40 protein-coding genes (2 of these 40 cut by a window edge) are annotated in these 57,671 nt (G+C 37.4%); 19 read left to right on the top strand and 21 right to left on the bottom strand.

Annotation, left to right across the window (positions count from 1 at the left end):
- The 3 genes in view from crcB to IPP32_09855 are tightly spaced (at most 49 nt apart) and all read left to right on the top strand, a layout consistent with a single transcriptional unit that may run on beyond the window.
- Window positions 1-233 carry the 3' portion of a fluoride efflux transporter CrcB gene (crcB, locus tag IPP32_09865; GenBank protein ID MBL0048385.1) on the top strand. The gene continues 133 nt to the left of window position 1, outside the view, so only the last 233 of its 366 coding nucleotides appear in the window; its start codon lies off the left edge, out of view; the stop codon is at window positions 231-233.
- Window positions 234-236: 3 nt separating this feature from the next.
- Window positions 237-1,868, top strand: coding sequence for an alkaline phosphatase family protein (locus tag IPP32_09860; GenBank protein MBL0048384.1), 1,632 nt, complete (start codon window positions 237-239; stop codon window positions 1,866-1,868).
- A 49-nt stretch (window positions 1,869-1,917) separates the two neighbouring features.
- A complete protein-coding gene (locus IPP32_09855) occupies window positions 1,918-2,841 on the top strand; it encodes an FkbM family methyltransferase (GenBank protein ID MBL0048383.1) in 924 nt (307 codons plus the stop codon).
- A gap of 5 nt (window positions 2,842-2,846) precedes the next feature.
- On the opposite strand, the gene ttcA is transcribed toward IPP32_09855, so the two are convergent.
- Window positions 2,847-3,638, bottom strand: coding sequence for a tRNA 2-thiocytidine(32) synthetase TtcA (gene ttcA, locus IPP32_09850; GenBank protein MBL0048382.1), 792 nt, complete (start codon window positions 3,636-3,638; stop codon window positions 2,847-2,849).
- A gap of 174 nt (window positions 3,639-3,812) precedes the next feature.
- Between ttcA and IPP32_09845 the strand changes: the two genes are divergently transcribed.
- The 4 genes from IPP32_09845 (at window position 3,813) to IPP32_09830 (ending at window position 7,692) form a co-directional block, all read left to right on the top strand.
- A complete protein-coding gene (locus IPP32_09845; protein ID MBL0048381.1) occupies window positions 3,813-4,238 on the top strand; it encodes a hypothetical protein in 426 nt (141 codons plus the stop codon).
- Window positions 4,239-4,432: 194 nt separating this feature from the next.
- Complete coding sequence (locus IPP32_09840; protein MBL0048380.1) at window positions 4,433-6,658, top strand: T9SS type A sorting domain-containing protein; 2,226 nt, start codon at window positions 4,433-4,435, stop codon at window positions 6,656-6,658.
- Between the two features lie 65 nt (window positions 6,659-6,723).
- Window positions 6,724-7,254, top strand: coding sequence for a hypothetical protein (locus IPP32_09835; GenBank protein MBL0048379.1), 531 nt, complete (start codon window positions 6,724-6,726; stop codon window positions 7,252-7,254).
- Between the two features lie 9 nt (window positions 7,255-7,263).
- Window positions 7,264-7,692 (top strand): hypothetical protein, encoded by a 429-nt coding sequence (locus tag IPP32_09830; GenBank protein MBL0048378.1) that lies wholly within the window; start codon window positions 7,264-7,266, stop codon window positions 7,690-7,692.
- Window position 7,693: 1 nt separating this feature from the next.
- Here IPP32_09830 and IPP32_09825 read toward each other — a convergent pair whose 3' ends face one another.
- On the bottom strand, window positions 7,694-12,130 hold the full coding sequence (locus IPP32_09825; protein ID MBL0048377.1) for a translocation/assembly module TamB: 4,437 nt from the start codon (window positions 12,128-12,130) through the stop codon (window positions 7,694-7,696).
- A 167-nt stretch (window positions 12,131-12,297) separates the two neighbouring features.
- On the opposite strand from IPP32_09825, the gene tsaD reads away from it, so the two are divergent.
- The 3 genes from tsaD (at window position 12,298) to IPP32_09810 (ending at window position 14,594) form a co-directional block, all read left to right on the top strand.
- Window positions 12,298-13,320, top strand: a complete 1,023-nt coding sequence (gene tsaD, locus IPP32_09820) for a tRNA (adenosine(37)-N6)-threonylcarbamoyltransferase complex transferase subunit TsaD (protein MBL0048376.1) — start codon at window positions 12,298-12,300, stop codon at window positions 13,318-13,320.
- Between the two features lie 23 nt (window positions 13,321-13,343).
- Window positions 13,344-14,024 carry a hypothetical protein gene (locus IPP32_09815; GenBank protein ID MBL0048375.1) on the top strand — a complete coding sequence of 227 codons (681 nt, stop codon included), beginning with the start codon at window positions 13,344-13,346 and terminating at the stop codon, window positions 14,022-14,024.
- A gap of 177 nt (window positions 14,025-14,201) precedes the next feature.
- Window positions 14,202-14,594, top strand: a complete 393-nt coding sequence (locus tag IPP32_09810; protein ID MBL0048374.1) for a hypothetical protein — start codon at window positions 14,202-14,204, stop codon at window positions 14,592-14,594.
- A 119-nt stretch (window positions 14,595-14,713) separates the two neighbouring features.
- Here IPP32_09810 and IPP32_09805 read toward each other — a convergent pair whose 3' ends face one another.
- The 9 genes from IPP32_09805 to IPP32_09765 all read right to left on the bottom strand — a co-directional run bounded on the left by IPP32_09805 (window position 14,714) and on the right by IPP32_09765 (window position 27,740).
- On the bottom strand, window positions 14,714-17,077 hold the full coding sequence (locus IPP32_09805; GenBank protein MBL0048373.1) for a choice-of-anchor B family protein: 2,364 nt from the start codon (window positions 17,075-17,077) through the stop codon (window positions 14,714-14,716).
- Window positions 17,078-17,109: 32 nt separating this feature from the next.
- Window positions 17,110-19,746, bottom strand: coding sequence for a DNA gyrase/topoisomerase IV subunit A (locus IPP32_09800; GenBank protein MBL0048372.1), 2,637 nt, complete (start codon window positions 19,744-19,746; stop codon window positions 17,110-17,112).
- 61 nt (window positions 19,747-19,807) lie between these two features.
- Entirely contained in the window at window positions 19,808-21,655 is a 1,848-nt protein-coding gene (locus tag IPP32_09795; protein ID MBL0048371.1) for a type IIA DNA topoisomerase subunit B, read from the bottom strand.
- Window positions 21,656-21,770: 115 nt separating this feature from the next.
- Window positions 21,771-22,253, bottom strand: a complete 483-nt coding sequence (locus tag IPP32_09790; protein ID MBL0048370.1) for a hypothetical protein — start codon at window positions 22,251-22,253, stop codon at window positions 21,771-21,773.
- Complete coding sequence (locus IPP32_09785) at window positions 22,250-22,537, bottom strand: nucleotidyltransferase domain-containing protein (GenBank protein MBL0048369.1); 288 nt, start codon at window positions 22,535-22,537, stop codon at window positions 22,250-22,252. The genes IPP32_09790 and IPP32_09785 overlap by 4 nt, the downstream gene beginning before the upstream one ends.
- A 161-nt stretch (window positions 22,538-22,698) precedes the next feature.
- On the bottom strand, window positions 22,699-23,760 hold the full coding sequence (mltG, locus tag IPP32_09780) for an endolytic transglycosylase MltG (GenBank protein ID MBL0048368.1): 1,062 nt from the start codon (window positions 23,758-23,760) through the stop codon (window positions 22,699-22,701).
- A 7-nt stretch (window positions 23,761-23,767) separates the two neighbouring features.
- Window positions 23,768-25,576 carry a tetratricopeptide repeat protein gene (locus IPP32_09775; protein MBL0048367.1) on the bottom strand — a complete coding sequence of 603 codons (1,809 nt, stop codon included), beginning with the start codon at window positions 25,574-25,576 and terminating at the stop codon, window positions 23,768-23,770.
- Between the two features lie 302 nt (window positions 25,577-25,878).
- Window positions 25,879-26,604, bottom strand: coding sequence for a ferredoxin--NADP reductase (locus IPP32_09770; GenBank protein ID MBL0048366.1), 726 nt, complete (start codon window positions 26,602-26,604; stop codon window positions 25,879-25,881).
- A 71-nt stretch (window positions 26,605-26,675) separates the two neighbouring features.
- A complete protein-coding gene (locus tag IPP32_09765) occupies window positions 26,676-27,740 on the bottom strand; it encodes an aminotransferase class I/II-fold pyridoxal phosphate-dependent enzyme (GenBank protein ID MBL0048365.1) in 1,065 nt (354 codons plus the stop codon).
- 56 nt (window positions 27,741-27,796) lie between these two features.
- Between IPP32_09765 and IPP32_09760 the strand changes: the two genes are divergently transcribed.
- Together IPP32_09760 and IPP32_09755 are read left to right on the top strand one after the other, a co-directional pair.
- On the top strand, window positions 27,797-28,717 hold the full coding sequence (locus IPP32_09760; protein MBL0048364.1) for an isoaspartyl peptidase/L-asparaginase: 921 nt from the start codon (window positions 27,797-27,799) through the stop codon (window positions 28,715-28,717).
- 63 nt (window positions 28,718-28,780) lie between these two features.
- Window positions 28,781-31,873 (top strand): T9SS type A sorting domain-containing protein, encoded by a 3,093-nt coding sequence (locus IPP32_09755; protein MBL0048363.1) that lies wholly within the window; start codon window positions 28,781-28,783, stop codon window positions 31,871-31,873.
- A 175-nt stretch (window positions 31,874-32,048) separates the two neighbouring features.
- On the opposite strand, the gene asnB is transcribed toward IPP32_09755, so the two are convergent.
- Window positions 32,049-33,716 carry an asparagine synthase B gene (gene asnB / locus IPP32_09750; protein MBL0048362.1) on the bottom strand — a complete coding sequence of 556 codons (1,668 nt, stop codon included), beginning with the start codon at window positions 33,714-33,716 and terminating at the stop codon, window positions 32,049-32,051.
- 228 nt (window positions 33,717-33,944) lie between these two features.
- Here asnB and IPP32_09745 point away from each other — a divergent pair, with 228 nt between their 5' ends.
- From IPP32_09745 to IPP32_09725, 5 genes are all read left to right on the top strand, one after another.
- Entirely contained in the window at window positions 33,945-36,839 is a 2,895-nt protein-coding gene (locus IPP32_09745; GenBank protein ID MBL0048361.1) for a S8 family serine peptidase, read from the top strand.
- Between the two features lie 87 nt (window positions 36,840-36,926).
- Window positions 36,927-42,848 (top strand): CotH kinase family protein, encoded by a 5,922-nt coding sequence (locus IPP32_09740; protein MBL0048360.1) that lies wholly within the window; start codon window positions 36,927-36,929, stop codon window positions 42,846-42,848.
- Window positions 42,849-42,977: 129 nt separating this feature from the next.
- The gene (gene cysC, locus IPP32_09735) at window positions 42,978-43,565 is read left to right on the top strand and encodes an adenylyl-sulfate kinase (protein ID MBL0048359.1); all 588 of its coding nucleotides are present in this window, start codon (window positions 42,978-42,980) and stop codon (window positions 43,563-43,565) included.
- 35 nt (window positions 43,566-43,600) lie between these two features.
- Window positions 43,601-44,503 carry a sulfate adenylyltransferase subunit CysD gene (cysD, locus tag IPP32_09730; GenBank protein MBL0048358.1) on the top strand — a complete coding sequence of 301 codons (903 nt, stop codon included), beginning with the start codon at window positions 43,601-43,603 and terminating at the stop codon, window positions 44,501-44,503.
- Window positions 44,504-44,541: 38 nt separating this feature from the next.
- Window positions 44,542-45,834 carry a 50S ribosome-binding GTPase gene (locus tag IPP32_09725; GenBank protein ID MBL0048357.1) on the top strand — a complete coding sequence of 431 codons (1,293 nt, stop codon included), beginning with the start codon at window positions 44,542-44,544 and terminating at the stop codon, window positions 45,832-45,834.
- Window positions 45,835-45,981: 147 nt separating this feature from the next.
- Here IPP32_09725 and IPP32_09720 read toward each other — a convergent pair whose 3' ends face one another.
- The 5 genes from IPP32_09720 to IPP32_09700 form a co-directional block, all read right to left on the bottom strand.
- The gene (locus IPP32_09720; GenBank protein ID MBL0048356.1) at window positions 45,982-47,094 is read right to left on the bottom strand and encodes a sulfotransferase; all 1,113 of its coding nucleotides are present in this window, start codon (window positions 47,092-47,094) and stop codon (window positions 45,982-45,984) included.
- 84 nt (window positions 47,095-47,178) lie between these two features.
- A complete protein-coding gene (gene gldG / locus IPP32_09715; GenBank protein MBL0048355.1) occupies window positions 47,179-48,882 on the bottom strand; it encodes a gliding motility-associated ABC transporter substrate-binding protein GldG in 1,704 nt (567 codons plus the stop codon).
- Entirely contained in the window at window positions 48,873-49,607 is a 735-nt protein-coding gene (gene gldF / locus IPP32_09710; GenBank protein ID MBL0048354.1) for a gliding motility-associated ABC transporter permease subunit GldF, read from the bottom strand. Before gldF ends, gldG begins: the two co-directional genes overlap by 10 nt.
- Before the next feature lie 111 nt (window positions 49,608-49,718).
- Window positions 49,719-50,552 (bottom strand): hypothetical protein, encoded by an 834-nt coding sequence (locus IPP32_09705; protein MBL0048353.1) that lies wholly within the window; start codon window positions 50,550-50,552, stop codon window positions 49,719-49,721.
- A gap of 59 nt (window positions 50,553-50,611) precedes the next feature.
- Complete coding sequence (locus tag IPP32_09700; protein MBL0048352.1) at window positions 50,612-50,959, bottom strand: 4Fe-4S dicluster domain-containing protein; 348 nt, start codon at window positions 50,957-50,959, stop codon at window positions 50,612-50,614.
- 88 nt (window positions 50,960-51,047) lie between these two features.
- Between IPP32_09700 and IPP32_09695 the strand changes: the two genes are divergently transcribed.
- A complete protein-coding gene (locus IPP32_09695) occupies window positions 51,048-52,124 on the top strand; it encodes an acyl-CoA reductase (protein MBL0048351.1) in 1,077 nt (358 codons plus the stop codon).
- A 16-nt stretch (window positions 52,125-52,140) separates the two neighbouring features.
- On the opposite strand, the gene IPP32_09690 is transcribed toward IPP32_09695, so the two are convergent.
- Together IPP32_09690 and IPP32_09685 are read right to left on the bottom strand one after the other, a co-directional pair.
- Window positions 52,141-53,031, bottom strand: a complete 891-nt coding sequence (locus tag IPP32_09690; GenBank protein MBL0048350.1) for a 3-hydroxybutyryl-CoA dehydrogenase — start codon at window positions 53,029-53,031, stop codon at window positions 52,141-52,143.
- A gap of 57 nt (window positions 53,032-53,088) precedes the next feature.
- Window positions 53,089-53,958 (bottom strand): hypothetical protein, encoded by an 870-nt coding sequence (locus IPP32_09685; GenBank protein ID MBL0048349.1) that lies wholly within the window; start codon window positions 53,956-53,958, stop codon window positions 53,089-53,091.
- Window positions 53,959-54,076: 118 nt separating this feature from the next.
- On the opposite strand from IPP32_09685, the gene IPP32_09680 reads away from it, so the two are divergent.
- The gene (locus IPP32_09680) at window positions 54,077-55,306 is read left to right on the top strand and encodes a TCR/Tet family MFS transporter (protein MBL0048348.1); all 1,230 of its coding nucleotides are present in this window, start codon (window positions 54,077-54,079) and stop codon (window positions 55,304-55,306) included.
- Between the two features lie 11 nt (window positions 55,307-55,317).
- Here IPP32_09680 and IPP32_09675 read toward each other — a convergent pair whose 3' ends face one another.
- Together IPP32_09675 and IPP32_09670 are read right to left on the bottom strand one after the other, a co-directional pair.
- The gene (locus IPP32_09675) at window positions 55,318-56,442 is read right to left on the bottom strand and encodes an NAD(P)/FAD-dependent oxidoreductase (protein ID MBL0048347.1); all 1,125 of its coding nucleotides are present in this window, start codon (window positions 56,440-56,442) and stop codon (window positions 55,318-55,320) included.
- Window positions 56,435-57,671: the 3' portion of a polysaccharide biosynthesis protein gene (locus IPP32_09670; protein ID MBL0048346.1), read on the bottom strand. The gene runs 632 nt beyond the window's last position; the window shows 1,237 of its 1,869 coding nt (coding positions 633-1,869); the start codon falls outside the window, past its right edge; it ends in the stop codon at window positions 56,435-56,437. Before IPP32_09670 ends, IPP32_09675 begins: the two co-directional genes overlap by 8 nt.

Here is a 57,671-nt window from a genome sequence, read left to right as displayed (position 1 = left end):
GCGCACTTTTGGCCTTAACTGTTGCACTATTGAGTGATAAAATTTCATTACAACCAACTTTACGCTTATTAGTAATTGTGGGATTTTGCGGAGGCTTTAGCACTTTTTCATCCTTTAGTTTTGAAACCGTTGAGTTAATTAAATGCGGCAACTATTATTATGTGCTCGCAAATATTTTTATTAGTGTGATTGCGTGTTTTGGGGTGATTTATTTTATTTTAAAAAATCAATAAGGTATGAATTATAAATGTAAGTTTTGTGTTTTGGGATTGATTGTTGGATTGAATCTAGCTGCTTTTTCACAAGCTAAAAAAAGCCCTAAATTGGTTATTGGAATTGTGGTTGACCAAATGCGTTACGATTACATTTACAGGTACTGGGATTCTTTTGGTGAGCAGGGAATCAAGCGATTGGTGAATGAGGGCTATTTTTGTAGAAATACAAATTATAATTATGTGCCTACCTACACCGCACCGGGTCATGCCAGTATTTATGCAGGTTCTACACCTTCTACACACGGCATCATTGGCAACAATTGGTACGATAGAAACAGCAAAAGTGATGTGTATTGCACCGCTGATAATTCCTATAAAACTGTTGGTAGTGCAACCACAGCCGGACAAATGTCGCCTCATAATTTATTAAGCACCAGCATTTGTGATGAACTTCGTTTATCCAATAATAAAAAATCACGGGTTATTGGAATTGCCTTGAAAGACAGAGGTGCCATATTACCGGCGGGGCATTTGGCAAACGCTGCCTATTGGTTTGACGGTACTAACGGAAGTTTTATAAGCAGCAGCTACTATATGAAAGAATTGCCTGAATGGGTAAAAAATTTCAACAAAAAGGAATTGGCTAAACAGTACCTCAGTACTCCTTGGAACCTTATGCTAGGCCCTGAAAAATATACTCAAAGCCTTGCTGACGATAACAAATACGAAGGCTTGTTTAAATCGGAAATTAAACCAATTTTTCCGCATAATTTACCCGAATTAATGAAGGATAATGGAGGTTTAGGGTTGATCAAAGCTTGCCCTTTTGGGAATTCTATAACAAAGGATTTTGCCATCGAAACATTAAAATCTGAAAATTTGGGCAAGGGTAATGTGACCGATTTTTTAGCCATTAGTTTTTCATCAACTGATTATGTGGGGCATCAATTTGGGCCAAATTCGATGGAAGTGCAAGACACCTATTTGCGCTTAGATAAGGATATTGCCGAGTTGCTTCAATTTATTGATGGCTATATTGGTAAGAATAATGTGTTGGTGTTTTTAACTGCTGATCACGCAGGTGTTGAAAATCCGGCTTATTTAGGTGATATGAATATTTCGTCGGGTTATTTTGATTCGGAGCATCCCATTGATTCGTTGAAAAAATATTTGACTAAAATATTTGGGGATTCTTTAGTAGTATCTTATAGTAATGAACAGATTTTTTTAAATCGAAATTTGATTGAATCAAGAAAATTGGATTTAGAAAAAGTCCAAAACGAGGCAGCTCAGTTTCTTATGCGGTTCAGGGGCATAGCCAATACAATAAGTGCAACAACCTTATTAAACTCTGAATTTACATCAGGTGTGCGCATGCGCATGCAAAATGGCTACAATCCAAGTCGCTCGGGCGATGTATTAGTAAATTATCAACCGGCATGGATTGAATTTACGCGAACCGGAACCACCCATGGCTCGCCTTATTCCTACGATACGCATGTGCCTTTGATTTTTTATGGAAATGAAATTAAACCCGGTAGTACATCTGAAGCTATTGACATTACTGATATTGCACCAACCTTAGCCCAATTTATGAACATTCAATTTCCAAATGGATGTACCGGGAAGCCAATAATTTCGCTGGTTAAGTAAGGTGTTGTGCGATTAATCATAAATATCTTCGGGTAGAATATTAATGTAAATGACTAAGTCGGCTCTTGAATTTGTAAAGGAAGGCCCAAGTTTTACTGTGGTGGATGCCGGTTGCAGAAATGGTTTTACCGACCTTCGCGGCTTGCATGATAATATTCATTTTATTGGCTTTGATCCAGCAGTTACCATACAAAAGCCATCTGTTAAGTTTTTATCTGAAAAATTCTTTCCATTCGGTTTATATAGTTCTTCAGGAACCTTTAATTTTTTTGAATGCGCGCATCCTTCGATGTCATCAATGCTTGAAGTTGATGAGGCTTTATTTTTGGCACATTTTGGACTGATGAACAATTCTAAGGAATGGTTGAATCAGTTGAAACTTACAAGTAGGTCGAGTATTAAAACCCAAACCTTAGATGAGCTGGCTGTTCAAGAAAAGACAACTGCAATTGATTTTTTAAAATTGGATACGCAGGGCACTGAATTGATGATTTTACAAGGTGCTAAGCAACTTTTAAAGGAAAGGAGGATTAAATTAATAAAATGCGAGGTGGCATTTGTCTCTGTTTACAAAGGTCAGTCGCTTTTTCATGAATTGGCAAGCTACCTATATACCTTTGGTTATAAATTGGCTGAGTTGCAAGTTTATCCTGAAGCAAAGTACCAGCATGGAGCAGCTGCAATAGAACTAAGTAATTTTAAAGAACAAATTAGATATGCAAGCGGAGGTGATGCTTTATTTTACTTGGATATTGATTTAAGTGCTAAGGAAGCATTAATAATGGGATTGATGCTTGCAAGCGAAGGTATTTTTTCACTTTCCTTTCAACAGCTAACGCAAGCAGGTTTAGCTCAAACTGAAATTATTAAGCTATTTGAGTACTTCAAAAAACAAAAGCATACATCGGGCCCCAGCCGAATACGTGCATTGCTTAAACAGCAGATTAATGCTATAAAAAATTCAGACCTATAACTAACTTAATCCTGCAGTACTAAATTTTTAAAATCAAATAAATTGCTGTCGTATAAGTGGGAGGGATGTATGTTTTTAAGTGCATTGTAAATTATTTCCTTTCGATTAGGATATTTTTCCTCCCAATCTGTCATCAGTTGTTTAATTATTTTACGTTGCATATTTTCTTGTGAGCCGCATAAATTGCAGGGTATAATGGGAAAATTGCGTTGCGCTGCATAAGTAGTAATGTCCTTTTCCTTAGCATAAGCAAGCGGGCGTATAACCGTATGCCTGTCATCATCTGTTCGGAATTTTGCAGGCATAGCTTCCAACTTACCGCTAAAAAATAAATTTAGAAAAAAGGTTTCTAATATATCTTCACGATGATGTCCTAAGGCAATTTTTGTCACGCCCAAGCGGGAAGCTGTATCATAAAGAATGCCTCTTCGAAGCCTAGAGCATAGACTACACATCGTTTTACCGGCTTGAATTTTTTCAGTTACAATCGAATAGGTATCACGTTCAACGACTTCAAAATTTACGTTTAACGCACTTAAGTATTCGGGCAAAATATGCTCCGGAAAGTCGGGTTGTTTTTGGTCGAGGTTCACAGCAATAATATCAATTTCATGTTTCATCACCACTTGCACATGTAGCAAAATATCGAGCATGGTATAACTGTCCTTACCTCCCGAAAGGCATACCATTATTTTATCACCGGGTGAAATTAATTCGAATTCTTTATTAAGGTCCCAAAATGATTTTCGGAGTGTGTGTATTAATTTGTCTTCGCGTTCGTTTAGCATAAATTTCATTTTCAAATTAAACAACTAAATAAGTCTAATTATTAGTTGCATTTTTTTTGAGATAAGCATTAAAAGAAGTCAAAATTACGAATAGCACTCAATTAATTTGGATAAAAAAGTACTTGCATTTGTAACTTTTTTTTGGTAATCTTTGTACAAGGGATGTATTTATAGAACTGCCTAATGAAAAAGTTATTCCTGCTTTCATTGTTTTTTGCGTTTGGTATTATTTACGCAAGCAATGCACCTGAAGCAATACAAAAACAATTTGAGCTACGATTTCCGGGTGCAACAGATGTGACTTGGGAAAGAGAAAATCCAAAAGGATGGATTGCGGAGTTTATATGGAACGATAGGAACGTATGGGTAAACTATGCATACAGCACACAGTGGGTTGAAACCAAAACACAGATTCAATTAACGGAACTTCCTAAAGCTGTTAACGAAACCATAGAGAGCTTTTATCCGGATTGGAAAATTATGGTAGCTACCAAAATTGAAAATTCAAAAAATGAAGTGCTTTACAAGGCCGCTATTCAAAAAGATTCCAAGCTACAGGAAATTGTATTAAAGGAAGAGGGCACCTTGTTATTGGTTGGATTAGAATAAGTGCATCCAACGCAATTTATGGTGTCCCTGACCAAGTGTTTACTTGCCTGGGACCATTTTAACATTTTATTTATCGTTTGATTGAAATAAGTATTAGTGATTAGCATCATCGCTTTTGCAGTACACTTCTCGCCACATACCTACTGTTTCTCCATTTATTATTGCTAAATTTGAGCATCAAAAAATGAATTGTTATGAAACGGTTATTTCTCCTAAATTTAATTATGCTGTTGAGTATTTACACAAGTTTTGCTCAGCTTGTATTGGTACAAAATGATTCCATTCCGGTAAAAATAAATGGCAGTTTTTTAAAAAATGCTTGGGCAGGTGGAATAAATTATGGACAATTTTCGACCATCGATTTGAATTTTGATGGGTTAAAAGATTTAGTTGTTTTTGACAGAACCGGAAATAAAATTCTACCATTTATTAATAACGGAACGCCTGATAGCATTGATTATAGCTATGCACCTAAATATATTTCAAAATTCCCAAATTTGCTGGATTGGGCTTTGTTTGTGGATTATAACGGAGATGGCAAAGAAGATATTTTTACCTATTCACAAGGTGGATTTTCAGTATTTACAAATATCTCTGGTCCAGGAATAGGCTTGTTTTTTCGTTTAGATAAATACATTGTAAAATCCCATTATTCAGCCGCTCCTAATGATTACTTAGGCTTGTATGTTAGTCGGGTAGATATTCCAGCCTTGGTAGATGTGGATTATGATGGTGATATTGATGTGCTGACATTTGATATTAATAGCGGATCGGAAATTGAGTTTCACCGAAATATGTCGATGGAAAATTATGGTGTTCCGGATAGCTTAAATGATTTTAAATTAGATGCCAGTTGTTGGGGAGGCTTTCTAGCAAATACAACAAATACCGTAACCTTGCATGTGGCCTGTAAACCGGCGCCAAGCACCCCCTATTACGATACTACTTTAATTGATAAAACACTTCATGTAGGCTCAACCGAACTAGCTTTGGATATGGATAACGATCACGACTATGATATGTTATTAGGCGGTGTTAGCACCAATGACTTAAATTTATTAACGAATGGAGGTAATAGTATTTCTGCCAGTATATCTTCGCAAGAAAATTTTTTTCCGGCGGCTAATGTGCCCATCGATATTACCATTTTTCCGGCTGCATTTTATTTGGATGTAAACAATGATGGGCAAAAAGATTTGATAGCTGCTCCTAACGCAGGAAACTCTTCAGAGAATTTTAACAGTGCTTGGTATTACAAAGATGTGGATACCACGGCAGCTTGTAGCTTTTCTTATCAAACCAGTTCGTTTATGCAAAATCAAATGATTGAAGTAGGCGAGGGGGCTTATCCAGCTTTTTTTGATTACAATGGCGATGGCTTAAAAGATTTAGTAGTAGGAAATTATGGCTATTTTAATGCAGGAGGAAGCTATTCTTGTAAACTGGCATTGTTTAAAAACATTGGTAGCACTATTCAACCCCAATTTGAATTAGTAAGCCGTGATTATGCAGGTCTTTCTGTTTATAATTTGTCTAATTTGAATCCCGATTTTGGAGATGTGGATGGGGATGGCGATATGGATATGGTAATTGGAACGAATAATAATGCCGGTAGCATTTTGTATTTCGAAAACCTTGCCGGTGCCGGAAATACAGCAAATTTTGTATTGGCCAATGCTACTTTACTAACTGTTGTTGGGCAGTTTCCGGCTCCTCAATTGGTGGATGTGAACAGAGATGGGAAAGTTGATTTGTTAATTGGGATTAGAAACGGGACATTAAGTTATTACCAAAATGTTTCTACGATTGGCAATGTGAATTTTTCACAAATCTCTACCAATTTTGGAAATGTTAGTGTTGCTCCATACGGTGCTTTTATTGGCTATTGTTCACCAAAGTTGGTGGACGAATCAGGTACGTATCATTTGTATGCCGGCAATGTGGATGGTAACATATATCATTACGACTCTATCGATGGTAATTTGAACGGAACCTTTGCACTTAAGGATACATTGTATAGTGATATAAATGAAGGTGACCGACTAGCACTTGCCTTTTCCGACCTAAATAGTGATGGGTATATGGATATGGTGCTTGGGAATTATTCCGGTGGTTTAACGTTTTACAAAGGGAAGCAAAAAGTAACCGGTTTAGCATCGCTCGACCTGAAAAATAGTCCCGTGTTGAATTTATTTCCTAATCCTGCCAAAGATTTCGTGCAAGTTAGAATTGTTAACGAATTGCCTTCCACTAAAAAAACAATTCGAATTTATAATGTATTAGGCAAGCTCATCGCGCAAAGCGAAATAACTTCAAACAACATCCTATTTGAAACCCAAGAATGGAGCAAAGGAATTTATTATTGTAAAGTGGAAGTAGCTGAAACAAGCTTGATGAAAAAATTTGCAGTTGTGAAATAAGTTTGGGTTTCAATTTATTGTCACAACACAAACACCCTATCCCTAACAGGAATTAGTATAAGTCCTTGGAAAAAGAAAAAATTCACTTGCTAAAGAAGGAGCTTAATTTACGTTCTCAAAAGGAATTAGTTGAGGTATGCTTGAGTATGGCAAAGCTTAAAACGGAGAATAAGGAGATGCTTACCTATCTTTTATTTGATGCCGAAGATCCCCTGGCTTATGCACAGCGTGTGAAATCTGAAATTTTGCTTCAATTTGAAGCAGTAACAGGGCACTATTATTACAGTACAAAATCGTTACGGAAAACCTTGCGATTGATAAATAAATACAGTCGATTTACAAAGTTTAAGCAGGGGGAAACCGAATTGCTTTTGTATTTTTCGGAGCTTTATTTGAAAATAATTCCTGCCGAAATTAAGCACTTGCCGTTATTAGGACTTCAATATAGAAGTTTGAGCAAAGCGGTTGGATTGATTCAGAAAATGCAAGAGGATTTGCAATACGATTATTCGCTCGAATATTCAAAACTGCGAGAAGAAACGCTAAAGAGATATACGCATTGGGTTAATGATAAGTTTAGTTTACCTGAATTATAAGCACGCGCAATGAATTTAAAATTAACAAAGTCAAAAATACTTTGGATTGGATTCGGTATTATTGGCTTATACTATTTTCTGAATAAAATTGATTTTATGATACATGCTTCCTTTACGGATGGGAAAGCTGTTCGTTATACTACAATTCAATTTGAAGAAAACCTAAAGCTGTATGAATTTACAGCAGTTAAAAACGTACATTATTTGATTGGTGAAAAAGTGCCAGTAATTTTTTTATCGGCACATCCGGAAACTGCTTATGTGTATAGCTTTTTTGGATTTTGGTATTATGGGATTCTTTATTCTATCATTCCAATACTTGTTTGGGCTGCCTTTGTACTGGCATTTGTGGATGAAGAAGCCAAATTTTATTTGAGCTTTTTGGGAAAGCGTAAAAGCAGCATCCTAGACTTTGAACGAAAAAAGCTGAACAACTAGTTTATTTACTTAAACTTTCTCCATCCGTCCCAAACTCAGGTGTTTTAGGGGCTCTGATGCTGCGCACCTTTTCTCGGTACCTTCTAATTAATTCGCCCCAAGTATCGAATTCTTCTCTGTAAAACAGCCCAAGTCCTTGTTTGTACGGACCGTTATTAGCAATAGTAGTGTAATCGTTGCTTTGATTAAATGCCTTGACTCTAAATTTTCCATCGCGGTTAATTTTATATTCCACGTTCACATCACCAACAATATTACTTGCCGAATAAGGATTATTTGCAACACCCACATTTCCATCAATGGAAACACGATCATTGAACAATTCAGTAGAAACTGCAACTTGCAATTCTTTGTTGGTGATTTCGTCGCCCGGTCGGTATTTGACTCCAATTTTTAACAAGTCGTTGGTTTGAGACAGCCAGTTGCTGATTTGATTGGATAGCAGCTCAGAAGAGTTGGATGTGAGTCCAATATCGTTATTCGCGGTGGTATTGTTTTTTTGTTCGGAAGGAGGAAAAAATCTGCCTAATACAAGCAATGAAAATACTTGCTTATTTAAATCGGCTTCGCTTTCGTAGCCAATGGCGCTGCGCACTTCGCTTTTAATTCGCTCGTCGGAGTTGGGTAAATTTATATCGAAATTAATGGTGGGATTAAAAAGCTTATCAGCCATGTGAAGCACTACATCTACCGGTACACGTTTTTTGTAAGCACTGCTGGTATCTTGTAACAATTCAAACAAGGAAGTACGTACTTTATAGATGGCATTTATATTTACATCGGCATCGTAAGGATCTCCATTCCAAGCAATGGTTCCGCCCTGATCGATTTTAAAGCGCTTATTGATTACATTTTTGAGCGTAAACAAATAGTCTCCGTTGTTAATAGTATAATCGCCATACATGTTGAACTGCCCAAGCGTGTTGATTTGCATTTTAAGATTACCACTTCCGTTGCCTTTAATGACATCACCTATTTTGGAATCAAAGATTAATTGCACATCTGCATCCGGTGTAACATCCAAATCGAAATTCAGTTGAATGCCCGATAAATCGACTTCGTAGGCATTTTTTACTTTAGAAGCAGTGTCATTTTTATTGATAAAAGTTACAAATTTGTTTTCACTAATTTCTTCAGAACCGGATAAGGGAATATTGAATTGAGTACCTTTTTCGGTTCTGGCATCAATATCAAAATTTACATTTTTTAAATCCCCGTAAATCTTTATCAAGCCCGACGCAAAGGCTTTACCATAATATAAATTATTTTGAGCCGCATTGGTATTGAGGCAGTAAAACTTATTGGCATCCAAATTAAATTCGAAACGGATATCGTTAAAATAATTGTGGGTTACTACCCCTTCCGCTTTCGCCTTATTACCATTGGCATCGTAGAGTATAAAACCGGGTATGGTGATAAGTCCATTTTTGAAAATTACCGTGGAGCTAAAGGTGTAATTGGTATTAATATAATCGACTAAGAAACCCCCTTTTTGAATTTCGAGTGAGCCTGTTAGAATTGGTTTTTTTAAAGATCCTGATAAGAATAAATCACCTGTTGCTGTTCCGTTAATATGGCTTACTACATCGGTTGTATATTTTTCGAGGAGTTTTAATTGTGTTTTTTGGAAGGCTAATTCAAAATCGAGACTATTTTCATTCCGAAAAGGATAGTAGAAACCGCTTGCTGAAATGGTGGGAATATCGCCTCTTAAAAAGCGTCCATTAATGGCTATTGATTCTTTTGAATCGTCCCACAAACTCATTACTGAGCCATCTCCCAATAGTTCATCATTGAAACTAAAGCCTTTAAATTTTAATGCAGAAGTAAACACCAAATTAGTACGTATTCCTGAAATGGTGGTATTTCCATCCACAATACCACCCAAGGTAATATCGTCTTGACGCAGCAACGGATTTAGAATATTTAAATTAAAATTACTGAGGCTAATATTAAGTAAGTCGGAGTTTTTACTCGAAATTAAACCGTCCACTTTAAGTGACTGAGCGTTGTGAGTGAGTGCAAAATCACTAAAATGTATACTGTCGGATTTAATTTGAATAAGGTTATTTTTACTGATGGTCCAGAGCGAATCTTCCACAAAAATTTCGGAAGGAAGAAAATGAATATTTACGTTTTGAGCAGAATTGAATGCTGCATACCCACTAAGTTTTCCTTTATTATTAAGCACATCGTCATTTATCCATTGCAATTTAAATTTTAAACTGTCTTGAAAAGCATTGGTGTAAAAAATAATTTTTCGCACATTGTTGTTGCTACCTAATGCTAAGTTATTTGCTTTAACAACCAAGTTTATTTTTTCACTTTCGGTTTGAGAACGAATTTCAAACTCTTTTAAATTCCTATCTGCAATATCAATTTCAGGAGCTGTTACATTTAGTTTGAAAGTATTCTTTGTGGAATGAAAATCACCTTGAATGAGCGTGGCTTTATGCAAGCAAAGTTTTTCAAAAAGCACACGACTAACGTCTTCTGATTGTTTGGTAAGTAAGGTAAATTCGAAATTCTGTGGAGAAGGTTCTACTTTTGTCTTGGTAGTTGCAATAATAGATGGAATATAACTTTCAATCATTTTTTGTACAGCAGCTTGCAATTCATTTAGGCTAAACTGACCTTTAATTTCTGCATCGGCAAAGTCGGAAAGCAATTGCAAGGACCTATTATCTTTGTTAATAGTGGAATTGAGCAAGAAATTTTGAACATCTACTGATTTTTCATTTTGAATAAGATGGGTATTTGTTAACCTTATACTCCCTATTAAATTGTCAATGTCATCACCGGTTAGGTTAACAATTGCAGTAGTTGAAAAATCAATTTTATTTTTTGTTTTAAATAAATTTAGGTTAGAAAGATTGGCTTTTCGGATTTCGCTTTTAAAATTGAGGTAGGGTAGTTTTCCGGTTAAATCAATATCTCCGTCAAAGTTGAGCGCAACATTTTCGTCTTCAACAGCAAATTGACCGTTGAATATATTTTTAGCAAAATTTCCTTTCACATCAATGTTACGGTAATTGTATTTTTGAAATTCAAAGCTGAATACTTTTCCTTTAATATCCGCGCTTATGTTATTAATGTTAAGTCCTTTCCCTTCTATATCAATGTCGAGCGTTATATTGCGCATCACATCAGCCAAACCGTAATATGTGCCTATATCAAAGGCATTGCTTTTTAGTTTTCCTTTGTAGGTTACCGGCGCTTCTGCGGATGCTTGCTTCATTTGGATATCTGAAGAGATGGAGCCTATTTGTGTATTTAAATTTCCATAAGCAACAAAATCATTATAAAATCCGGTAAAATTTCCTTTAAAATTCATTTGCCCTAAGCGCTCAATATTGTGCGGCAATTTTAAATACGTTTTATCCGTAAAAGGATAATTGGGAAGGGTTTCCAAATCGGTTTGATTAGTACTTAGTGCTTCTATTTTTAAGTGTACAAATGTTTCTTTTAGGTAAGGCAAGCCATTTAAATCGAAATCTCCGTTAAGAAAAGAACTTTTGCCAAAAGCAATATTTACTTTGCGACCTTTTAAATCGTTCACTTTTCCATGCACATCCCCGCTAAGGGTAAGCATTTTTTTGATTCCTTCTAATTCAGGAGCGAAATAGGAAATATCTTCCATCTCCACAATAGAGCGCTTAAAAATGGCCGACATGTAAACATTTTCCTCAAAATTGTTGTAGTCGCGCCAGTTTTTAGATTTAAAACTCAGCAAGTCAGTTACCACATGGCTGTTGTTGGTAGTAAAATCGAGGTTTTTAAAATTCATGAATTGCCCGCAAATGCGCACTTCGGAGGTAAATCGTTTAATAATAAATCCACTTTTTTCGACTGCGGTGAGGTTATCGATGCGACCGTTAAGGGTGTCGCCTTCCACATAAAAATTGCTTAGTCGAGCATTCACGTGCTTCACATGTGCATCGTTAAAATTAATGCCATAATTAGGTGTGGTATCGTTTTCATATCGGTACGAAAAATCAACATTTTTTAATTCAAAATTATGGCACCACACATACATGGGCTTACTTTTGGTATGGCTGGTATCGCCGTTATCAAAGGCATCCACGATAAACTGAAAATTAAGATCGTGCTCATTTTTGTATTGCACCAAATTAAAACGCGTATTAACCACTTCAATGCTTTTTAAGTTAAATACATTTTTATTGATGTTAAAATTCTTTACACTCAATTTTAATTGTCCGGCATAAACGAGTGTATCCTTATGTAAATCGCGCACAAACACATCGTTAATAACAAATGTTCGGAAGAGTTCAAAATCGACACTACCTACTTGCACTTCTGTTTTTAATTTTTCGCTGAGGTAGGTAGCCACTTTATGGCTTAGGAAAGTTTGGATAGTACTGCTGCGCATAAGGGCATATACTCCCACCAAAAACAGGAGCATTACCGCAACAAGCACTTTTAATATATTAATTAATTTTTTGATATGCTTACGAAATAAGTAAATAAATACATGCCCTTTCAGTTGTTTTTCATCATTTTGCTAAACATGCATTGTTGAAACTGAAATAGCATAAAGTGTATTTTTTAAGTTCAATGCAATACATTTGTGTAAAATTAGCGATTATGCAACACCAAGCGATAACAATTTTAGGAATCGAATCCTCTTGTGATGATACTGGGGCTGCTGTGTTGCGTGATGGCAAAATTCTTGCCAATATTGTTGCCAATCAATTGGTGCATAAACAATATGGGGGAGTGGTGCCGGAACTTGCTTCTCGGGCGCATCAAGCCAATATTATTCCGGTGGTGGACGAAGCGTTAAAAGCGGCGGGAGTGCGCAAGTCTGAGATTTCGGCAGTTGCCTATACACAAGGCCCCGGATTATTAGGTTCTTTATTGGTGGGCGGGAGCTTTGCCAAATCATTTGCCAGTGCTTTAGGCATTCCATTAATTGAAGTAAATCATATGCAGGCCCATATTTTGGCGCATTTTATACAATCACCTGTGCAAGAAAATAAGGTTCCAGAATTTCCTTTTTTATGTTTAACTGTGTCGGGAGGGCATACTCAACTGGTGTATGTAGAGGATTATTTTAAAATGACTGTTATCGGAGAAACGCTGGATGATGCAGCTGGAGAAGCCTTTGATAAATCGGCAAAAATATTGGGATTGCCTTATCCCGGTGGGCCATTAATAGATAAGTTTGCTCAATTGGGAAATCCATTGGCGTTTAAATTCCCTGTGCCAAAAATAGCGGATTTGGATTTTAGTTTTAGTGGATTTAAGACAGCCGTGTTGTATTTTGTGAAAGATAATATGGCTATGGATGTTGATTTTATTGAAAAAAATAAGAATGATATTTGTGCCTCAATACAATACACCCTTGTCAAAATTTTAATGGAGAAACTAAAGGCAGCGAGCGACTTAAAAGGGGTGACACAAATTGCCATTGCCGGTGGAGTAAGTGCCAACAGTGGTTTGCGGAAAGCTTTATTGAATAATACTTTTGGATGGAAAGTTTTTATTCCTAAGTTTGAATATTGTACCGATAATGCAGCCATGATAGCCATGACCGGATATTTGAAATACCAGAAACAAGATTTTGCAACGTCTTCATCAATTCCTTCACCCCGAATGAAAATTTAAGCATGTACACCCGAAGCAATCTTTTGTGGTCATTATTTTTGCTACTGCTTTTCCTTGTTTCTACAAGCAAGGCGCAAGATAGTATTGTGTTAAAATTTAATTATCCTCAAAAAATTCATGCTGTAATAAAATTTAACCCCATACCGATTTTGTGGGGACCATTGCTCTACACCGGCGAATATCGATTGTTGAGTGAATTTACCACTTCAAAAAGGCAATCTACGCAATTGGGCATGGGGTATTTAGGAAAGAGTTTAATCTACAAACTTTTTGAAGATAGTTTTGGGATATTTGGTTCACAAAAAACAATTGTAAGAGGATTTAGGGTGCAAGCCTCGCATCGTTTTTTTCCATCGCGTAAAAAATATTCACCACAAGGTTTTTACATCTCTCCGCATGTTTCGTATGCCTATGCAAAATTAACAACACCTTACTTCATGGCCAATAACCTGTATATTGGCGAAAGTAATTTTAATGTAAATATGTTGGTGGGTATTCAGTTTTTTATTGCACGCACTGTGGCTGTTGATTTTTTTGGCGGCTTCGGTTATAAAAAATTAAAATTTTGGGAGCAACGTCAAAATCAGTCACGTAAATATTTTGATCCATTTGATGGTGAGCAATCGCTTTACAATTCCAATTTTAAGTTTAATCTCGGATTAAACTTTGGCATTGTTACCAAGAAAATTAAAAGTCAGAAGTAATTATATAATTTTTTATTTGAAGTAGTTGACAAAATTGCAAGAGCAACTAAGCTCAGTGTGTTGAAATAATATTACTCCAAAATGATTTTCGCAATGACGAGTATCATTACTAGCATTGATCGGAGTCAACTTTGGCAATTATACACTTAATTAATTTTGGTTTAAAATTCTTGCACTATGTCACAGAAATTAGTTATCAAGAACATCTTTTTAGGGATACTATCTTGGTTAATTCCATTTGCGGTTTCATTTTTATTTTATAAACCGGGTGGTGAACTTGTAGTACCCTACGCAACTTTTAAGTCTACAATTATGTTGGTAGGAGTTGTATCAGGCTGTTACCTGCTTTATCGCTATTTCAAATTTGTGGAGAGCGATTATTTACTTCAAAGTATAGTTGTTGGGTTTAGCTGGTTTGCAATCAATATTGTTTTGGACACGATAGTTTTAATTCCAATGATGAAGACAACATTTGTTGATTATTTTTTATCGATTGGATTGAGTTACATCGGTATTCCTGTAATAAGCATTGCAATGGGATACTTACTAAAAAGTAAATTAAAATTGTAATGGAGGCATTAGTTGATTAGACGAAAGAATTTTACTGATGAATTTCGATATTGGAAATATTTGCACAAAAAAAACTGCTGAATGGGTGCTCAGCAGTTTTTTTTTGTGTGATGGGGCAATTAGTACTTTACTATTTTTTGTGTAATTTTTTCACCCTTAGTAGTAGTAATAGATGCAAAGTAGGCTCCGGCGGGTAAGTTTTTACCGAATTTAGTTTTTGCATTTTGAAGAACAACTTTTTCAAGCACTCTACCTGAAATATCCGAAATTATTAGTTGTTGATTTTCAACTGAAGCGGTAAAATCAGCATAATAAAAAGTAAACTCACCTGCCGAAGGATTTGGGCTAATAGATAAGTTTGCAGTTGGTGATGGCTGTGCAATTCCCAAACTTCCTTCTACAACTGAAAAATTATCGAAACCGGCTTCCACAATATGTCCGGGTAAAATATCCGCTGTTCTCACTCTAACTTGCATGGTGTTGGTAAAAGGAATCAACCCGGTTAAATCGATAGATTGGTTCACCCAAGAGGATGCTCCTGCGGTTTGGATGGTTACACTTTCAAGTTCCACTTCGGTAGTTCCATTGCTAATAAAAATATGCAAGCTATCGTTTGGAATACCTGAACCACCGGCATTAAAAAACCAACGTGAATACTTAATTATTGGCTGCACATAAGCACTTATATCAAAAACCGGAGAAAATAAATTGGTTGCACCATCGTCCACATCATCTGCTCCTGCAGCACCACCTGCATTTCCTGTAACATAAGCCTTATCAGTACAATCGTTGCTATCATCATTACCCGGATTAGCATCGTTTAAATTATTCAATGTTGTACCCACCGGAATACCTCTAACCCAAGCTCCTGTTGTTGCGGATGTTTGAACTGTCCAACCATAATTAAAACTAAAATCATCTTGAATTTTTGGATAGAGCGACAAGTTAAAATTAGAACTGGCAAGAGAAACAAGTGTGTCAAAACAGATGGTTTCGAAACCCCATTTTCCTACTGTCACATCATAAATTCCTGCAACCGTTGCGCAGTTGTTGTACTCACCTGTATTATCGGTTAGTAACGAATAGGTTCCACTTGTATTTGTAAAAGTAACATTCGCTCCAGGTAAAGTAACAGCAAAGTTTGCGTCGTTTACAAATCCATTTAAATTTACGGTTGAATTACTTAAGAGTTTTACTGAAACGTTAGTAATAACGCCATTCACAAGCGTAACAGGAATTGTTTGTGTGATGTATCCTGCCTTAGAAAATTCAGCAGTGTAGCTGCCGGCATCAGGTGTACCCGTTTTAAAATTCCCTGTAAAATCAGAACTGTCGAGAACGTTTGTCCCGATAAGGGTAACATGCACATTGTTTAACAAGCTGTTGCATAAACTGTCACGCACAATACCTTCGAAATAGCAGGCACGCACATATGTGGGCGAGTAAACATACAACCCGGAGTCGATATCGGAAGTAACAATTGTACCTGATGGTAAAAATGGATATACGCCCCACACACCTGCGTAACTTCCCCCACTTTCGGGGCAATCATCAATATAGCCAACATTCACCAAATTTTGTGGTCGGTGACAATCGGTAATAACCACACCATCTTTATACCAAGAGGTAATGGCATAGTCGTTAAGTATATGAGTATTGTGCACAATTGCTTGGCCGCCGGGATATTGGGATTGGATTTTATCCATAAAAATAATGTTGCTTATATCGCTTACATCGTAAGCAGCTAGGTATGAATTATCGACTTCATCCGTTGTAAATAAATATTTGCTGTTGTCGGATAACCAGGAGTTGTGGGTAAAGGCATTTGGCGTTTGTTGTGAGGCAAGCACCACAGGATTTGCTTTGTTAGAAACATCAATAGCAGAAAAAGTACCTGCGTAAATTTGACACGCCCAGGCAGTATCGTTTCTTACATAACCGTCGTGCACATAGCTACCGTCGTAAAGTCCTGCAAAGGTAGGATTGTAGGGGTCTGTTAAATCGCCAATAACAATTCCTTTTGCACCGATATTGCTTCCATATAGATATACAAATCCATTATCAATATGCAAGGCATGGATACTACCGAGCACTTGGCCACTGATGTTGGGAGTCCAATTTTGGTGGGGCAAAATTGTGCCGGGCAAATTACGCATATCAATTATTTGCAAACCGCCACCCCCTTCGGTGGTAACATAGGCATAGTGTTGCCAGGTTTTAATTTCACGCCAAATGGAATTTGGACCAGTTATAGTTGCTACCGAAAAAATGCTATCGGGATTGGTAACATCCACAATTGTCATACCGGTGGAATGCCCCACTAGAGCATATTCGTTACCAAGCGAATCCACATAGCCACAAATATTACTAAGCTGCTTACCGGGAAATCGCAACTGACTTCGTTGCACCATATTTTTATTCGCTTGTGCAAATAGGAGGGAAGAGATAAACAAAAATGTTGCTGAAAGAATGTATTTTTTCAAGAGATTTTGGGTTATTTATTATTAATTGAGGTTTAAAATTCTAATTTTATTTGACTATCCATTTCATCTAAATTGTCTTTGATGGCTTTTAAGCGTTCCATGCGTTCGAGGTCGAAGGAAGGTTTGTCGTCTTCCTTTTTTTCATCGGGCGAAGGAATGGGCTCCATTAAATTAATTTCTTTGATTTTATTTTGTGAGAGTCGATTTCCTTTTGCTTTTAGTCCTTTTACACTAATAAAGTCGGCCAGTTTTATTTCTTCATTGGCGATGTCTTTGCCTTTATTTTTATAAAATTTTATTTCCGCTACAGGTAAAAGATCGGTCGAAACACATTCTAAAAGTGATCCTTCAAATTCGCTAATGAAGAGCACTTTTTTATCGGAAGGCTCAATTAAAAAGCGTTTTACAAAGTATTCCTTTTTCTCACCATCGAGGTAAATAGCAGTAATTGGTTTATCGGTTTTTAATTTTTCAATTACAATCATGTCTTCCTCAAAGTGATTTTCCAAATCGAAATTGTGGAGTTTGTAATGGCCACTTTGCATGATGGTTAAAATTTTATCATCAGCACTAAACTCGCCTAAATATTGACCGCGGCTTTCGGTGTTAAGGCGTTGCACTGTATCGTCAAACCAAATCATACGTGCGCCTAATGTAGAAACACCTTTTTCAGCGAGCACAATTTTACGCACCGGATACTTGGTAACAATATTTCCTTGAGACGCCCTTCCTTTAATAGCTATTTCACCAAAATTCATGTCGAATTGCAATTTGCGAATTCCGGGAAGTGCTTTGTGGAACACCGTAACTACTTCAGCTTCACCGTTTGGATTGGCAGTAAAATAAAGCACTTCAGAACCTTTGGTCCCTTTTGTTAAATCATATAATTTATCGCGGGTCACGCCGGTAACGCTAAACCGTTTTATCATTACGCTTCCTTTGGTTCCATCTCGGTAAATCATATTGTACACGGTGCGCTCATCATTTTTCTTAAAAACATTGATGTGCAATATACCTTTCCCTACGAATGCTTTATCAGCAATTTTACTCACGGTCATGGTTCCATCTTCACGGAATACAATAATGTCGTCGATGTCGGAACACTCGGCTATGAATTCGTCCTTCTTCAATCCAAATCCGGCAAAACCTTCTTCACGGTTGACATATAATTTTTCGTTGGCAACCGCTACGCGAGAGGCAACAATGGTATCGAAAGATTTTATTTCGGTTTTACGTTCTTTACCTTTTCCATATTTCTTTTTAAGGTTTTTGAAATACTCAATTGCAAATTCAATAAGATTATCTAAATGATGTTGTACTTGTTTTATTTGGTCTTCAATTCCTTTAATTAATTCATCGGCTTTAAAGGAGTCGAATTTGGAAATACGTTTGATTTTTATTTCTGTTAAGCGCTCAATGTCTTGAACTGTAATTTCGCGTTTGAATTTCTTTTTGTAAGGTTTTAAACCCTTGTCAATTGCAGCAATTACTGCTTCCCAGGTTTCTGCTTCTTCAATGTCGCGGTAAATTCTTTTTTCGATAAATATTTTTTCGAGCGATGAAAAATGCCATTGTTCACCCAGTTCACCCAATTCAATTTCGAGTTCCTTTTTAAGCAATGCTAAGGTTTTATGTGTCGAAATTTTGAGCATTTCATTCACACCCACAAAGCGAGGTTTATCGTCTTCGATGATGCAGGCATTTGGGGATATTGATACTTCGCAATCGGTAAAAGCATATAATCCGTCAATGGTTTTATCGGGCGAAATTCCGGCTGGCAAGTGAATAACAATCTCTACAGTATCGGAAGTATTGTCTTCTACTTTACGGATTTTAATTTTTTCTTTATCGTTGGCAGATAGTATAGAATCGATAAGACTTGTGGTAGTAGTTCCAAAGGGAATTTCGTTAATGACAAGCGTTTTTTTATCGAGTTGCGAAATTTTTGCACGTACACGCACTTTACCACCGCGTAACCCATCGTTGTAATTGCTAAAGTCGGCCATACCCCCACCCAAAAAATCGGGAACGATATGTGTTTTTTTACCGCGCAAAATATCGATTGAGCCATCAATTAATTCAATAAAATTATGCGGCATAATTTTGCAGGCTAATCCCACCGCAATTCCTTCAACACCTTGCGCTAAGAGCAATGGGAATTTTACAGGCAAGGTGACCGGCTCTCGATTTCGGCCATCGTAACTAGCTTGCCAAATAGTTGTTTTAGCATTAAATACAACATCAAGCGCAAATTTGGAGAGGCGTGCCTCAATGTATCGCGGAGCTGCGGCTGAATCCCCGGTAAGGGTATTGCCCCAGTTACCTTGGCAATCGATGAGCAATTCTTTTTGACCTAAAGCAACTAAAGCATCTCCAATACTGGCATCCCCATGAGGGTGATATTTCATGCAATGCCCAATAACGTTGGCTACTTTATTGTAGCGCCCATCGTCTAAGTCTTTTAAAGAATGCAAAATCCTGCGTTGAACCGGCTTTAAACCATCTTCAATATAAGGTACAGCGCGCTCTAGGATTACGTAGGATGCATAATCTAGAAACCAATTTTTGTACATCCCGGAGATGTGAATTACGTTTTGTACTTCATCATTTCCGGAATTTTCGAATTCTCCTTCTTGTCGGTTGTTTGTGTTTTCTTCTTCGTTGCTCATTTATTATTCTGATGCTTTCTTATTTTTTACAATCACCTGTATTTTCAATTTGCAAGGTGCATTATGTTGTTTCCTCAACCAAATCTTTTTCCACCTTCAAATTACCAATAATAAAATCCTGCCTTTCCGGTGTATTTTTACCCATGTAATAGCTCAACATTTCCTCGATACTTGCATTTTTACCAATAATCACAGGGTCTAATCGAATATCTTTGCCGATAAAGTTTTTAAATTCATCCGGTGAAATCTCTCCCAAGCCTTTAAAACGAGTAATTTCAGGTTTTACACCTAAACGCGCTATTGCATTTTGACGTTCTTCATCGCTATAGCAATACACCGTTTCTTTTTTATTGCGAACGCGGAATAGCGGTGTTTGCAGAATATAAAGGTGTCCGTTCTTAACTAAATCAGGAAAAAATTGAAGAAAAAAAGTAATCAAAAGTAAGCGTATGTGCATCCCATCCACATCGGCATCGGTTGCTAATACAATATTGTTGTAGCGAAGGTCGTCCATCCCATCTTCTATGTTCAATGCACTTTGCAGCAAATTAAACTCTTCGTTTTCGTAAACAATTTTCTTCGTCAAGCCAAAACAATTAAGTGGCTTTCCTTTTAAACTAAAAACGCTTTGGGTATTTACATCGCGCGATTTGGTGATGCTTCCACTAGCTGAATCTCCCTCGGTAATAAAAAGTGTAGTTTCTAACCTGCGTTCATCGTCGGAATTGTAATGTACCCGGCAATCGCGTAATTTACGGTTATGCAAGCTGGCTTTTTTAGCACGATCTCTGGCAATTTTACGGATACCGGAAAGTTCTTTACGTTCTTTCTCGCTCATCAATATTTTTTGCAAAAGCAATTCAGCTGTATCCGGGTTTTTATGCAAATAATTATCGAGTTCTGTTTTAACAAAATCGCCAATAAACGTTTTCACGGAAGTGCCGCCAATAGCTATTTCTTGAGAGCCAAGTTTAGTTTTAGTTTGTGATTCAAAAACAGGTTCTTGCACCTTAATGCTGATAGCAGCTACGATAGATGTGCGCACATCCACTGCCTCAAAATCTTTTTTATAAAATTCGCGAATGGTTTTCACCACTGCTTCACGAAATGCGCCTTGATGCGTTCCACCTTGTGTGGTATGCTGCCCGTTTACGAAAGAATAATATTCTTCACCATAAGAGGTACCGTGTGTGAAAGCAATCTCAATATCGTGGCCACGTAAATGAATAATTGGATATAAAATATTTCCACTTAAATTTTGAGAAAGCAAATCGTGTAATCCATTTTCGGAATAAAATTTATTTCCGTTGTAATTCAGTGTGAGTCCGGTGTTGAGGTAGGCATAGTTCCACAACATTTTTTCCACATAATCGTTTAGAAAGTGAAAATTTCCAAATATTTTTTCATCGGGAACAAATGTTACGAGTGTACCTTTGCGCAAACTGCTGTCTTCAATTTTACCATCTCGAATTAGCTCACCACGTACAAATTCAGCCTCTTTGCTTTTCTCATCTCGTATAGATTGAATCTTAAAACTATTAGAAAGCGCATTCACAGCCTTTGTTCCCACACCATTTAAACCCACCGATTTTTTAAAAGCTTCAGAATCGTATTTTGCACCAGTATTGATTTTGGAAACTACGTCAATTAATTTTCCTAAAGGAATACCACGTCCATAATCGCGCACTTTTACAGTACGGTCTTTTATGCTGATTTCGATGTTTTTACCATGCCCCATCACATATTCATCAATACAATTGTCAATTGTTTCTTTAAGCAAAATGTATATTCCATCATCTTGTGAAGAGCCATCGCCAAGCTTTCCAATGTACATTCCGGGACGAAGTCTAATGTGTTCTTTCCAATCGAGGGTGCGTATGCTGTCTTCGTTATATTTTGGTTCGGCCATTCTTTGTAATTAATTGTTGAATTTCTAAATTATTGACTTAATGAGTTATTTATTGAAATAATGATGTTTTGCTGCAGTCGAGTATTATTTAATTAATTCGAGTTTCGATTTGGGGTTAATTGTCTGTTGTTTTAATTTCAAATTTTCTATGAATATAAGCTAAAGTAGAGTTAATAATGCTTGTCATACTTGGCACAAGTTTTAAAACTCTAACAAAGAGCAATTGTAAATCGCTTTCTTCGTATTCATGTGCAATATCATTTCGTAACATTCTAATTTCACTAAGTCTTTCGGCGGATTCAATCAATTGCAATTTTTCTGCAAAGTTAGCTTTGTCAATAAAAGTGTTTGGATATTCATTAAGAAGTTCAAAAATAAGTCTTAATGTTTTTTGAGTATAAATGTCTGACAATCGAGCAAATCGCGATGTTAAACTATCCAAAATAAGATAATCTTCTTCAGTAAAATTTTCTTTTTTAATAATTTCAGAACACAGTTCAAAACTCTGAACAAGCCTACTATTGGCTTTAGTCAGCAGGTTTATATTGGCAGACAGCTCATATTTCAATCTCTCATTAACATCGCTTACATAGCTCATAATTTCACCGCATTTGTTAAAATAAGTGCCTTAAAATTTACATTTTCAGTAAAAGTGTAATTTACGATATCCAATTTTTGTTCTCCGAAAAGTTGTTGGAATTTCCAATAAAACTTTGAAATTTCGGGTGAAGCTATTTTTTCCTCGCTCAAAATCAATAAATCAATATCCCCCCCCTTTTTTGTATCATCTACTCTTGAACCAAATAACCAAACTTCTGACCTAGAGCTAAATTGTGCACTGGCAGATTTAAAATAAGCAGCCATATCAGGTTTTAGTCGCATCTTAATTCAATACATTTCAACAAGTTGTTTCGCTAAAATAAATCCTTCAAAGGTAAAATTTTGGAGTGGATTTTCAGCTTAAAAAGAGGGCTTGTGGAAAAATAACTAGTAGGTTGATTGTAAGGCTGTTGTGTTGTTAAAATGGTCTTGGGAAAGACTTGCTAATTATGTATATTCCTTTTATTTAGGGCAGCTTGGTACTTGCGGGCATTCTTTAAATGTGCTTCATAATTGCTCGCATAATTGGAATAACCTGAGAAATCTTCCTTTGCGCAGAAGTAAATATAATTGTGCTTTTTGTAGTTTAAAACAGCATCCAAACTTTTCACGCTGGGCAAACAAATTGGACCTGGAGGAAGACCTAAATTTTTATAGGTATTGTATGGCGAGACGATATTGAAATATTTGCCGGTGACACGTTTAATAGTAAAATCACCCACTGCCCAAATCAAAGTTGGGTCTGCTTGCAAGGGCATTCTTTTATTTATGCGATTTATATAAACACCCGCAATCATTGGTTTTTCAGCATCAATATAGCTTTCTTGTTGCACAATTGAAGCGAGCACTGCCACCTCAGTTTGACTAAAACCAATAGTCTTCGCTTTCGCTTGTCGTTCCTCGTTCCAAAATTTTTTGTATTCGCCTGCCATTTTTTGAATCAGTTTTTTGGCAGATGTATTCCAATAAAATTCGTAAGTATTGGGAATAAATAAAGTAAGTGCATTATCAGAATTCAAGCCGTATTGTTGTAAAAAATCATCGTCGCTCAACAAGTTTTCAAATTCAATATTATCTGCTTCTAATTGTTCATGAATTTTTTTGGCGAGTTCCTTTTTTGTGCGCGCAAAAGTAAAGGTAACCCTTACCGGTTCTTGTTTTCCCGAGCGCAATAGGTCAATTAATTGATTGTTGCTCATGTTGGCAAGAATAAAGTACTTACCCGGTTTAATTTTTCGAGTATAATTTTTACGCTCCGCCATCCACTCAAAAGTGCTGTGGTTGCTGATAAATCCATTTGAATATAATTGCTCTTTTACATCTTCAAATTTAGATCCGGTTGCTATATAAATATAAGTTGATTTTTTACCATTAAGCGTAACATTGGGTTTGTAAATTGTGCGATAGGCCAAATAAGTAGTTCCTAGTCCACCAACAAGGATAACCAATACCAATGCGATAATTACTTTTTTTGCAAATGAGCGTTTGCTTTTCTTTTTTGCCACTGTGCAGTTAAATTTCAGTTAAGATTGCTTTTGCTTTATTATTTTTCGGGTTGATTTTAAGTACTCTTAGAAGCATTTTTTTTGCTTCAGAAGTATTGTTTTTATACAGTAAAACCCCTGCTTTGTTAAGAAGTGCAATTTCTAAGTCAGGGTCAATTTGAAGGGCTTTATCAAAGTACATTTCTGCTGTTTCAATATTTTTTGCCAATAAAAAGGAATAGCCATAATTCGATAAGGCGGCTGCAAATTTAGGATCTGATTTTACAATGGATTCAAAAACTTTTTGTGCTTCCACGATTTTACCATTTTCAGAAAGCGATGCGCCGAGTTTATTTTTAAATTCAAGATTTTCGGGAGCTAATTTACAGGCATATTTATAAAAGAGATAGGCTTGTTGATGCTGTTCACTACTCGTGTATGCTTCACCGACGCGATATAAGGTCCATGCATTTTTATTATCGAATGATTTTTTGAAAATAGGATTTTGGTTATTCAACAAAATATCCATTCCCACTTTAGCAACATACTCTTGAATTTTTGAATAATTTCTTTTGCAGAATTGAAGTCTAACTATCAAATCAAAATTTTGAGTTATAGCTGCTGTGCTTTTATCATCTGCATATTTTGCAGCCGAATCAAGCAACATTGGATTGTTGTCGAATTTTTCGAATTGATTTATATAGGCTTCACAGCGTGTTGCCGCAGTTGGATTTTTTTCATTAATCGAATATAAACCTAGAAAAGTTTTTGTTGCTTTTTTAACCGCATGAGTAACAGGAACACGAATAAAATGATCGGTTGTGGTCACATGCGGAATATCTAAGGTATTTGATTTAGGCATGTGACAATTGACACAATTGTCGCCATTTTTTGCCATTCGCACTGGCATATTTTCGCTACAATCTGTTACGGATTTTTGTGCCTTGTGGCAATTTTTACATACTGTATTAAATACATCTTGCCCTGTTGCTTTTACGCTCACATGCGGGTTGTGGCAGGTAACGCAGGTAAGTGATTGTTTGTAAGGGCGCAACGAATTTTCACTCTTCGATGGAATAAAACTCTTTATAAAACAAGCGCTCATTTTAAGTCTATCGGCATGTGATGCCATAATAAATTCATCTTCGGCACCTTTGTATTTTGGTAAAAACACACTCATGTAATCGGATAATTTTTTACCCGGTTTAAAATCATAAAAGGAATGATCGTTTTTTAATACCGCATTTCCTTGCAAATGACAGCGTTGGCATACATCAAACTGTAAATCGATAGGTAGTTTTCCTGGATTTACAATTGTGTAATCGATGGCTTTACTAGTATCGATAAGGTTTCCAGCCATTTTTTCACGCACATGCATACTGCCTGGGCCATGACAACGCTCACAATTTATGCCATTAGGCAAAGAGCTGTATTTATTTTCGGAACCCTCCACGAATTTTGGAAAGGAGTTGTGACAAGTCATGCATTCCAAGCCAATTAGGCGATTGAATCGGGTATTGAAACCTTTTTCAAATCCGGGAGGTAAGTCCCAGGTTGCCATTTGTGTGTAAAATGTCATTGGCATTTGGCGCAAATAGCCATTTGTGGAATACATGTGCGAATTAGTATGTTGGCCGGATCCAATAATGTAATCGACCTTTTCGATACGCTTATAAATGGTGTCCTTATTTTGCAAACGAAACTCCATGATTTTTAAACTGTCGGCATCCCAAAATGGGCGGTAATAAAAATCTGAATAGGAATCATAAATAACCGTATGAGTATTTAGGATTGCAGAGCTTTTTTGTCTTGAGGATTTATCAAAACTTTTGCCCATTCCTGTATTGATAAAGGACTCGTAAATAGCAATATGGCATTTTTTACAGGTTTCAATGCCTACATATTTAACTGTATCGTTATGATTTAAATAAGGGGAATCATTTTCACTCGTTTCCGTTGTCGGAGAATTGCAGAACAAGGAGCAAATGCATATACCTATAAGGGCAAGGAAAAATAGATACTTCAAAAAATAAATTTTCATGTATGAATGAGGCGTTTGCGCGGCAAAGAACGCAAAAGAAAATTATTTTGTCAGCTCTAGGAATGTTAAATTGACTACTTATAAAAAGCTACTATATCTTAATCGTACAATTCGAATTTAATTTGCTTTTTATCATATCCCATATCGAGCAAATTTTGTCGTGCTTCCATAATCATTACTTTCCAACCGCAGAGGTAAAAAGTACAAGGTGTTTTATCGGCATAAAGCTCTTTATAAATACGGTGTACATAGCCGGTTTCCCCTTTCCAAGTTTCATCGCCTTGGCGTGATAAGATGGGAATGTAGCGGAATCCGGGAAGTTGCTTTTGAGTTTCTTCAAATTCTTTACGATAGGTAATATCTTTTTGATAGCGACATCCAAAAATTAAATTGATGTTTTTATGTGGAATGTTATGGTTAAGAATATCCTGAACAATCGCCCGAAAGGGTGCAATACCAGTGCCAGTGCATATAAAGCACAAATCAGTATCAAAGCTTGCAGGGCGTGGACCCATAAATTTACCAATAGCTTTAGTAACCGGAATAATAGAACCGATGCGCACATTTTGCCATAAATAAGGAGTGCCTAATCCATCCTCCTTAAGCACTATTATTAATTCAAAAACATTGGTACCGTCAGGAGCAGAAGCAATTGAATAGGCGCGTGTTTGAACTTTAGAGTTTAGTGGTAAATCTAACATCACAAACTGTCCTGCATAAAAATCAAAACGCTCAAATTCCGTAACTTTAAAAAAGAAGCGTTTCACATTGTGTGCTTCATCAATGATATCAATCACTTCGGAAGGATAAAAAGTATATGCCATAAGGGATGATTCTGGTTTTTAAAAATGAAAAATACAATTTTTAGTTTTAATTCAAATCGTTTCGAATGGAATTATGGATTCGTTCCCAATTTTTTCAATACAGCAATAACCTTGTCCAGCATATCGTCCGTGAAATCGAGATGGGTAACAAACCTGATTTTTTGTTTGCCAAATGCGGAACTTACAATTTTGTTTTCGAGCAATATGCTTACAAAATCATCACTTTTAATGGCATCGGTTAAGGTAAAGATAAGTATATTAGTATCGACCGGAAGGATGGAAGAAACATACGGCATTTTAATTAATTCTGATTCCAGCAGTTTTGCTCTATTATGGTCTTCTTTTAAACGGGCAATATTATTTTCCAAGGCATACACTCCTGCAGCAGCGAGATATCCCGCTTGGCGCATTCCTCCTCCAAATACCTTTCTCACTCTTCTTGCTCTTGCAATAAATTCAGCTGAACCTAACAAAACTGAGCCAACGGGTGTTCCTAAACCTTTTGAAAAACAAACTGAAATCGAATCAAAAAGTGCCCCGAATTCTTTAGCTAAAAGCTTTACTTTTTCTTCATCAGTAGTGCTTCCGGGATGGGGCATTTCAATTAAAGCATTAAATACGCGCGCACCATCCAAATGAAATTTCAAATTTTTTGTTTTGCAAAGTGCGGCAATTTTTTTTATTTCCGCTAAATCATAGAAGCTGCCTCCACTCCGATTTGAAGTGTTTTCAATGCTCACCAAAGTAGTTTTTGCCAGCCAATCGTAATTCAAATTAATGGCATCCACAATTTGTTCGGCGCTAATTCTCCCACGATCACCTTGAATTAATTTTGCTTGCACACCAGAGTTGAAGGCTATTCCAGCACCTTCATAGTTATAAATATGTGCATTGCTATCGCAAATTAGTTCATCGCCCGGTTGGGTATGGGTTTTAATGGCAATTTGGTTGGTCATTGTTCCGGAAGGACAAAATAATCCGGCTTCCATGCCAAAGAGCGAAGCAGTTTTTTCTTGTAATTCTATTACCGTGGGATCTTCACTAAATACATCATCGCCAACTTTGGCATGCATCATGGCCTGCATCATGCCAGCACTGGGGCGTGTGGCGGTATCACTTCTTAAATCAATCAGCATGAGAAATATATTCTAAATTTGTGACTAAACATAAAACAAAAACTAACCATTTCAAAATGAATCAATACGCAATTGCCGTGCATGGTGGAGCTGGCACCATTCTTCAATCGAGCATGACTCCTGAAAAGGAAGCAGCTTATAATTTAGCATTGACCGCTGCATTAGTAGCAGGTGATGCCGTGTTAAAAGAAAATGGTACTGCTTTGGATGCTGTTGAAGCTGCAGTGCGTATTTTAGAGGACAATCCCTTATTCAATGCAGGCAAGGGTTCTGTTTTTACACATGAAGGAAGGCATGAAATGGATGCTTCAATTATGGAAGGGAAAACGCTAAAAGCCGGTGCTGTGACGGGGATTGAAAAAATAAAAAATCCTGTTTCATTTGCACGTTTAGTGATGGATAAAACCGAACATGTTTTTTTGAGTGGCAAGGGTGCTATGGATTTCGCTCATCACATGCAAGTGGAACAAATGCCCGATGATTACTTTTTTACACAACAGCGATTCGATCAGCTTAAAGAAATAAGACAAACCGATAAAATGCAATTGGATCATTCCGATAAAAAGTTTGGAACAGTCGGCGCTGTTGCACTCGATTTAATGGGCAATTTGGCGGCAGCAACATCAACAGGAGGTATGACAAATAAGAAATACGGTAGAGTAGGAGATAGCCCGATGATTGGGGCGGGTACTTATGCCAACAATGCAACATGTGCGATTTCTTGCACCGGGCATGGGGAATATTTTATTAGAGCAGTTGTTGCTTATGACATTTCTTGTTTAATTGAATATAAGGGGCTCACCTTAAAAGATGCATGTGCCAAAGTGGTGCAGGATAAACTTGTGAAGCTTGGTGGCGAAGGCGGATTAATTGCTATTGACAAAAGCGGAAACATTGAATTACCCTTTAATTCGGAAGGGATGTATCGCGGGTATAAAAAATCGGGAAGTGAGTTTTGTGTCTCGATTTATAAATAAAATTAACATATTGATTCAATACTTCTCCTTATTTTCACACTCACAAAAAAAAATAAAAACACAATGAAAAAAAATTACAATTTACTATTACTCGTTAGCTGTTTGTTGTGGTCAATAATGACAAATGCACAGGTCTATAAATTACATGCTGAATATAAAAATGATTGGTATGGAAATGGATATTTAATGAATGAAGATATTGCCGGATATCCCTCTGTTACATTGCAAGCAGATACGGCAGCTGATCAATTTGTGATTGAATCGGACAATGGGTTTAACCGTTGGAGAAAATATGGAACAACAGGTTATGATACAGCCTTTCCTACGGTTTGGTATACGCTTGGAATAACAGATAACTACTTTTCGGTCCCAACAAAAGCTAGCTCTTATTATACTACAAGAATAAAAAATGTGGGTTATGCATCCACTAATTTTGTCGTAATGCAAACCGAATATTCACCGGTTAATTTCGCTGCATCCAATCCGGTTACCCAATTACCAGATATGAATTCGGTGAGCGATTTACAACCTGTGGATATAACTGTGCAGTTAAGTTCACCGCCGTCATCTCAAGAAAAATTTTTTATCCGATACTCAGACGATAATTTTATCACCTCTACCATCGTTGCTTTAGGTTTTCCTGGCGGCGCAGGTACAACATTAGCTATCGGAACAATTCCAGGGTTTCCTACCGGAACTACAATTAAATACTATGCCTTTTCATCTACAATTGAGGCAACTCAAGCAACACTTGCGAATGATTACGATTTGATTACATTAAAGCAGAGTACAAATCAAGGTGCGAATTATTCTTATACCGTTGGTGCGGTTACAGCTAAAATTACCTTTTTGGTTAACATGAGCAATGTTACCGTTTCTCCAAATGGTGTTTATTTAGTTGGTTCCTTTAATAATTTCGATACACTGGCTACTCCAATGAATCCAATTGGCGCCGGAAGATATCAAGTTACCGTTAGTTTAGATACTTCATCTACAGTTTATTATAAATTTTTAAATGGAAATTCATTCTTAACAGAGGAGCAAGTTCCATTTTCCTGTGGTGTGCCCAATGGTTTTGGTGGTTTCAATCGAAGCTATGACGTGCCGGGAATGGACACAGATATTGATACGGTTTGTTTTTCAAAATGTGCAAATTGCACTCCGATTGGGTATGTTAAAGTTACCTTTAAAGTAAATATGTCTCAAGAAACAGTTTCACCGGATGGAGTTCATATTGCTGGTTCATTTAATAATTTTAACCCGTCTTTAAATGCCATGAGCAGTGCAGGAAGCAATAACATATACGAAATTCAATTAGTGCTTGATTCTACTCAAACAATAAGCTATAAATTCATTAATGGAAACACCTTTCTAACGGAAGAGAATGTTCCTTCAACTTGTGGCATTTCAAATGGTTTTGGCGGATATAACCGATGGCTGGATGTGCCGGAGCAAGATGTTAATTTGGATACTGTTTGCTTTTCGGCTTGCTCTAATTGCATTATTCAAATTCCGGTAGATGTTACGTTTAGAGTAAATATGAGCAATGAAGTAATATCTCCTGATCGGGTGCACATTGCAGGTACATTTAATGGATTTGATGCAGACTCAACATTGATGACTAGCCTTGGAGGTGGAATATATTCGGCAACTATTACATCATATGTTGGTGCGCAAATTCAGTATAAGTTTATTAATGGAAATACATTTGTCGGCGAAGAAACTGTGCCATCAGGATGTGGAGTTTCAAATGGTTTTGGAGGATATAACAGAAGCATTATTGCTCCTTCCTCAAATACTGTGCTACCCACTGTGTGTTTTTCTTCTTGCACAAATTGCAGCGCTAATACACCTATAAATGTAACGTTTAGAGTAAACATGAGTAACGAATTAGTTTCTCCAAACGGTGTTCATTTAGCTGGCACTTTTAATGGTTTTGATGCCGATTCTACACTTATGAATCCTATAGGTGGAAATGTGTATGAAGCTGTGGTGGCTATTTTAAGTAATAGCAATGTAACTTATAAATTTATTAATGGTGATTCATTTACTACTGTTGAAAACGTTCCTTCTGCTTGTGGTGTTTCTGATGGTTTTGGCGGATACAATAGATATTTTACGGTGCCTGCTTCAAACGATACAGTGCTAGGAATAGTGTGTTTTTCATCGTGCACAAATTGTGTTACTCCTAGTTTTGTTGACATTCATTTTAGAGTAAACATGAGCAATGAAACGGTGTCGCTTAACGGCATTCATATAGCCGGAACATTTAATGGTTTTGATGCCGATTCTACCGCAATGACTGCTATTGGTAATGGCGTTTATGAAGCTGTTTTATCTTTAGATACTACAACTGTAGTGTTATATAAATACATTAATGGAAATACTTTTACAACAGTTGAAAATGTTCCGTCAGGTTGTGGTGTGCCGGATGGTTTTGGTGGGTATAATCGACAATTAACAGTGCCTAATGCAACTGACACTTTGGATGTAGTTTGTTTCTCATCTTGCGTAAATTGTGTCACCGCGCCGGCACTTGTTGATGTAACCTTTTTGGTTGATATGACAAGTTATATTGTTTCTCCAAATGGAATTCACCTTGCAGGAACATTTAATGGCTTTAGCTCCAGTGCTACACAAATGGATTCTATAGGTAATAACGTGTATGCTGTAACCCTTAGTTTGGACACAACAGCAACAGTTGAATACAAATACATAAACGGAAATGCCTTTGGCACCGGGCTCGATGAAACGGTACCCTCTTTGTGTGGCGTGCCCAATGGATTTGGTGGTTACAATCGTTCCTTAGCTGTACCAAATGCAGCTGATACCTTAGATTTAGTTTGCTTCGAAAGTTGTTTTGCGCTTTGTGGCTGGGGTGTTGCTGAAAATGCAATAATTAAGGATGTGTTTACACTCTCACCTTCGGTAACAACTGGAAATACGCTTGTAACTTACCACGCTAAAGAGAATGAAGGCTTAACCTTAAGCATTCTGAATGAAGTTGGAAAAACAATGCAAGTGCACGCATTAGCTTCAGGTTCTTCCGTGATGAAATATGAGTTAAGCACTTCAGACTTAGCAGCCGGAATATATATGGTGCAACTCAGTTCAAAACAAAATAGAAGCGTAAAAAAATTCGTGGTAATTAAGTAATAATCTTTTCAAAAAAAATCCCCAAAGGCAGATCTTTTGGGGATTTTTTATTTTTATAATGTCCTGTTTCTTGAGCTGACACGTCAGAATTTTACGCAAAAGATTAACTCTTGAACAGCAAAATCAAGGAAAGAGAATCATTGGTTTAAAAATTACTTTCCATGAAATGCCCATATTATTTATAGCCATCATTATGAACTGTTTTTACCGCACGTCCTGACGGATCATTTGCATTTTGAAAAGAAGCATCCCAAGCTAAGGCTTCTGGCGTGCTGCAAGCCACAGATTTTACAGAGGGCACACAAGCGGCTGCAGAGTCAGAAGGAAACAACTCACTAAATATGGAACGGTAGCGGTATTCTTCCTTAGACATAGGTGGATGCACCGGGAAGCGAAAACTCGCATTGGCCAATTGTTCATCACTTACCTCAAAAGCCGCAGTAGCTTTTAAGGTATCAATCCAACTGTATCCAACCCCATCACTAAATTGTTCTTTTTGGCGCCAAGCGATACTTTCGGGTAAATAGTCCTCGAAAGCTTTTCTTAAAACCCATTTTTCCATTTTTCCATTTCCTGCCATCTTATCTTTGGGATTCAGTCGCATGGCCACATCCATAAATTCCTTATCTAAAAAAGGAACACGCCCTTCAATTCCCCAAGCAGCTAGTGATTTATTGGCACGCAAGCAATCGTACAAATGCAATTTACTTAATTTACGCACAGTTTCTTCGTGAAAGGCTTGTGCATTCGGTGCTTTGTGAAAATATAAATAGCCCCCAAAGAGTTCGTCGGCACCTTCCCCCGAAAGCACCATTTTTATGCCCATTGATTTTATAACGCGAGCTAACAAATACATAGGAGTGGAGGCACGCACTGTAGTGACATCATACGTTTCTAAGTGATATATAACATCCCGAATGGCATCTAAACCTTCTTGAATAGTAAAGTTAATTTCGTGGTGCACCGAACCTATGTGCTCGGCAACTTTTCGCGCAGCAGCCAAATCGGGCGAACCCACTAAACCAACTGCAAACGAATGCAATTGTGGATACCAAGCTTGTTGGGTATCTCCCGATTCAATGCGGTTTGCGGCATATTTTTTTGTGATGGCCGAAATGATTGAAGAATCCAATCCTCCTGAAAGTAAGACGCCGTAAGGAACATCACTCATCAATTGGCGGTGCACTGCAGCTTCCAGGGCACTGCGCAATTGAGAGATATCAGTTACATTGTCTTTTACATTTTCAAATTGCATCCAATCGCGTGTATACCATTTTTTTAATTCTTGCCCCTCCTTACTATAAAGATAATGACCCGGTAAAAACTCTTGAATTTTGTTACATACACCCTCAAGTGCTTTTAATTCTGAAGCCACATAAAAATTTCCGGATTTATCCCATCCCATATACAATGGGATTATACCCATGTGATCGCGGGCTATTAGGTAAGAATCAGTTTCAGAATCATACAAAGCAAAAGCAAAAATGCCATTTAAATCTTCAATAAAATTAATTCCCTTTTTGCGATACAAGGCTAAAATAACTTCACAATCCGAATGGGTTAGAAATTCGTAATCAGATAGGTCTTTTTTTAATTCCTGATGATTGTATATTTCGCCATTCACGGCAAGAACCAACTTTTTATCTTTGCTGTACAAGGGTTGACCTCCCGATTGAGGATCAACAATGGCAAGACGTTCATGCGAAAAAATAACTTTATCGCCACAATACACACCCGACCAATCCGGACCACGGTGTCGAATTTTTTTTGACATGTCCAGCACTCCGGCTCTCAATTCCTGTACACCAGGCTTCGCAGAAAATACTCCAATAATTCCACACATATTTTTCTCTCTTAATTAGGTAATTACTTGTATGATTTTAAAAAGAGTGCGAAGATACTATTTACCGCTTAATTTTAGGTAAAAGGAAGCTTGAGCAGGGCAAAACTTCAATTTGTTAAAAAGCTGATTTCGCTCAGAAAAAACAATATTCGATGCTGTCTGTTTCTATAAACAAATTTAAACCGTAATTTTAAACGCATTATTTTTTGCATTGATAAACTACTACTTATGAGAAAAATTACATTTCTGCTGGCATTAATTTCATTGGCAACCCTTGTGGCATCGGCGAGTAACCGCGCGATAAATAGTAATGCTAAGTCATCCAAGCAATTTGAGCTTGCATTATCAGATAATGAATACCTAAAAAATACAGTTATTGTAAAGCTGAAACCTGAGTTTAGGAATGTTGCTTCAACAACTTCCATACAACAGCCTGCATTAATCGCATACTTAAATTCAATAGGTATAACGAACATTAAAAAAATATTCCCTTTAAAAAATCCGCCGTTGCAAAGTAAGAATGAAAGGGGCGAAACACTTGTTGATTTATCGCTCATCTATGAATTAAATTATTCCGCATCGCTTCCGCTTGAAAAAGTGATTCACGGTTTGCTTGGTCTCAGTTTATTTGAATACGCTGAGCCGCATTATGTGCCTAAAACATTGTATTTGCCTAACGATCCGCAGGCCGATTCGGTAAGTGGTGCACAGTATCACTTAAAAAATATTCATGCTTATGAGGGTTGGGATATAGATAAAGGAGATACCAATGTGGTGATTGGAATTACCGATACCGGATTTGACTTTACACACGAGGATTTGGTTGGTAACGTGAAATTAAATTATCAGGACCCCTTAGATAATGTGGATAATGATAACGATGGTTATGTGGATAATTACAAAGGTTGGGATGTTGGAATGATGGACAATAATCCTCAGTTTAGCAATGCTTCACCGCATGGGGTTTTTGTAAGTGGCTGTGCCGGAGCAACTACCGATAATGATACAGGTATTGCCGGAAGTGGTTTTAAATGCAAATTGCTCCCAATAAAAATTTCGGATGATGCAGGTAACCTAACAATGGCTTATGAAGGTATTGTATATGCAGCTGACCATGGTTGCCAAATCATTAATTGTTCTTGGGGCGGCACGGGTGGTACTCAGTATGGTCAAAATATTGTGGATTATGCCACATTTAACATGAATGCCTTAGTAATTGCTGCAGCCGGTAACAATGATTTGGAATTGGTTTTTTATCCTGCATCCTATAACAATGTGATTAATGTTGGTGGTTCAGATTCGACCGATAAAAAATGGGATGATCCTTTTAATGCCAATCATGGCTCTAACTATGGAATTTATTTGGATGTATTTGCACCCGGCGACGAGCTTTACAGTACCTGGAAAAACAATACCTATACACAAGGTGGAACTAGTGGAACCTCATTTGCATGCCCAATTGCAGCAGGAATTGCCGGTATCATTAAATCGCATTTCCCGGCTTATTCGGCTAAACAAGTGGGTGAAAAGTTAAAAGTTACTTGCGACAACATGGATGTTTTGCCCCAAAACGCACCCTATATTGGAAAACTGGGACATGGCAGAATAAATTTGTTTAAAGCTCTTACCGATACCAGCTCTTCTTCAGTTGAAATGAGCAGTTATGCCATTACCGATTATAACGACGATGCATTGGTAATTGGCGATACGGCCCGAATGACAGGGGTATTTACAAACTATCTCGCTCTTGCAAACAATGTCACTGCAAGTATTTCATCTACCTCACCATACATTACCATACTTAGCAATACAGCTTTACTTGGTTCAATTAACACCATGGGAACAGCAAATAATAATGCCAATCCATTCATTTTTAAGATTTTACCCAATACTCCATTGAATTATAAAGTGATACTTAAAGTAACCATTAACAACGGAGTAACTAACACTTTTCAGTATTTGGAAGTAATTGTTAATGTGGATTATATTAACATCGATATCAATGATGTAGCTACTTCTGTTACTAGTACAGGTCGCATTGGTTATAGTTTACCCAATCAAGATCAAGGCCTTGGATTTACCTATTTGCTAAGTTCTTCTCAATTGTATGAAAGCAGCTTAATGATTGGCAACTCCGCTTCTCAGGTTTCTGATATGGCCCGAAGCACAGCGAATAGCTTTGATAATGATTTGGGTGCAGCACAATTGGTTCAAAGAATACTTCCTGCTGTTACATCTGATATGGATTTGCAAGGTTTTTTTAACGACGACAATGCGGGAGCTTCAAAATTACGTGTTTTTGTTAGACACGATTCCTATGCATGGACAGCAGCGGCTCACCGTAAATATATTGTTCGTAAATTCACTATATATAACAATAATGTTATTCCGTTAAACACGCTTTACGCCGGAATATTTGCCGATTGGGATGTTCAGAATGCCTCATTTAACAAAGCTGATTTCGACAGCGTAAACCGCATGGGCTATGTGTATAGCACACAGGCTAGCCCAATTTATTGTGGGATTAAATTATTAAGTACTTCAGGAATTGTTGTGAATTCGATGGATAATGTGGGTGGTGGAGCAGGTGGAATTGATCTGACCGATGGATATTCTACAGCTGAAAAATTTCAATCGCTTTCAGTAAATCGCAAACAAGCCGGTAATACGGTTACTGCCGGAAACGATGTAGTGCAAGTAATAAGTGCCGGTCCGTTTACTATGGCACCGGATGATAGCGTGGTGGTTGAATTTGCGATGATTGCAGGAAACAGCCTCCAGGATTTACAAATTAGTGCTTTGAATGCACAACAAAAATACGACTCAGCGCATGCGGTTGGTATAACCCAATTGAATAAGGAAAAATTTGCACTTCAGATTTTTCCCAATCCCACAAAAGGAAATCTAAACTTACAATGGAATTCACTTTTGAATGAAAATTGTACCATTAGTTTATTCAATGCGGATGGTTTGATGGTAAAGAAAATTACTTCCGCGGAAGCGAAAAGGCAAGTTAAATCAGAAGTATCAGTCAATTTAGAAGGCCTTGCAAAAGGGATATACTTTATTCGGTTTCAATCGCAATTCAGAAGTGAAATGCAGAAATTGGTACTGGTGGAATAAAAAATTAACTGAATTAAAATAAAGCAGAACTATTGACCCCGCTTTTGCGTATAACAATAAAAGCACATTTAATTAGCACAACAGGTTTTGAAAGTTAGAAGATTCACGGCATATATACTTTTATTATTACTTTTTTCTTTTTCCCGACTGTCCGCTCAACTTGTTATCAATGAGTTTTCGGCAGCAAATGCAACTGTTGTTGCGGATGAGTTTGGTAAGTATGGCGATTGGATTGAGTTTTATAATGCCGGCAATAGTCCTTTAAATCTTTATAAATACAAATTAAGCGACGATCCGCTAGTCCCTGCGAAGTGGCAGTTTCCTTTTATTTCGCTGGCTCCACATGATTTTATAACTGTTTTTATTGATGATACTAGTAAGCTAACTACAATTAATCATTGGGAAACTCCTGTGAAATCCGATGATGTATGGCGCTATACAATACCCGATAATCTTACCGATACCAATTGGCGCAACAGTTCATTTATCGATAATTCTTGGAGTCAAGGTAAGGGCGGGATCGGATATGGCGATGGCGACGATAGCACGGTTGTTTCGAATATTCGAACGATCTACATGAGAAAAATTTTCTCGCTTGTCGACACCAGTCAAGTCATGAAAGCCATTTTTAATATTGATTATGACGATGGCTTTGTAGCCTACTTAAATGGAATTGAAATTGCCCGCAACAATATTGGCTCAGTTGGTGTGCGACCTAATTACACGGATTTTGCAAGTGGTGAGCATGAAGCAAAGATGTTTTCAGGAGGTATGCCAGATTCGTTTTATGTGGATTTTAATTTGTTACGAAAGGCATTGCAAATTGGAACAAATGTATTGGCTGTTGAAGTCCATAACCTTTCAAATGCATCCACCGATTTATCTGCCATTCCATATTTTTCGATTGGCGTGAACCGCAGTAATTATGTGTTTCCGGCTCCTCCCAGTTGGTTTGAAGCTCCAATTAGAGAATACTTACATGCTAATTTTAAATTGAGCAAGAGTGGCGAAACCATTGTGCTGTCCGATTCATTGGGCAATGTGATTGATCAAAAATATACGGGCAGCATGCAAACCGATGTCTCCTATGGAAGGTCAACTGATGGCGCTGCAACTTGGTGTTTTTTTAGTCCACCTTCACCTAACATTAGTAATTCCACCTCAATTTGTTACAGCGGAATTGCGACAGCTCCCGTATTTTCCATACAAGGCGGATATTATGATGCTCCTAGATTGGTGAGCATTGCTGCTTCACCTGCAAATGCGGTAATTCATTACACTACCGATGGAAGCACCCCAACATTAAATTCAGCTGTGTATACTTCCTCCTTAGCCGTGGATACGTCTCAAACTTTAAAAGCAAGAGTCTATACCGTAGGGATGGTGCCAAGTCCGGTGGTTACAAATACCTATTTGATTGACGAGGACATGCATTTACCGGTATTTTCATTGGCAACGAATCCCGAAAATTTATGGGATGATTCAACCGGTATTTATGTGTTAGGAAACCATGCCAGTACCACTTATCCTTACAAAGGCGCCAACTATTGGCAAGATTGGGAAAAGCCGGTTAGTTTAGAATACTTCGACAAACAAAAAAATCGTGCTTTTCAATTTGATGCTGCATTTAAAATTAATGGGAATTATTCTCGCGCTAAGCCGCAAAAAAGTTTTGAGCTTATTTTAGATAATGATTTTGGCACTCCAGAAATTACTTACCCACTCATCCCTGAAAAGGAAAATATTAAAAGCTACCCGGGATTTATTCTGCGCAATGCAGGTACCGACTGGAATGTGGTGCATTACCGCGATGGTTTAATGCAGCGCATTATGAAAAATACCTATACCGGATTTTTAGGATACGAACCCTGCGAAGTATTTTTAAATGGCCGCTATTGGGGCGTGTATGAAATCCGAGAAAACGATAACCACAGCTATGTTGAAAATAATTTTGGCTATAAAAAATCAGAATTCGATTTATTGTTTGAAGGAGGGTCAATTGAAATTAAAAATGGCTCAGATACCGGATTTTTCAACATGTTTAATTATGCAATAACAGCCAATCCATTGGATTCGAGTTTTTATACTAAAATGAATTCGCTTTTTGATTTGCAAAATTATGCCGATTATTTTATTGCTGAAACCTACTATGTAAATAACGACTGGATTGGCGATTGGAGCAACAATATAAAGTTATGGCGACCACGGAAACCGGGTGGAAAATGGCAATATATTTTATATGATTTGGATTTTGGAATGGGGCTTTATAGCAGTTATACCTATGATAAACTTAGTGATTTGATAGCACCGGCGGATGATTCCTACCAAAGTTATATTTTTAATGCAATGGCTGCGAATCCTACCTTTCGAAACTATTTTATTAACCGTTATGCGGATTTAATAAATACCATTTATGTTCCGGCCAATGTTCGTAAAATAGCTTATGACATGCGTGATTCAATTGCTGCTGACATGCCCTTGCAGTTTGCACGGTGGGGAAGCAGTATGACCAGTTGGAATCAGAATATTGCTTCCTTGATAAATTTTACAAATAAGCGTCCGGCTCGCGCGTTAAATTATATTCAATCCAATTTTAATTTAAACAGCCAGGTGGTACTAACCTTGCAAGCTTATCCGCTGGGTTCAGGACGCATACAAATTAGTACAATTATTCCGGATTCACTTCCGTGGAAAGGGACTTATTTTAACGGTAATCCGGTAACAATAACTGCCATTCCCAATCCAGGTTATTCATTTGATTATTGGCAGCCAAATAATTCAATTCTTTCTGCAGATAGTAATCAATCGATAACTATAAACTTTACTACCTCAGACTCGGTGCTTGCTTACTTTAAAGGTAGCACGCTTACGCCGCACATTACATTTAATGAAATAAATTACCAATCGGCTGGTACTGCAGATGCTGGAGATTGGGTCGAGCTTCATAATTTGGATTCGGTAGATATTGATTTAACAGCCTGGAAATTTAAAGACAACGATAATTTGCATTGTTATACATTTCCACTAGGAACAACTATAAAGGCAAACGGATATTTGGTTTTAGCGGAAGATTTATCCAAATTCAATTCTCAGTTTCCTGAACTCAGTCAAAATGAAAATCATTCCAATCCTCACCGAAGCCCGCACCAAGATGAGAATCACGACGACGATGAGCAAGATAATGTGCTTGGTCCAATTGGTTTTGGGTTTGCAAATACAGGAGAATTGTTGAGGTTATTTACCAATCAGGATTCCTTGCATGTATCAATGACTTATTCTAAGCTTCCTCCTTGGCCAATTGCCGCAGCAGGGCAAGGGTATACACTTGAATCGGTGCCTGTTAATTTGGATTTGGATAATGGTGATAATTGGTTTGCAGGTTGCCCAGGCGGCTCTCCGGGAACTTTTTTTACGCCTGCCGTTGCAAGTATTTTAGGGGATTCTCTTATTTCATTTTGTGAAGGGGATAGTGTAAAGCTTACTGCACAAAGCGGTTCCAATTTTAGATATCAATGGTTTAAAAATGGAAGCGAAATACAAACTGCTAAAAATCAAAATTTATTCGTTTCAGACTCCGGTGATTATACCTTAAAAGTCAATCGATTTAATTGTGAAGCTATATCTGCTATGGTGCATGTAACCAAAAAAACTAATCCACTTGCACACATACAATCCCCACTCAACACATTCGTTTGTGCCGGTGCTACAATTGATTTAACTGCTGATTCTGCTTTTGGTCAGACTTTTGGTTGGACAAAAAATGATAGTATTTTAAGCGGTGAGGTTACTGCTCAACTGACGTTGTCTGATTCCGGATTTTATCAAGTAAAAGTTACTGATAATGGATGTACAAGTGTTTCTGAATTAATTCATGTAGTGCTTAACCCTTTGCCGGATGCAGGCTTGCAAAATGATAGCATGTATTCTTTTTGTGAAGGGGGTGTACAGACATTATCAGCTCCAAGCAATGCAGCATATACCTACAAATGGTATCGAAATGATACATTGCTTCCCGCAGAAGTGGATACTGTGTTTGCAGCAACTTTGTCTGGAAAATATAGTTTTGAAACCACTTTAAATGGTTGCTCTAAGCAATCGAATGCTATCGATATTGTAGTGTATGTTGCACCTGAAACCTTTCTCAATCCAACCGATACACTTGTGCTATGCATTGGCGAAAATCATACACTGCAAGCTTTTTTCGATTCAACTTATTCCTATCAATGGTTTTTTAATGATTCATTAATTGTCGGAGCCGATTCTGCCACGTTATTCGTTGATATTGCCGCACGCTATAAACTCGTTACAGTAAATAGCTTGTGCAGTGCTTCATCCGAAGTGGTAGTATTAATTAAACCTAGTCCTATTGCAACTATCCTTGCCGATTCCATGCTTTCGATTTGCGTTGGAACTGCTTATCAATTGAGAGTTACAAAAAGTTTAGGCTACACCTATCAATGGATGAAAGATAGCTTGCAAATTCAGGGTGCAACTGCTTTCAAATACGATGTTGTTGATTCGGGAAATTACTATGCAATTGTTCGCTTAAATTCTTGTGAAAGCCATTCCAACACTATACAAGTTAACACTCACGCGCTACCCGAAAATGTGATTACAGCAAACGATACTACCAATTTTTGTGAGGGTAATTTTGTGAAATTAGAAAGTGTCGGAATGCTTGGATTAACTTATCAATGGTACCGAAATGGAATATCCATACCAGGTCAAACAGATACAGTTTTTAATGCAAATCAAAGCGGTAATTATACTTTAGTGCAGCGCGATAGTTTATGCAGTAATTTAAGTAATTCAATACCCGTTACAGTTAAGCCAAGTCCTCTCGCAAGTGCCACTCCTAGCGGAACAACGCATTTGTGCGAAGGTCAATCAGTTTTTCTAAATGCACCAATCGATACAAATTATTCGTATCAATGGTTAAAGGATAGCAGCATACTTATTGGATTTAATCAGCCTCTGCTGAGTGTTGCTGATTCCGGAAAATATGCGGTTCGAGTTACATTAGATGGATGTGATGCTGTTTCTGCTGGAATTACCATAACACAAAATCAAAAAATTCAAGCTAGTATTTTAGCTGCCGATACCCTTATGATATGCGCAAATGCCACTTATTTGTTTCAAACAAATGTTGAACCTGGAATGGCTTATCATTGGTTGCTGAATGGCAATCTTATTCCATTTGCAACTGATTCAGAATATACCGCTTCAGGTGATGGACATTATGCGGTGATGCTGAGTGATGCATATTGCTCTGCTACTTCAACTGAAAAAGTGCTGGGGCATTTTGTACCTACACTAGTGAGTTTAAGCTCCTTTTCGCCGGTATGTGTTGGTGATAGTGCATTCGAGTTAAGTGGTGGAACTCCGCTAGGTGGGAATTATTCAGGATTTGCAGTCGACACCAACTATTTTGTGCCCCAAGAAGCGGGAGCAGGTTTTAATAGTATCAGCTATGCTTACATCGATTCAAATAATTGCACCTTTTCGGCCAGTTCAGTAATTGAAGTAAAAGCGCAAGTTGCTACACCAACCATTCTTCAAAATTTTGATCAACTTATTTCAAGTGCTGTTTCTGGAAACCAATGGTATTTGAACGATACACTGCTAGTCGGTGCAACTCAGCAGGTATACGTTCCAACAGCCAATGGTGTATACAGTTTAATTGTGTCGGACCCTCAGTTGTGTAATTCAGATACAGCTTACTCTTCATACTTTAGCTTATCAGCTAAGAGTGTTGAGCAGGAATTGGCTTTTTCAATTTATCCTAATCCCAATAATGGCGCATTTACGCTAACTTTTTCAAACAAGCATTTGAACACAATAGCAGTGAAAATTTTTGATATGTTGAGTCAGGAAGTCTACAACGAACGCTTCTCCAATTTGCTTAGTTCCCATAATAATCTCAATTTTAGCGGCATTGCATCCGGTATTTATTTGATACAGGTGAAATCAGGAGATAGCATTGTAGAGCAAAAAGTGATTGTCCATTAATAATGAAAGTTTCGAATTGATTATTCTCTTTCAAGCTTCAACAGTCCAACACCCCTTGTATTTACTTTAATCGTATTACAATTACACCCAATTATTCCTTAATTTTGTTCTTCAAATTTTGACTGCCGAATGAGTGTGAAGACTGTCGTTGATACTAAAAAAATAATTGTTGAAAACTGTCCCGTTATTTGGTTAGAAGGCTTATCGGGTTCAGGAAAAAGTACTTTGGCAAAAAGCCTTTCACAACATTTTTCAAGCAAGGGTATTGCACATGTTTTATTGGATGGAGATGAATTACGAAAAGGCATCAATCAGGATTTAGGATTCAGCGATTCTGACCGCAACGAAAATCTGCGTAGAGCTGCTGAAATTGCACTGCTTTTTAAAAATTCAGGAATTGTGCCCATCTGTTCCTTTATTACACCAACCCACACATTGCAAAAGCTGGTGGCAAATACAATAGGAAATAATTTTATCGAGATTTTTGTAAATTGCTCACTTGAAGAATGTGAAAGAAGAGATGTTAAAGGTTTGTATAAAAAAGCACGCTTAGGAGAAATACCTAAGTTTACAGGCGTAAGCGCAGCTTTTGAAGAACCTGTTGATCCTATTCTAACAGTGAATACAGAACAAAATTCGCTAGCAGCGTGTTTAAATTCGTTACTTACAGTTCTTGAAAAAACTAGTCTACATCTAATAAATACGCCGGTATTGTAAGTGTTTAAACACTAAACTTATTTTCGCACAAACGAATGAATTACAACCTATCCCATTTGCAGCAGTTGGAATCCGAGTCAATTTTTGTGCTTCGCGAAGTAGCTGCTCAATTCGAAAAACCGGTCTTGCTTTTTTCAGGTGGTAAGGATTCTATTGTAATGACGTACTTAGCGCGTAAGGCCTTTTATCCGGCGAGTATTCCATTTCCTTTACTTCATATTGATACAGGACATAATTTTCAGGAAACGCTTGACTTTAGAGATGCTTTTGCGAATCAAATGGAGGTGAAGGTGATAGTTAGAAAAGTACAGGATTCAATCAATAGCGGTAGAGCTGTGGAGGAACGACAAATAAATGGAAGCCGAAATGTTTTGCAAACCATTACCCTGTTGGATGCCATAAGCGAATTCAGTTTTGATGTAGCATTAGGCGGTGGACGAAGAGATGAAGAAAAAGCAAGAGCTAAAGAACGTTTTTTTTCCTTTCGGGATGAATTTGGACAGTGGGATCCTAAGAATCAAAGACCTGAAATATGGACTTTATTAAATGGGAAAAAGCGTAAGGGTGAGCATTTTAGAGCATTTCCATTGAGCAATTGGACAGAGTTGGATATTTGGCAATACATCGCACAAGAAAATATTTCTATTCCGTCACTTTATTTTGCGCATGCACGTAAGGTTATCAACCGTAAGGGAATTTTATTGGCCGATTCCGAATTTGTCAGCTTGCAAGGAGAGGAAAAATATGAAGAGATGCAAGTCCGTTTCCGCACTGTTGGCGATATGACCTGTACCGGTGCGGTTGAATCAAAAGCCTCCACGCTTGCTGAAATCATTTATGAGATTGCAAGTGCACGCTTCACAGAACGCGGCACGCGCGATGACGATAAACGCTCGGAAGCAGCTATGGAAGACAGGAAAAAGGAAGGTTATTTTTAGCAGCTTATCAAGCAGTCAAGCCTTGCAAATAAAGTAAAATGCAAAAAGAGAAAGCAACCATAAATGAATTAATTGCACCTGCGGTAAAAAGCGATTTGCTTAGGTTTACCACCGCAGGGAGTGTCGACGATGGCAAGAGTACGCTCATCGGTAGATTGCTTTTTGATTCAAAAAAAATCTATGAAGATCAACTGGAGGCTATAATTCACGCCAGCAATCAACGCGGCAATGAATATTTGGATTTATCCTTGCTCACCGACGGACTTCGTGCCGAAAGAGAACAAGGAATTACGATTGATGTTGCCTACCGCTATTTTGCAACTGCAAAACGAAAATTTATTATTGCGGATTGTCCTGGACACACGCAATACACGCGCAACATGATTACCGGAGCTTCCACTGCTAACCTCATTATTATTTTAGTGGATGCACGAAATGGAATTACGGAACAAACACGCCGACATGCCTTTATCGCCTCTTTATTGCAAATAAAACATGCCATCGTATCTGTGAATAAAATGGATGCTGTGGAGTATGATGAAATGGTTTTTAATTCGATTCGCGAAGAATTTCTTGAGTTTTCCTCACGCTTATCAATTCCCGATATTCAATTTATTCCCATCAGCGCTTTACACGGCGATAATGTGGTGAATCAATCTTCGCAAATGCTCTGGTACAAAGGTGCAGCTTTGTTGTACACATTAGAACACGTGAATGTTGCTTCCGATTTTAACCGTATCGATTGTCGTTTTCCGGTGCAATTGGCTATTCGTCCTCAAAGCAAACAATTTCCCGATTACCGCGCTTATGCAGGAAGGGTAGAAGGGGGAGTATTTAAGCCGGGTGATGAAGTAATGGCATTACCTTCCGGTTTTACCTCGCGCATCAAATCAATTCATAGTGCACAAGCTACAATTCACGAAGCATTCGCACCCATGTGTGTGGAAATTTGTTTGGAAGATAATTTGGATATCAGCCGAGGAGATATGCTGGTTAAGCCCAATAATCAGGCAACTGTAACACAAGACTTGGAAGTGATGATTTGTTGGATGCATCAAAAGGCATTGAACCCTCAAACCAAATACACAATCCGGCATACCACAAACGAAGCACGCTGTATGATTAAGGAGGTACGCTATAAAATTAACATCAACACCCTGCACCGAATCGAAAATGATGTAGAAATAAAATTAAATGATATTGGAAGAGTTTCGTTGCGCTGCACCAAGCCATTGATGGTAGACGCATTTGCCAAAAATAAATATACAGGAAGCATTCTCATAATCGATGAATTCACTAACGAAACCTTAGCCGCCGGTATGATTCTTTAAAAGATGAATTAAAAAAATAAATCACCATATTTTATTACCTCAGAATCCGCAATAATCCGCTCAATCCGCCCAATCCGCGTTCTATTCAATCAATCCTAAAAAATCATAATCATCCTAAAAAATCAGCGTTCAATTCCACAGAGCCCATCAAATCTGATAACCAAATTTTTCAAAAGCAACTTTCCATTTTTCAGCAATCTTTGCTCTGGCATTTGGATTGAGTTCAAACTTATTTGTTTCATAGTTTTTATAACTCAACAACTCTTTCTGAATTTCAGGAGAAGCCTCCTTAAACCCTTTTAAATTAAGAAATCCATAAATTTTCTCTAAATTGGAAAGTGGGTCATTAATAAAATGGGCATAATCAATTTCTACCAAATTAGTATCCGGAATGAGCTTTTTCTCATCCCAGTATTTTTCGTAAAGCGCCGTGTAACATTCAAAAACAGCAGTTTCAATTTGTTCTTTTTTTATTTTTTGAAATGACAAAATAGGAAGCATTTTTGCAAATAAATGAATTGTACTGGAATATACTTCGTATGGATTTCGATGTATGTGAATAAATTTAGCATCCGGATAAAGTTCCAAAATTTGTTTTATTCTGCCTGTATTTGCTGGACTTTTAAGCAATAAGCGTTTCCCACTATTTGCATAACTTAACTTTCGTAAATAATAATCAAAGTTATTTTTCCAGTTTTTTTCTCCACTTAAATTTCCTTCAAATAAAACATCTTGCTTAAAAATTTGTGTGTAATTTTTTGGAAAATAAAATCCACTAATCATACTTTCCGGTCCAAAGGATACCATTGCGAATTCTTCTTCCTTAGGCTGTTCACTACCCATGCGTAAATTATCCATGGGGCGCAATGGAGGAAGTGCTTTTGAAATAAATGGACTAAGTACACCTGAACCGCTTAAAAACACATGTGGTAGAATTGCCTGAGTCGTGGTACAAAACGCAAACTGAGCGTCCTTACTCATCAAATAATGCAAAAAAGTAGTGCCACTGCGCGGATGTCCAATAATAAAAACAGGTTGTTTTATTTTTTGAGCTGCGATTTTCTTCCTGTATTTCATGCGTTCAAACCATCTAAAGGGGATTCCCAAAAAGATGGCAACGCTTATGAATATTGCCTTTGGAATAAAGTAGAGGTGGATAGCGAACTTGTTTTTGTAGAGTATTTTAAGCCATGCGCTTAAACTGGAGCCAAATGCAGCATGCGAAGTAAATGCAAAATAATCCTGAGTTTTAAATTTCAACTCCTTTGTGTTTTTAATTCGATACAGCTAATCGGTTTTTGAATTCAACCCGCTTCAATTTAATGCAAAGGTAGAAATGAAATTTTATTTTGTGTACTTCCGCTTACGCAGGATGTATTGAATTAACCCAAAAATCAATAGCAGCAGTATTGGAACAACCGTATTGATAATCTGCCAGCGCGTTTTTTGATTTTTAAGAATCTCCTTGTCTAACAAGCGCAATGTTAATTCACGTGATCGAATCGAAATCAAACCACTGTTATCAGTTAGGTAATTCATGGAATTAAGAATGAAATTTGTATTTCCATAAAGCTGATTAGTATAGCGATCAAATCCAAGCGGGTAAACCTTTCCACTGCTTTTTGCCACCCCATTTTTTATAACATCTCCATCACTCACCACAATCATTTTAGTAGGACTGCTTTCGGCTTTAAATTTAATTTCATTGCTCTTGGCAATTGCAGGGGCAATTCGGTTTTTAAATACCGATTCAAATTTACCTTCCAATAAAACGGCTACGGCTTCAAAATGTTTATTAAACTGCTCCTGTTGCGGTTCTTGCTGCACAATTCCTAAACTAATGCGCACCGGTGCATTCAAGAGTTTTGTGTATTTGGAGGTACGCAATAAAATTGTTTTTTTAATTCCTGCATTTCCAATTGTATCAATGGTACTGGCAAATTCAAATTTTATGGCATTCAAATTATTTACAATGGGGTGCACATTTTCAGGCACAATTAAAGGCATATAATACCAAGGGAAAAGGCTTTGCTGTGGCTGATTACCACTGTATCCGGTTACAATGGGTATGGGAGCGGCTTGTAAATCTTGCACCAAATTATCATTTAAACGTACACCATATTTAAACAACATATCATCCAAATTAATCGGATTGGCAATTCCGAAAGTCATGCCCAACTTATTTTGCAAACTGTCCATATCCGCAAATACCGGGTCAATAAACCACATCAGTTTACCGCCCCGCATAACAAATTGGTCTAATATAAATTTATCCTTTTCACTAAAAGCGGAATCGGGTTTTGCAATTATGGCCGCATCAAATTTTTCGAGTGCATGAATATTTTCACCTAGTGTAATTTCACGCAAAGAATAATATTCATCCAAGGAGCGCGCAATATCCGAAGTGTGTTTTTGATCCAATTCGCCATGCCCCTTTATAAACGCCACATTTAGCTTTACCGGTTTAGAAAGTTTGCGAATGCAATTGCTAAATTCATATTCCAACTGTTGTATACTGCTGTTAAGCATTTCTTCAGAGCTAACACCCAAGCGGCTTTTAAGGAGTTGGACAGAAATTTCTTTGCCTTTGTACGAGAAAATTGCTCCCGGAAAAATAATTTGTTGTGATTTGCCTGATTCTTCCTTTACCGTAAGGTTGGTAGGTTGCAGCCCTTGTTTAAACAAATGCTGATACACTTCATTCCGTTTTTTTTCGTCCGGATTTTCCGATGGATTGATAAATTCATATTGCACATTGTCTCCGGCATAGGCGCGAAACTCATCCAGCATTTCTTTGGTTTCATTGCGCAAGCGTTTGAATCCGGCAGGAAATTCACCTTCCAGATAAACTTTTACCAAAACAATGTCATCTAAATTCGTCAAGAGCTCTTTGGTAGCAGGAGCGAGGGAGTATCTTTTTTCGGAAGTTAAATCAAAGCGATGAAATACAAAACTACCGGCAATATTGATTAACACAATTATTGCCAAGGTTATTCCCAGCTGAATTAAACTAAAACGTTTCGCACTACTGCCTTGCTTTATTGCCATTTTCTGCTTTCTAAGGTAGTTTTAGTAAAAAGTATAAACAGCGAAATCAAACTCAAAAAATAAATAACATCGCGTGTATCAATAACCCCGCGACTCATAGAAATATAATGTTCATTTATTCCCAAATTAATAATAAATCCTTGCATGGATTGCAAGGCATTTAAGGAACTTAGAGAATCAAATCCGGTATGAAAAATAAAGCAGAAAAATACCGCCACTATAAATGAAATTATTTGATTTTCAGAAATGCTGGAGGCAAATATTCCAATGGCAACAAAGGCACCCGCTAAAAATAACAAACCAATGTACGACCCCCACATGCCTCCGGTATCAATGTTTCCGGGTGGATTTCCTAAATGTGAAACCGAAAAATAATACACTAAAGTGGGAAGCAAGGAAAATAAGACAAGTAATAAACCTGCAAAATATTTTGAAAGAATTATTTGTAAATCCGTTAAGGGGCGAGTAAGTAAAAGTTCAATCGTACCCGACTTTTTTTCATCGGCAAACAAACGCATGGTAACCGCAGGAATCAAAAACATAAACACCCAGGGAGCAATCACAAACAGCGAATCAATGCTGGAATAGCCGGCATCCAAAATGTTGAAATCGCCGGGAAAAACCCATAAAAACAAATTGAGCACCAAGAGAAATACAAAAATCACAATGTATCCAATCAAGGAACTCAAAAAACTACGAATTTCTTTTTTTAATAGCGAGTACATCTATTTTTTTTAGGATTTTTTGCGACGCAAAGAAAAGGAATTTTAAGGTTTATCGACTAGGGAATTTTTGAACTAGGAGCTTTTAACAAAAATTGGTGTAAGCATGGCAGCTTACTTTCGCTTTTCATTGCGTGCATCCACATCCTCCAGCAATTGCCATTTTCCTTTTTTAAAATGCAATCCATCAATACTCATATCCGGACCATAAAACTCATACTGCCCTTTTAATTCAGGACTTCTAGGTACTAAGTGATCATATAAAATTTGTTTCCGGTTATCATCGAATCGCAAGCTCATACTCACTTCTGAGGAATAATTAAAAACAATTCTTTTTAATCCATTCGTTTTTGTTTGAAAAATAGCTGCGCCAAATTTGGCTTTGGCATCGTTCCCAATTTGAAGCGGCTCAATAATTTTTTTTCGCACAAGCGCATTGCTCCAATTCGCACCAAGCAAAGTATACACTACCTTTTTTTTATAGGTTGTTTCAATCAATTTATAATAATGTGCACCATACCAATTGCCGGGTTCCAATACCATTGTTTCGGCTTTTTTTAGTTTATTTGATTGATCTATAAGCTGGGATATTATGTATTGATTTGTTTTCCGATTAAGTGTTTGGATAATGCCATAATAATTAATATTCCCATCCGAAAGCCCAAGCTCCCAATTAAAAATGCGAAATGATTTATCGCTTGCCGTTAAAATGGAAATACTTTTAAGCGAGTCGAATGGATAATTTATTGAATTTTCCTGAGTTGCGGCACGTGTAATTAAAGCGCCGAACCGTGTATTGACTAGGAGTTTTGCGGAATCGTTTTCTGTTTCCAGCACTTGTTGATGCATTCGAATAATTGAATCTTCATACGCAAAAAGCGCAACATTTTGCCCAAATGCAGCTGATATCCATAGGAACAATAATAAAAAAATGAGTTTATTTTTCATAGGCAATAAAAAAGCCATCCCAAAAATAGAATGGCTTTCTTGTATTTTGATTTGATTAATTACACATGCATAAATCCTTTTTTAGCTAATAAATCCTCTTTCGATTCACGCACATCCATATCGTCTACACAGCAGTCAACTGGGCAAACAGCAGCACATTGTGGTTCATCATGAAACCCAACGCACTCTGTACATTTATCACTAACAATATAATAAACGTCCATTGCTTTCGGCGATTGGGGAGCATCTGCATCCAAATTGGTGCCGCTCAACAAGGTAACCGCGCCTTTTAAACTTGTTCCATCAGCTAAGCGCCATTCGTTTCCACCTTCATAAATTGCGTTATTTGGACATTCCGGCTCGCAAGCCCCGCAATTGATACATTCTTCAGTTATTTTAATTGCCATAAATTTGCTTTATATACTGGTTAATTTTTTTGCCTTTACTTTGCAAATATAAGAAGGATTTACAAAATTCAAATTTACTTTTCAACACATGACAATTCAGCAAAGGGCAAATGCCTTTGTTCAACTCGGTTTATATCTGCAGCAACTTGGCACAGGCAAGCGAAACGATAAACAGTTTAAAAACTTAAATGCGCTTTATTTTGATGCGGCACAAGAATTATTTTCAATCGTTAAACTGCAAAATGGTTGGTTTACTGAAAGCAATGTTAGACTGGCAATTGTATCAATTGCAAAAATGCTCGAGGAGGCTAAAATTCAAACCTGGATAGGTTCCTACGATTTCCCGAATGAAAATAAATCCCCTAAAGATGTAGGTCTCGTCTTGGCAGGAAATATTCCCTTGGTAGGATTTCATGATTTTTTAGCTGTACTCATTAGCGGAAACCATGTAATGATAAAGCTTTCGAGCGATGATAAAACATTGCTTCCGTTTTTTGTAAAGATTTTGTGTAGCATAGCTCCAGAATTTGCGGCATTTATCAATTTTACCGAAAACCGTTTAAACGATTGTGAAGCAGTTATAGCAACAGGAAGTGGAAATACTGCGCGCTATTTTGAATATTACTTTGGCAAAATTCCGCATATAATTCGCAAAAACAGAAATTCACTGGCTGTCCTCGATGGCAGTGAAAGCATGGATGACCTTCAAAAACTGGGTGAGGATATATTTACGTATTATGGATTGGGCTGCCGAAATGTATCCAAACTCTTTATCCCGCAAGGCTATGACATGAATAAATTCTTTAATGCCATTTTTCCTTTCAAAGAAATTATCAACCATAATAAATACGCCAATAACTTCGACTACAATAGAGCGGTGTACCTAATGGGTAAGGACAAAGAAGGCTTACTCGAAAATGGTTTTTTATTTTTAGTAAAGAGCGAGGAATATGCCTCTCCGGTAGCGGTTATTTTTTATGAGTATTACGAGGATATTGCTGCTTTAAACAATCGGTTTGCTGAAGATGCTTCAAAAATTCAATGCATTGTATCCGCAATTCCTGATATTAATAATCGAATTCCCTTTGGAAAAGCGCAACAGCCGGAGCTTTGGGATTATGCCGATAATGTGGATACAATTAAGTTTTTACTTGATCTCAAATAGTAAGAAAATCAAGTGATTACTTCTTAAACGAAGGTGCCACAACTAACTCCTTACTGCCCTTGGTGTAAGTATAAAATCCTTGTCCGGATTTAACTCCCATATTTCCTGCGGTAACCATGTTTACTAACAAAGGACAAGGTGCATACTTTGGATTTCCAAAACCACTGTGCAATACGTTTAATATTGAAAGACACACATCTAAACCAATAAAATCAGCTAATTGAAGTGGTCCCATAGGATGTGCCATTCCTAATTTCATAACATTGTCAATTTCTTCAACGCCGGCAACGCCTTCAAACAATGAAATTATTGCTTCATTAATCATCGGCATTAAAATGCGATTGGCCACAAAGCCCGGATAGTCGTTCACTTCCACGGGAATCTTATTCAATTTCCGAGAAGTTTCCATGATAAGTGTTGTTACTTCTGCGGAAGTGGAATAACCACGTATTACTTCCACCAATTTCATTAAAGGCACCGGATTCATAAAATGCATGCCAATCACCTTCTCGGGACGCTTGGTAACGGAAGCTATTTTAGTTATTGAGATAGATGAAGTATTGCTCGATAAAATGGCTGCAGGCTTACAAAAACTGTCTAAATCACGGAAAAGTTTTAGTTTAATGTCAAGGTTTTCAGTTGCTGCTTCTACCACTAAATCTGCGTCCTTAACACCATCTTGCAAAGTTGTATACGTTTTGATATTAGCGAGTGTTGACGTTTTTTCTGCCTCAGCAATTGTTCCTTTCGCAATCATGCGGTCAAGATTTTTACCAATCGTTTCAACCGCCTTATTTAAGGCATCCTGAGAAATATCCACGAGACTAACTGTGTAGCCATTTTGAGCGAAGGTATGCGCAATACCATTGCCCATTGTTCCAGAACCAATTACCGAAATATGTTTCATTTTTTGGAGTTTTGAGGGCTCAAATATCCAAAAATAATTGATTGGTTGAAGGCAAAATTAGGCGTCTAATTTAAATTTTTGTTCTTGCACCGGTCGGTCTGTCGAATATACCCGCACCGTAAATTCGCCTTTGCCTAAGTCTATACTCGATACGCCAAAATTTTTCACCAGCATTCCCTTTCCGGGTTTTTGTTTTGTCATTACTGTTTGAACTTTGTTGGAATTGATGTTATGGATAACAATCCAAACTTGGCTTTCGTTGCTGTTTACAGGTATTTCGAGGCGTATAATTTTTTCGAATTCCTTTCCTCCTTGAGTGGATTTCTGAAATGCTTTATTTATTTCGGCCCTTGAATAATGCATCAAACTACCTGTAAAATCAATTAGTTTGCGCAACTCACTACTATCGGTGGAATTAATAGTGGCTAAATCATTTCTGTCGGATACACACCACACAGCCCGCTGCACTGCGTAGCCCTCCAAATTATTGGCCGACACAAATTGCGCTAATAACTTTAATCCTGCTGATGCTTCCTTTTTTATTTTATATACATCCTTTTCACCCGGGCTTAGATCCTGCGCCTCACAGCAATATCCATGCGCTGCTTTAGAACTACTTTGACCCGGCAACAAATTATATTGAAGGGCAGTAATTAGAAGCATATTCTGCTTTGTGCTGTCTGATGCGGTAAACATAAAACCTTCAGGAATTTCTATATCCAAATTTTTTCCACTCAGGTTTTGAAGAGATACTACTAAGTTATTGCCATGTCGCAGACTGGTGCTTTCTTCCTCCGATGCTCGCTGCCAAATAATAGTTGTTTTCACTAAGCTTTGTTTTAACGCAGCTGTAATATTCATGCTTTGGCACTCTTTAAAGGCTATTAGCGAAATCAAGCCGTATAAACCAATTCGATTTATTTTCATGGTTTTGGATTTTGTAATTAGCTAAACTAAAATGGATAAAGTTTATTGTATGTATTGAAGCGAACTTTTTTACTAAGCACTTACAAAAGAAAATCATCGTATCATTGCAAAAAAAATTATGAAGGATAAAAAAGGTGCAGCCATTGGTTTTATTTTTATTACCCTGCTTATTGATGTTATTGGAATTGGTATAATTATTCCGGTTTTGCCTAAATTAATTCAAGGCATGATTGGCGGTAACCTTAGCGATGCTGCGCGCTATGGGGGCTGGTTAATGTTTACCTATGCCATCATGCAGTTTTTGTTTTCGCCGGTATTGGGTGGACTTAGCGATAAATTTGGACGCCGACCCATCTTGCTTTTTTCACTTTTTGGATTGGGAATCGACTATATATTCATGGCCTTTGCTCCAAGCATTGCTTGGTTTTTTGTAGGACGTTTAATTTCCGGGATATGTGGTGCTAGTTTTACCACAGGAGCTGCATACATTGCGGATATAAGCACACCTGAAAAGAAAGCACAAAACTTTGGTATGATTGGAGCCGCTTTTGGTTTGGGTTTTATTATTGGTCCTGTAGTTGGCGGACTATTGGTTTCTTACGGAACCAGTGTGCCATTTCTTGCAGCTGCGGCGTTATCCTTATTAAATTGCCTATTTGGATTTTTTGTACTGCCTGAATCGCTTGATTTGGCTCACCGCCGTGAATTTGAATGGAAACGCGCCAATCCGATTGGTTCCTTGCTAAATTTAAGATTATATCCTGTGGTGTTGGGCTTGGTAGGTTCCTTATTCTTTATTTATGTAGCCGGGTATGCCTTGCAAAGCACTTGGACCTATTTTACAATGGAAGAATTTGGTTGGAACGAAAAAATGGTGGGTTACTCTTTAGGATTTGTGGGCATTATGGTGGCAATTGTGCAGGGTGGTTTAATTCGTGTAGTGAATCCAAAGTTAGGTCAAAAGCGTTCTGTTTATTTTGGCTTAGGGCTTAATTTAATTGGCTTTATTCTATTTGCTTACGCCACGCAAAGTTGGATGATGTTTGCCATCTTAATTCCTTATTGCCTTGGCGGGATAGGTGGTCCAGCGCTGCAAGGCATAATTTCAAACCAGGTGCCTCCCAATGCACAAGGAGAGTTGCAAGGCGGTTTAACCAGTTTAATGAGCATTGCTTCTATTATTGGACCCGTTTTAATGACGGGACTATTTTCCTATTTCACCAATGATGCAAGTCCCATAAAGTTTGCAGGAGCGCCGTTTTTAATGGGTGCATTTCTTTGCTTGATTAGTTTACTCATGGCCATGCGAACACTGGCAAAGCATGCTGAATTTAAAATAAGTAAATAAAGAATTATTATTTAGTAAGTCTTCCCATGCGTTAATGCAACCAGGCTATCAACCAACTTTGGAAAGGGTTTTAGCAGCCGAATAACCCAATTCGTTATAAAATTATTCCCAAAAAAGCCTTGCAATATTCTGCCTGCTTTAATTCTTTTGGCAAAAGTGCTTTTCCATTCTATACTATAGTTCTGTTCTAATGCTTCACGCGCTATTTTTCCGGAAAAAAATAAATCAATATTTCGGAAAGCTATTTTTGATGCATGCATGGCCATACTCATTCCGTTGCCACATAGCGGAGTAATCAATCCTGCAGCATCTCCCAGCATTAATATATGGTTCTCGATACTGTTTTTTTTAGAAAAATTAATTTGGGATATTACTAAGGGCCTGTCATAATGGGATGGAAACTCGCTGAAATATTTATTTAAAAACGGATTTTTCATCAACACATTTTTCTCCATCTGTTTAATGCTATTGTTGTTGGCTTTTAGGTTTTTTGCGCTGGTGAGGTAACACAAACAATAACGCTCATTATCCACTTTACTAATGCCGCAATAGCCATCCTTAAAGTTGTGTAACTCAATACTGTCGGCCGGTAGATTTGCTTTTACGTGGTATTTTACAGCCACATAATCACTGGTGTTTTCAATAAAACTTCTTTTCAAGCGCACATCCATATTGGCTCTTTTACCAAATGCACCGCATACCAGTTTTGCTGAATAATTGCGCTCTTTTGTTTTTAAGGTAAACTCATTTTCAACAAAGGCAACATCTTCTATCTTAGTTTTGGATAACACTGTTACACCTGCTTTTATAGCAAGGTCCACCAAGAGTGCATCCAATGTAAAGCGGCTAATTCCAAAACCACCCGCTTGCAAATCATGCTCAATAACATTTCCATTGGGTGCAGAAATTTTTAGCTGTTTTATGCGAGGTAAATCCATTTTGGATAAGGGCACACCCATAGCTTCCAAAAAATCCCACGATTCTATGGCAATGTATTCTCCACAAACTTTATGAAAGGGATAGCTTTCTTTTTCAAAAAGTACAACGGAATGCTTCGCTCGTGCAAGTTGTATGGATAAGCACAATCCTGCCAACCCCCCACCAATTATGGCACAATCGTAATTTGTGCTAGCCATCCAATTTTTCGAAAACAGAATTATTGCTCTTAAACTCCGGAACCAATTCCTTCATTTTACCAACAATTTCAAGATTGTTTTGCCCATCAAAAAGAGCAATAAGGCGCAAAATCTTTTCGGAAGTTTCTCCAAATTCATTCGGGATTACCTTCGCAATTAATATTTGTGAATGATGCGTGGCGATTGTGTTTTCAGCATCGTTCAACAATTCTTCAAAAAGTTTTTCTCCCGGTCGTAAGCCTGTGTAAATTATCTGAATGTCTTTGTCTAAAGTCAATCCAGATAAACGAATCATTTTCTTAGCCAAATCAATAATCTTCACCGATTCACCCATGTCGAAAATAAATATTTCGCCTCCTTTACCCATCGAACCTGCTTCCAGCACCAGCTGACAAGATTCGGGTATGGTCATAAAATACCTGGTAATTTCAGGATGTGTAATCGTAATGGGTCCGCCTTTTTCAATCTGCCTTTTAAAACGCGGAATTACCGAACCATTGCTCCCTAGCACATTGCCAAAGCGAGTGGTAATAAATTTTGTGGCGCAAGTGGCATTTAATGACTGTGTGTAAATCTCAGCTATGCGTTTGGAAGCGCCCATTACATTAGTTGGATTCACGGCCTTATCGGTCGATACCATCACAAATTCTTTAACCTTATATTTTACAGCTAAATCAGCAACATTTTTAGTTCCTAGCACATTCGTGAGCAAAGCTTCCGAAGGATTTTCTTCCATAAGCGGCACATGCTTATAGGCAGCTGCATGATACACCACATCCGGTTGAAAGGTGCGAAATACATTTTCGAGTCGTTCAATATTTCTGATGTCCCCAATAACGAATTCCGTAATGTGTTTTTTTGCAAAATCCGAAAGCTCCATTTCCAGCTCATACAAAGGCGACTCCGCTTGATCGAATAAAATTATTTTGCTTGGATTAAATTTTAAAATTTGACGCACCAGTTCGCTTCCAATAGAGCCAGCCGCGCCGGTTACTAAGATTGTTTTTTGTGACAATTGCTTTTTTATGCCATCCAAATTCAGTTTAATCGGGTCACGACCCAATAAATCCTCAATATTTATTTTTTTAATCTGTTTAAAACTCAATTCGCCGTTAATCCAGTTATTAATTGGAGGAACCGTAAGCACCTTAGTCGAATATTGAAAACACTTTTCCACAATCTCCTGTTTGCGCGCCGCAGCAATGTTTTGAATCGAAATAATAACATGC

It is taken from the genome of Bacteroidota bacterium, from assembly GCA_016721765.1.
Classification (GTDB): domain Bacteria; phylum Bacteroidota; class Bacteroidia; order UBA4408; family UBA4408; genus UBA4408.
The sequence above is the reverse complement of the archived record's forward strand: the minus strand, read 5'-3'. Positions and strand labels throughout refer to the sequence as shown.

Bases quoted from the DNA above. Each gene is read 5' to 3' on its own strand.
- IPP32_09860 (MBL0048384.1), top strand. From the start codon at position 237: ATGAATTATAAATGTAAGTTTTGTGTTTTGGGATTGATTGTTGGATTG.
- IPP32_09855 (MBL0048383.1), top strand. From the start codon at position 1,918: ATGACTAAGTCGGCTCTTGAATTTGTAAAGGAAGGCCCAAGTTTTACT.
- ttcA (MBL0048382.1), bottom strand. From the start codon at position 3,638: ATGAAATTTATGCTAAACGAACGCGAAGACAAATTAATACACACACTC.
- IPP32_09845 (MBL0048381.1), top strand. From the start codon at position 3,813: ATGAAAAAGTTATTCCTGCTTTCATTGTTTTTTGCGTTTGGTATTATT.
- IPP32_09840 (MBL0048380.1), top strand. From the start codon at position 4,433: ATGAAACGGTTATTTCTCCTAAATTTAATTATGCTGTTGAGTATTTAC.
- IPP32_09830 (MBL0048378.1), top strand. From the start codon at position 7,264: ATGAATTTAAAATTAACAAAGTCAAAAATACTTTGGATTGGATTCGGT.
- tsaD (MBL0048376.1), top strand. From the start codon at position 12,298: ATGCAACACCAAGCGATAACAATTTTAGGAATCGAATCCTCTTGTGAT.
- IPP32_09810 (MBL0048374.1), top strand. From the start codon at position 14,202: ATGTCACAGAAATTAGTTATCAAGAACATCTTTTTAGGGATACTATCT.
- IPP32_09800 (MBL0048372.1), bottom strand. From the start codon at position 19,746: ATGAGCAACGAAGAAGAAAACACAAACAACCGACAAGAAGGAGAATTC.
- IPP32_09795 (MBL0048371.1), bottom strand. From the start codon at position 21,655: ATGGCCGAACCAAAATATAACGAAGACAGCATACGCACCCTCGATTGG.
- IPP32_09790 (MBL0048370.1), bottom strand. From the start codon at position 22,253: ATGAGCTATGTAAGCGATGTTAATGAGAGATTGAAATATGAGCTGTCT.
- IPP32_09785 (MBL0048369.1), bottom strand. From the start codon at position 22,537: ATGCGACTAAAACCTGATATGGCTGCTTATTTTAAATCTGCCAGTGCA.
- IPP32_09775 (MBL0048367.1), bottom strand. From the start codon at position 25,576: ATGGGCAAAAGTTTTGATAAATCCTCAAGACAAAAAAGCTCTGCAATC.
- IPP32_09770 (MBL0048366.1), bottom strand. From the start codon at position 26,604: ATGGCATATACTTTTTATCCTTCCGAAGTGATTGATATCATTGATGAA.
- IPP32_09765 (MBL0048365.1), bottom strand. From the start codon at position 27,740: ATGCTGATTGATTTAAGAAGTGATACCGCCACACGCCCCAGTGCTGGC.
- IPP32_09760 (MBL0048364.1), top strand. From the start codon at position 27,797: ATGAATCAATACGCAATTGCCGTGCATGGTGGAGCTGGCACCATTCTT.
- IPP32_09755 (MBL0048363.1), top strand. From the start codon at position 28,781: ATGAAAAAAAATTACAATTTACTATTACTCGTTAGCTGTTTGTTGTGG.
- asnB (MBL0048362.1), bottom strand. From the start codon at position 33,716: ATGTGTGGAATTATTGGAGTATTTTCTGCGAAGCCTGGTGTACAGGAA.
- IPP32_09745 (MBL0048361.1), top strand. From the start codon at position 33,945: ATGAGAAAAATTACATTTCTGCTGGCATTAATTTCATTGGCAACCCTT.
- cysC (MBL0048359.1), top strand. From the start codon at position 42,978: ATGAGTGTGAAGACTGTCGTTGATACTAAAAAAATAATTGTTGAAAAC.
- cysD (MBL0048358.1), top strand. From the start codon at position 43,601: ATGAATTACAACCTATCCCATTTGCAGCAGTTGGAATCCGAGTCAATT.
- IPP32_09725 (MBL0048357.1), top strand. From the start codon at position 44,542: ATGCAAAAAGAGAAAGCAACCATAAATGAATTAATTGCACCTGCGGTA.
- gldG (MBL0048355.1), bottom strand. From the start codon at position 48,882: ATGGCAATAAAGCAAGGCAGTAGTGCGAAACGTTTTAGTTTAATTCAG.
- gldF (MBL0048354.1), bottom strand. From the start codon at position 49,607: ATGTACTCGCTATTAAAAAAAGAAATTCGTAGTTTTTTGAGTTCCTTG.
- IPP32_09705 (MBL0048353.1), bottom strand. From the start codon at position 50,552: ATGAAAAATAAACTCATTTTTTTATTATTGTTCCTATGGATATCAGCT.
- IPP32_09700 (MBL0048352.1), bottom strand. From the start codon at position 50,959: ATGGCAATTAAAATAACTGAAGAATGTATCAATTGCGGGGCTTGCGAG.
- IPP32_09695 (MBL0048351.1), top strand. From the start codon at position 51,048: ATGACAATTCAGCAAAGGGCAAATGCCTTTGTTCAACTCGGTTTATAT.
- IPP32_09690 (MBL0048350.1), bottom strand. From the start codon at position 53,031: ATGAAACATATTTCGGTAATTGGTTCTGGAACAATGGGCAATGGTATT.
- IPP32_09685 (MBL0048349.1), bottom strand. From the start codon at position 53,958: ATGAAAATAAATCGAATTGGTTTATACGGCTTGATTTCGCTAATAGCC.
- IPP32_09680 (MBL0048348.1), top strand. From the start codon at position 54,077: ATGAAGGATAAAAAAGGTGCAGCCATTGGTTTTATTTTTATTACCCTG.
- IPP32_09675 (MBL0048347.1), bottom strand. From the start codon at position 56,442: ATGGCTAGCACAAATTACGATTGTGCCATAATTGGTGGGGGGTTGGCA.